Below are 53,543 nucleotides of genomic sequence, written 5' to 3' on the forward strand. Positions count from 1 at the left end.
CTAGAGACCGCCTCGATCCGGGCCCGATCGAGGCGGCGCGGGCGCGACGCTACTGTAGGCGCTGTGCGCATTCTCGTGATCGGTTCCGGTGCCCGTGAGCACGCCCTCCTCGTCGCCCTCGCGGCGGACCCCGCGGTGTCCGAGCTGCACGCCGCGCCCGGGAACCCGGGGATGGTGCAGGCGACGTGTCACGCGGTCGCGGTGACCGACCCCGTTGCGGTGACCGCCCTGGCCCGGAAGATCGGTGCCGACCTCGTCGTGATCGGGCCCGAGGTGCCGTTGGTGGCCGGCGTCGCCGACGTGCTGCGGGAGGCCGGCATCCCGGTCTTCGGCCCGTCGGCGGAGGCCGCCCGCATCGAGGGCTCCAAGGCGTTCGCCAAGGACGTGATGGCGGCCGCGGGTGTCCGGACGGCGCGGGCCGAGATCGTGGACTCGCCCGCCGACCTCGACGAGGCGCTCGACAGGTTCGGCCCGACGTGGGTCGTCAAGGACGACGGACTGGCCGCCGGCAAGGGGGTCGTGGTGACCCCCGATCGTGCGGCCGCCCACGCCCACGCGCTGGCCTGCCTCGACGACGGCCACCCGGTGCTGCTCGAGTCCTTCCTCGACGGCCCCGAGGTCTCGCTGTTCTGCCTCGTCGACGGGGAGACGGTCGTCCCGTTGCTGCCCGCGCAGGATCACAAGCGCGTCGGGGAGGGCGACCGCGGACCCAACACCGGCGGCATGGGCGCGTACACGCCCCTGCCGTGGCTGCCGGCGGGGATGGTCGACAGGATCGTCGCCGAGGTCTGCGAGCCGGTCGCCCGCGAGATGGTGGCCCGCGGCTGCGGCTTCTCGGGCCTGCTGTACGCCGGCCTGGCGATCACCGCCGAGGGCCCCGAGGTCGTGGAGTTCAACTGCCGTTTCGGCGATCCGGAGACGCAAGCCGTGCTGGCGCTGCTCGAGTCGCCCCTGGGCGAGACGCTCCACGCCGTGGCCACCGGCCGGCTCGCGGAGCTGCCGCCCCTGGTGTGGCGGGACGGTGCCGCCGTGACCGTGGTGCTGGCCGCCGAGCACTACCCGTCGACGCCGCGCCGTGGTGACCTCATCGAGGGCGCGGAGCAGCCGGGTGTGCTGCACGCGGGCACCGCTCGCGACGCGGACGGGCGCCTGGTCTCCGCCGGCGGCCGCGTCCTGTCGGTCGTCGGCACGGGCCCGGATCTGGCCGCCGCGCGCGCCGAGGCCTACCGGATCCTCGACGGGGTGGACCTGCCCGGCGGACACTTCCGCCGCGACATCGGTCTCGCCGCGGAAGAGGGACGCATCAGCGTCCCGGGCTAGGGCGTGTCTCCCATAGCTGAGCGGTGACCCGCGAGGGTCGCTCCGTGCGCGGATCAGCGTGCGTAGAGCTCCATGTGCGGGACCTGCGCCACCAGCCAGGGGCTGAACGCGAACGGCGTGGCGTCGACCGCCGTCCGGACGTCCTCGGGACGGGCCCAGTGGTGGGCGCAGACCTCGTCGGCGCGCGGGTTCACGTCGGCGCGGATGCGGGCGGTGAACACCGGACAGATCTCGTTCTCCACGATCCCCGAGTCGTCGACGGCCCGGTACCGGAAATCCGGCACCGCCGTCTCGATGGAGTCGACCCGGGTCCCGAGTTCCTGCTCGGCCCGCCGGACGATCGCCTCCATCGGATCCTCGCCCGGACCGGGGTGGCCGCAGAACGAGTTGGTCCAGATTCCGGGCCAGGTCCGCTTGCTCAGCGCCCGCCTCGTGAGGAGGACGCGGCCCTCGTCGTCGACGACATGACACGAGAACGCCAGGTGGAGCGGGGTGTCGGCGGTGTGGACGGTGGCCTTGTCCGCGGTGCCGGTCGGCGTCCCGTCCTCGTCGAGGAGGACGACCAGTTCGACCGGACCGGAGGCTGACCCGGTGACGGGCACGGAGAGGGAGGACATGAGGCCAGCCTAGGCAGTTCCGCCGGTGGCGGTACCGCGGCCGACGGGCGGACGGCCCGCTCGGGGGAGGGCCGCCGACCGCCGACCCCGGGCCGCCGACCCCGGGCCGCCGACCCCGGGCCGCCGAACCCGGGCCGCAGCCCGCCGCCGGCCCCGCGCCTCAGCCCGCGAGGCTGCGGGCGATCACCAGGCGCTGGATCTGGTTGGTGCCCTCGAAGATCTGGGTGATCTTGGCCTCGCGCATGTACCGCTCCACGGGGAACTCGCGGGTGTAGCCCACGCCGCCCAGGACCTGCACGGCGTCGGTGGTCACCTTCATCGCGGCGTCGGTGGCGGTGAGCTTGGCGATCGAGGCCTCGCGCGAGTACGGCCGGCCGGCGTCCTTGCGGCGCGCCGCGTCGAGGTACGCCGCGCGGGCCGAGGCCACGGCCGCGGCCATGTCGGCGAGCAGGAAGCCGAGTCCCTGGTGGCCGATGATGGTCTTGCCGAACGCCTCGCGCTCGTTGGCGTAGGCCACCGCGTCGTCGAGCGCGCGCTGTGCGATGCCCGTGGCCACGGCGGCGATCCCGAGGCGGCCCGAGTCCAGGGCGGAGAACGCGATGCGCAGGCCCTCGCCCTCGGCGCCGATGAGCCGGCCGGCGTCGATGCGGGCGCCCTCGTAGGAGGCCGTGGTGGTGGGCACGCCGTTGAGGCCCATCTTGTCCTCGGGCTTGCCGAAGTGCAGGTTCTCCGTGTCGCGCGGCACGAGCAGGCAGGAGATGCCGCGCGAGCCCTCGCCGGTGCGGACGAAGGTGTTGTAGACGTCGGCGATCCCGCCGTGGGTGATCCACGACTTGGTGCCGGTCACCACGTACGCGTCACCGTCCCGCTCGGCGCGGCACCGCAGGGCGGCGGCGTCTGATCCGGCCTGCGGCTCGGACAGCGAGTACGCGCCGATCTGCTCACCGGCGAGCAGTCCGGGCAACCACTCGGCCTTCTGTTCGTCGGTGCCGGCGGTGGCCAGCGGGAAGCAGGACAACCCGTGCACGCTCGTCGCCACCGCGACGGCCGCCCACCGCGCGCCGAGTTCCTCGAGGACCTGCAGGTACACCTCGTACGGCTGGTCGCCGCCGCCGAACTCCACCGGGTAGGGCAGACCGAGCAGGCCGATGTCACCGAGCTGGGCGAACAGCCCCTCCGGGTAGGTGTGGTTCCGCTCGTGTTCCGCGGCGATCGGCTCGAGGAGCTTGTCCGCGACCGAGCGCGTCATCTCGAGGAGTTCGTACGCCTCGTCGGTGGGGAGCAGTCGGTCCACGGCCATGGGGTCCTCCGGGTGCGTGCGGGAAAGCTACTGGGTCCCATTAGAGTGCACGCTCGGACCACGGGCCCTGTAGCCCCGAAAGCGGGGGTGCCCGTCGGTGGGTGGTGGTGGTGCTCACCCCGCCGACTGGACCACAATCGCCGACTATGACCGAGAACACCGCGTCGACCGCCTCCACGCCCCTGACGCCGGAGGAGCTGCTGGCGATCTACGACGTCCCCGGCGCGAGCGCCGCGGAGTTCCTGTGCGACCGGCACGATCCGGACGCGGTCGCGTTCACCGTCATCGAACCGGACCTGTCCGGGCGCGACATCACCTACTCCGAACTGCGCACGGAGAGCGAGAAGGTCGCCGCCGCACTGGCCGCTCTCGGTGTGACCCAGGGCGACCGCGTGGCCACGCTCATGTCCAAGTCCGCGGACCTCGTGTTCATGCTCATGGGGATCTGGCGGCTCGGCGCGGTCCACATGCCGCTGTTCACCGCGTTCGCGTGGCCGGCCATCGAGATGCGCATCACCGGCGGCGACGCGAAGGTGATCGTCTCCGACGCCGACCAGCGCGGCAAGCTCGAGACCACGTCGGTGCCCGTGGTCGTCGCGGGACTGGCGGACTGCCCGGAGGCCCGCGAGGGCGACCTCGACCTCGCCACCGTCGTCGCGGCGCGGGAGCCCGGTCACCCGGCCGCGGTCACCGGCCCGGACGCCGGCATGGTCATGCTCTTCACCTCCGGCACCACCGGCACGCCGAAGGGCGTCGTCGTGCCGGTACGCGCGCTGGCCGCCTTCCACCAGTACATCGAGACCGGCCTGGACGTCCGCGCGGACGACGTGTTCTGGAACGGCGCCGACCCGGGCTGGGCGTACGGCCTGTACTACGGCATCCTCGGCCCGCTGGCCGTCGGGCGCCGCAGTCTGCTGTTGCACGCGCGCTACACGCCGGAGCTGGCCTTCGCCGTGCTGCAGTACTACCGCGTCACCAACTTCGCCGCCGCCCCGACCGTGTACCGGACCATGCGCGCCAAGCGCGACATCGCGCCGGCCGACGTGAAGCTGCGCCGCGCCTCGGCCGCCGGCGAGCCGCTCACCCCCGAGGTGATCGAGTGGTCGCGCGAGCAGTTCGGTGTGGAGGTGCGCGACCAGTACGGGCAGACCGAGCACGGCATGTTCATCATCAACCCGTGGCACGACTCCCTGCGCGAGGAGGTCCGCCCCGGCTCGATGGGCGTGCCCCTGCCGGGCTGGTCGTGCACCGTGCTGGCCGCGGACTCGGACGAGCCGGCGCCCGTGGGGGAGCTGGGCCGGGTGGCCATCGACGTCCCCGCCAGCCCGCTCATGTGGTTCACCGGCTACCACGAGGCGCCGGAGAAGACCGCCGAGCGGTTCAGTGCGGACGGCCGCTGGTACTACACCGGTGACGCGGCCAAGCTCGACGCCGACGGCCACTTCTACTTCTCCAGCCGCGACGACGACGTCATCATCATGTCCGGCTACCGCATCGGCCCGTTCGACGTGGAGTCCGTGCTGGCCAAGCACCCGGACGTCCTCGAATCCGCGGTGATCGGCGTCCCCGACGAGCTGGCGGGCGAGGTGCTCGAGGCGTACGTCGTCCTGCGCGACGGTGTCGACGGCGGCCCGGAGACCGAGTCCGCGCTGCAGAAGTGGGTCAAGACCGAGTTCGCGGCCCACGCGTTCCCGCGCAGGGTCCACTTCGTGCGCGAGCTGCCCAAGACCCCGTCGGGCAAGATCCAGCGCTTCCTGCTGCGCAAGGAGCGCTCCGGGCAGGCCTGAGGGCGAGGAAGCGGGACGCGCGGCCCGGCCGCCGGACTACCCTGAGCGCATGACTCCCACGGCCACCGTCCGTTCCCCGGAGCCGGCGGCCCTCGTCGTCGTCGCCCTCATCACGGCGGTCACGGTCACCTCCACCACCACCGTCGCGACGGCCGCGGCCAACCCCGTGATCTCGTCGATCGCCCCCGACCCCTCGGTGCAGCGCGGCGCCGACGGCGCCTTCCACGTCCACGCCACCTCGGACGACTGGGGTGACGGTGCCGGGCGGCGCCTCGTGCCGCACTTCCGGTCCTTCGACCTGGTGGAGTGGGAGTACGTGGGCGACGCGTTCGCCGCGCCGCCCTCGTGGGCGCCGGCCGGATCATCGCTGTGGGCGCCCGACGTCCACCTCGCCGACGCCGGGGCGGTCATGTACTACACCACCGGCGGCTCCGCGCCCTGCATCGGCCGCGCCACCGCGCCCGGTCCGGACGGCCCGTGGATCCACGACGCCACCCCGATCGTCTGCTACGGCGCCGACGAGCCCTACCAGGACCTCGACCCCATGGACCCGGAGGTCGTGTTCACCGAGGACGGCCCGGTGATGCTCATGGGCAACTTCGAGGGCATCCACGCCGTACCGATGAACGCCGCAGGCACCGCACTGGACGGCGATCCGGTGCTCGTCGCCGGTCCGGGCGTCGAGGCGCCGGCCGTGGTCGCCCGCGCCGGGCGCACCCACCTGTTCACGAGCGCCGGCCTGTGTTGCGACGGCGAGCGGTCGCAGTACCGGGTGCTCGGCGGACGCGCGGACGACCTGCTCGGCCCGTACGAGGACAGGACCGGTCGGCCGTTGCTCGAGCGCGGCGCGGGCGACGTGATCCTCAGGGGCGACGAGAACTGGGTCGGGCCTGGGCATGTCGACGTCGCCATCGATGACGCCGGGCAGGACTGGATGCTCTACCACGCGGCGCCGCGCGGTCAGGCCGTCCTGCCGGGCGGTGTCCAGCGCCGCTACATGCTGATCGACCGCCTGGACTGGGTGGGTGGCTGGCCGGTGGTCGGGGACGGGACGCCGTCCGAATCGCGACGGGTCGACCCGGTGGTGGACCTGCCCGTGCGCCTCACCGCGGTCGGAGACGCCGCGCTGAGACGGGTCGACGACGACGAGGTGCTCGATCTCCCGATACGGATCGCCTCCACCGGGTCGGCGTACACGGGCGAGCTCAGGGCCACGATCACCGGCCCCGACAAGCGACGCACGGCGCTGCCGATCGTCTCCACGGGCGGGGACCTGCCCGCCGCGCCGGCGGCGGTCGCCGCCGGGGGAGCGCTCGACCGCACCCTGACCCTGCGCCCGCCCCGCCCGCTGGCCGCCGGCCGCCACGAGCTGGTGGTCTCGATCGGACCCGCCGGCGGTGTGGCGCAGGAGCTCGCGGTGTTCGGGCTCGAGGTGGCCCCGGACGGCTCGCTGTCGCTCGGGTCCGGCGCGCTCGGATCGGTACCGCTCGGATCGTGAGTGCCGGAAACTGAACCGACGACGGTCGGTAACGGAAGAGAGGGAGGCGACATGGTCACCGGGGACGACGATCGGAGGGGCGACGACACGGTCCGCCCGACGGAGGACGGTGCCGAGGATCGCCGACTCCTCATGGCGCCGCCCCTGCGTGGGCTGGAGCCGGACCCCCATCGCGGGGTCGAGGTCGATCAGAAGTCACCTGGCGAGCTCGACGAGGCCGTGCCGCGCGCGGAGTTCATCCGGAGCGTCGTGGGCACGATCGCGGGGCTGGCGGTCGCCGCGCTCGTCTACCTGGTCATGCCGGGGGATCTCGAGCACAACGCGCGCCTCACCGCGGCGGTGGCCGTGCTGCTGGGCATCTGGTGGATGACCGAGTGCATCCCCATCCCCGCCACCGCGCTGGTGCCGCTCATCGCGTTCCCGGTGCTCGGGGAGGACATCTCGGTCGACGACGTCGGCGCCCAGTACGGCAATAACATCATCTTCCTGTTCATGGGCGGGTTCCTCATCGCGATCGCCATGCAGCGGTGGAACCTGCACCGGCGGATCGCCCTGCTCACCGTGCGCGCGATGGGCACCCGGTCCACGAGCGTGATCGCCGGGTTCATGATCGCGACCGGGTTCCTGAGCATGTGGGTGTCGAACACCGCGACGGCCGTGATGATGCTGCCGATCGGTGTGTCCGTGCTGATGCTGGCCTCCGAACTCAGCGGCGGCGACGGCGACGGGAAGACCGCGATGCCCGAGATGGACCCGCAGGCGGATCCGACCTCCGATGCGGTGAAGGAGGCGGTGATCAAGTCGAACTTCGGCACGGCCCTCATGCTCGGCATCGCCTACGCGGCGTCCGTCGGCTCACTGGCGACGATCATCGGGACCCCGCCGAACACCCTGCTCGCCGGATATCTCAGCGCCGAGCACGACATCCAGCTGGGCTTCGGCCAGTGGATGCTGGTCGGGCTGCCGCTCGCGGTGGTCATGCTGGTGATCACCTGGCTGCTGCTCACCAAGGTCCTGTTCAGGCCGGAGATAGAGCGGATCCCCGGTGGGCGCAAGCTGTTCGACGACGAGCTGCGCAGACTCGGCCCGACGTCGTCCGGCGAGAAGCGCGTCTTGGTCGTGTTCGCGGCGGCCGCGGTGGCGTGGGTGGCGGTCCCGCTGGTGTTCGAGGAGCCGCCGATCTCGGACGCGGGCATCGCGCTCGCGGCCGGCCTGCTGCTGTTCCTGCTGCCCGCCGGGTCTCAGCGCGGCGTGCGACTGCTCACCTGGGACGCCGCGCTGGCACTGCCCTGGGGCGTGCTCCTGCTGTTCGGCGGCGGACTGGCGCTGTCCTCGCAGTTCTCCGGCTCGGGTCTCACCGACTGGATCGGCGAGCAGGCCGGTGCGCTGGGCGCCCTGCCGGTCATCCTGCTGGTGGTGGTGGCCACCACGGGGATCATCTTCCTCACCGAGCTGACCAGCAACACCGCCACCGCCGCGACGTTCCTGCCGGTCGCCGGCGGCGTCGCCCTGGGCCTCGGGCTCGACCCGATGCTGCTCGCGGTGCCGGTGGCGCTGGCCGCGACGTGCGCGTTCATGCTCCCCGTGGCGACGCCGCCCAACGCGATCGCCTACGGCTCCGGCTACGTGACGATCGGTCAGATGATCCGGGGCGGTCTGTGGCTCAACCTCATCGGGATCCTGCTCATCACGCTGGTCACCATGACGTTGTTGGTATGGGTGTTCGGGTTGACCGTCTGACGGACGGGGCGCGGGAGACCGCGAGCGCGGTCTCCCCCGAGTTCGCGCCTCATCACGATCCGGGGGAAGCCCGCCGTCACCGACGACGTGCCCGCGACCTTGACGGATCCCGCGGCCTCGAACAGTGCGCGGAACCCGGGTCGGACCCGTCGACCTGCGACGGGTCCGCCGCTGGTCCGCCGGCGCGCCCCCGGCATCCCACCGACCGGCCCGTGGTGGACACCGCCGATCGGGGCGCTAGCGTCGGGGCATGTCCGTCCCACGCGAACCCTCCCGCCGCTCGGCTGTCGAGCCGTTCCACGTGATGACCGTCCTCGCGGCCGCGGCCAGGCGCCAGGAGACCCACGGGGACGTGATCTCCCTATGCGCCGGGCAGCCCTCGACCCCGGCCCCGGCGCCGGTACTGGCCGCGGCCCACCGGGCCCTGGACACCGAGATCCTCGGTTATACCGAGGCCGTGGGCATCCGGCCCCTCCGCGAGGCGATCGCCGCGTATCACCGGCGACGGGACGGGCTCGACGTGCGCGCCGACGACGTCGTCGTCACCACCGGTTCCTCCGGCGGCTTCACCGCCCTCTTCCTCGCCGCTTTCGACCCCGGCGACATCGTGGTCATGGCGCGCCCCGGCTACCCCGCCTACCGCAACACCCTCCAGGCGCTGGGGTGCCACGTCCACGAGATCGCGTGCGGGGCGGACACGCGGTATCAGCCCACCGTCGCGCAACTCGAGGCGGCCACGGCGGAGCTCGGGCGCGCCCCCGCCGGGCTCACCGTCGCCAGCCCCGCCAACCCCACCGGCACGATCATCGACGCGGACGAGCTCGCCGCGCTTGCCCGGTGGTGCGAGTCGAACGGCACGCTACTCATCAGCGACGAGATCTACCACGGCGTCACCTACGGCCGGGAGTGCGCGAGCGCCTGGCGGGCCAGCCGCGAGGCGGTGGTCATGGGCTCGGTGTCCAAGTACTTCTCCATGACCGGCTGGCGGATCGGGTGGATGCTGCTGCCGGAGTACCTGCGGGACCCCGTCGACCGGCTCGTGGGCAACCTGACGATCTGCCCACCCGCCGACGCGCAGTTCGCGGCCGTCGCCGCCTTCACCGACGACTCGACCGCCGAGCTCGACCTCCACGTCGAGCGCTACGCCCGCAACCGGGACCTCGTGCTGCGTCGGCTCGTCGATCTGGGGGTGAAGGAGGTCGCCCCACCCGACGGCGCGTTCTATGCCTACTTCGACGTCTCCCGCTGGACCGACGACTCGGTGGCGTGGTGCGCGCGGATCCTCGACCGCACCGGGGTCGCGCTCACGCCGGGCGTCGACTTCGACACCGTCGACGGCCGGCACACGGTGCGGTTGAGCTTCGCGGGGGCGACCGACGAGATCGCCGAGGCCATGGACCGGCTCGAGGCGGAACTGGCCCCGTAGGCGCCCGCCCGTGTGCGCCGTGGGCCCCGTGGACGCGGCGTCCCCGCCGGTGACGCCGGGCGGCTACCGTCGGCGCATGGGCTCAGCCGAGATCATCACCGTCAGCGTCTTCATCACCCGGCCGTGGCTGCTGCTGCAGGCGCCGCTGACGGTCGAGCAGGTCTACCTCAATGCCCGCGAGATCCTCGCCGGGTCCACCGGCGGCTCGGTCATCTCCTGAACGGGCTGCGATACTGGGGGCGTGACCGCCCAGAACGCCTCGCCCGCCCGGGCCGCAAAGCCCCGGATCTCCAATGTCCTCGCCTCGCGCTACGCGAGCGTTGACCTGGCCACGCTGTGGTCCGCCGAGCACAAGATCGTGCTCGAGCGCCAGCTGTGGATCGCGGTACTCCGCGCGCAGCGGGACCTGGGGATCGACGTCCCCGACGGCGTGATCGAGGCCTACGAGGCGGTGGTCGACCGCGTCGATCTCGCGTCGATCGCCGAGCGCGAGCGGGTCACCCGGCACGACGTCAAAGCACGCATCGAGGAGTTCAACGACCTCGCCGGGCACGAGCACATCCACAAGGGCATGACGAGCCGTGACCTCACCGAGAACGTCGAGCAGTTGCAGGTGGTGCGCTCGCTCGAGCTGGTGCGCGACCGGGGCGTCGCCGCGGCCCGTCGCCTGGCCGAGCACGCCGTGGCCCACCGCGACACGGTCATGGCGGGACGCAGCCACAACGTCGCCGCGCAGGCGACCACCCTCGGTAAGCGCTTCGCCTCCGCCGCCGACGAGCTGCTGGTCGCCCTCGAGCGGGTCGAGTCGCTCCTCGAGCGGTATCCGCTGCGCGGCATCAAGGGCCCCATGGGCACCGCCCAGGACATGCTCGACCTCCTCGGCGGTGACGCCGCCAAGATGGCCGAGCTCGAGGGGCGGATCGCCGAGCACCTGGGCTTCGCCCGCACCTTCGACTCGGTCGGGCAGGTCTACCCGCGGTCGCTGGACCACGAGGTCGTCTCCGCGCTCGTCCAGCTCGGGGCGGGCCCGTCCTCGCTCGCGCAGACCATCCGACTCATGGCCGGTCACGAGCTCGTCACCGAGGGGTTCCAGCCCGGGCAGGTCGGCTCCTCGGCGATGCCGCACAAGATGAACACCCGCTCGTGTGAACGGGTCAACGGCCTCCAGGTCGTCCTGCGCGGTTACGGGTCCATGGCCGCCGAGCTCGCGGGCGCGCAGTGGAACGAGGGGGACGTGTTCTGCTCGGTCGTCCGACGCGTCGCACTGCCCGACGCGTTCTTCGCGCTGGACGGGATGTTCGAGACCTTCCTGACTGTGCTCGACGAGTTCGGCGCCTACCCCGCCGTGATCGACAAGGAGCTGCAGCGCTACCTGCCGTTCCTCGCCACCACCAAGGTGCTCATGGCCGCGGTGCGCGCGGGCGTCGGTCGCGAGCTCGCCCATGAGGCGATCAAGGAGAACGCCGTCGCCGTGGCCCTGGCCATGCGGGAGGAGGGTCGCGAGCCCGACCTCATCGAGCGGCTCGCCGCGGACGAGCGGCTGCCTTTGGGCCGTCCGGCGCTGGAGGAGGCGCTGGCGGACCGCGCGGCGTTCATCGGTGCGGCCGGCGACCAGGTCGATGCCGTGGTCGCCCGCGTCGAGGCGCTCGTCGCCCGTCACCCAGAGGCCGCCGGCTACGCGCCGGGCTCGATTCTGTAGAACCCGAGCGGGTCGCGTCCGCCTCGCGGTTAGGGGCTGACGCGCCGCCCCGGGGACCGCGCAGCCGCTCCCGGGGATGGCGCCTCGCCTGCCCCGGCGCGGGGGCCAGACGCCATCGTCGGGGGCGGGAGTGTTGGCCTCCGGGCAGCCGCTCCTGGAGATGGCGCCTCGACCCCGCCCTTGCTCGCCTCCCTGGAACACCCGGTCCTCCGGTGCGATCCAGTCAGGACTCGCCACCGCGAGTTCGGCGGTCGGGATCGACCCGGCGGCGTTCATGGAGCAGTTCCAGGTACCTATCGCCTTCTCGCTGATGTCACTGGGCGTGGACAGCCTCATCCTGCGTCAGCTCGGCATCTGAGGACCGCCCGGCGATCGGCCCCTGGTCGGCGCGGGCGGGCACTAGTCTCATCACCATGTACGAGACCGTGATCCCCGTCCCCGGCACCTCTGGACTACAGGCGAAGCTGCACCACGCCGACGAGCCGAGGGCTCTGATGGTGCTGGTCCACGGCTTCGGCGAACACTCCGGTCGCTACGCGCGAACCATCCGGTTCCTCACCGATCGCGGGATCACGGTCGCGACCTACGACCTGCGTGGTCACGGCACCGCCCCGGGGCCGCGATTCAAAGTCGCGATGGAAACCCACATCGAGGACAACCTGGCGGTGCGTGACGCGGTGGCTGAGTGGTCCCGGTCGGAGGAGGGGGCCGGAGCCGACGCCCTCCCGAGACTGCTCATGGGGCATTCCATGGGCGGGCAGGTGGCCGGTGAATCCGCGCTCAGGAGACCCTGGGACCTCAAAGGGCTCATCCTGTCCTCGCCGGCGCTCGCCGTGGGTGAGGGCACGCCAGCGGCGCTCAAGGCGGTCGCTCCCGTGGTCGCGCGCCTGCTGCCGTTCCTTCCGGTCGAGAAACTGGATGCGAACGACATCTCGCGGGTGCCCGAGTACGTGGAGGACTACTGCTCGGACCCGCTGGTGCACCAATCCGGGGTGCCGGCGCTGACCGCGGGGACGATGTTGGCTGGCGGCGCCAGGCTGATCGAGCGTTCCCGGTCCCTGCGGTTGCCCACGCTCATCCTCCACGGTTCCGCCGACACCATCACCTCCCCGACGGGGTCCCGCCGGTTCGCGCAGGTTGCAGGCACGGATCACGATCCGCGCCCGGAGATCACCTACCGGGAGATCGAGGGCGGGCTGCACGAACTGTTCAACGACCTCTGCGCGGACGAGGCGTACGCGGCTCTGGGGGAGTGGCTCGACGCCCGGCTGGGCTGAGTCTCCGCGCGGGGCCGGCCGGCTCGACGCACCGCCTCGTCGGTGATCGTCGTCCGGCTACGCTGGCCGTCATGCGACCCGATCTGTCCTCCTACCGCCACCTCGTCTCCGGGAAGGTCCGCGAGATGTACGAGATCGACGACGAGACGCTGCTCATGGTGGCCACCGACAGGATCTCGGCGTACGACCACGTGCTCGGGACTCCCATCCCCGACAAGGGCCGGGTGCTCACCGCGATGAGCGCGTTCTTCTTCGACGCGCTCGACGTGCCCAACCACCTGGCGGGACCACTCGACGACGAGCGCATCCCGGCCGAGGTGCTGGGGCGCGCGATGGTGGTGCGTCGGCTCGATATGGTCCAGGCGGAGTGTGTCGCCCGCGGTTACCTGACCGGGTCGGGCATCACCGAGTACCGCGAATCGGGCACGGTGTGCGGCATCGAGCTGCCCGACGGCTTGGTGGAGGCCAGCAAGCTGCCGGAACCGATCTTCACCCCGGCCACCAAGGCGGCGGTGGGGGACCACGACGAAAACATCTCGTTCGACCAGCTCACCCGCATCGTCGGCGACGAGCTCGCCGAGCGGCTGCGGTCGGAGACCCTCGACATCTACTCGCGGGCCGCGGAGATCGCAGCCGACCGTGGCGTGCTGCTGGCGGACACGAAGTTCGAGTTCGGGCTGGCCGACGGGGAGCTGATCCTCGCCGACGAGGTGCTCACGCCGGACTCGTCCCGGTACTGGCCGGCCGACGATTACTCGCCGGGCCGCGTGCAGCCGAGCTTCGACAAGCAGTTCGTGCGCAACTGGCTGACCGGACCGGAGGCGGGCTGGAACAAGGATGCCGACACCCCTCCGCCGGTGCTCCCCGACGCGGTGGTGGCCGCCACGCGCGAGCGGTACATCGAGGCGTATGAGCGGATCTCCGGTCTGTCGTTCGCGGACTGGATCGGCGGTGGCGACGCGTGAGCGCCTTCGACGCCACCTCGCGGAGTTCCGCGACCGAATCGACCTCGCCCGCGACTCCGACGACCCCGCCCGCGCCGCCCGTCGCCGAGCGTCGCCCGCACCGGCGCGAGCACCACGGTCGCGTCTTCGTCGACGACTACGAGTGGCTGCGCGACAAGGATGCCCCGGCGACGCGCGAGTACCTGGAGGCGGAGAACGCCTACACCGACGCCATGACCGCCGACCTCAAGCCGCTGGAGGACGAGGTCTATGAGGAGATCCGCTCGCGCGTGAAGGAAACCGACATGTCGGTCCCCGTGCGCTCCGGCGGCTGGTGGTACTTCTCGCGCACGGAGGAGGGCCGCTCGTACGCGAAGCACTGTCGCGTGCCGGTTCCGCAGCAGTACGTCGACGACCCCGCGGACCCGGCCGGGTGGGCGCCGCCGGAGGTCTCCCCGGACGAGGAACTGCCCGGCGAGCAACTGCTCATGGACGGAAACGCCGAGGCCGAGGGGCACGAGTACTTCGCGCTCGGCGCCTTCTCGGTCAGTCACGACGGGACGATGCTGGCGTGGGCCACCGATACCGAGGGCGACGAGCGCTACACGCTGCGCTTCCGCTCGCTGGACGCCGAGGTCACCGCGCCGGACGAGGAGATCTCCGGCATCGCGGCGGGCGTGACCTGGTCTCGCGACGGCCGGTACGTGTTCTACGTGACCGTCGACGACGCCTGGAGACCGGACACCGTCTGGCGTCACCGCCTCGGGACGACGAGGGACGACGACGACGAGGTGTTCCACGAGCCCGACGAGTCCTACTGGATCGGGGTGGGCGAGACCCGCAGCGAGAAGTACCTGCAGATAGCGGCGGGTTCCAAGATCACCACCGAGGTGTGGTGTCTGGACTCGAGCGATCCCGCGGGTGAGTTCTGGTGCGTCCGACCGAGGGAGGAGGGCGTCGAGTACGACGTCGAGCACGCGGTGATCGGCGGAGAGGACCGGTTCCTCGTCACGCACAACGACGGCGCGCCGAACTACGTGGTGGCCGAGGCGCCCGCGGGCCCGATCGAGGGTCCGCTGCGGGACCTGCGCACGCTCGTTGCGCACCGCGACGACGTCCGCGTCGAGGGCGTGGACGCCTTCGCCCGGGTGCTGGTGCTGGGCTACCGCGAGGGGGCGCTGCCGCGCTTCGCGCTCATGCCGATCGACCCGGATTCCACGGCGGGGACCGGTGGGTATTCGCGATTCGATCCCGTCGAGTTCGACGAGGAGCTGTTCACCTCCGGTCCCGGATCGAACCCGGAGTGGAACTCGCCGGTCCTGCGGTTCGGTTACGGCTCGTTCGTCACACCGGGGCGGGTCTACTCGCTCGACCTGACGACCGGCGAACGCACGCTGCTGCGTGAGCAGGAGGTGCTCGGCGGCTACGACCCGAGCGGTTACGTGCAGCGGCGGGAATGGGCGACCGCCGGGGACGGCACGCGCGTGCCGATCTCACTCGTGATGTCGACCGACACCGCCGCCCGCGTCGACGCCGACGAGCAGGTACCGACCCTGCTGTACGGCTATGGTTCGTACGAGTCGAGCATCGATCCCGCGTTCTCGGTGGCCAGGCTGTCGTTGCTCGACCGGGGGATGGCCTATGCCGTGGCGCACGTGCGCGGTGGCGGCGAGATGGGCCGGCTCTGGTACGAGAACGGCAAGAAGCTGGCCAAGCGCAACACCTTCACCGACTTCGTCGACTGCGCGCGGCACCTCGTCGACTCGGGACTCACCGCGCCGGACCGGCTGGTCGCCGAGGGCGGCAGCGCGGGCGGCCTGCTCATGGGGGCGGTCGCCAACCTCGCCCCCGACCTGTTCGCGGGGATCCAGGCCGTGGTGCCGTTCGTCGACCCGCTCACCTCGATCCTCATGCCGGAGTTGCCGCTGACGGTGATCGAGTGGGACGAGTGGGGCGACCCGCTGCACTCGGAGGAGGTCTACGACTACATGGCCTCCTACGCCCCGTACGAGAACATCGCGGCCGAGGAGTACCCGGCCATCCTCGCGGTGACCTCGCTCAACGACACCCGCGTGCTGTACGTGGAGCCGGCCAAGTGGGTGGCCAAGCTGCGGGCCGTGGCGCCGTCGGCCAACTCCGCCGACCGGCCGGTGCTGCTGCGCTGCGAGATGAGCGCCGGGCACGGCGGCGTGTCGGGTCGCTACGAGCGGTGGCGCCAGACGGCGTTCGAGTACGCGTGGACGATCCGCACCGCCGGCGCCGGATAGGACCACCCGCCACCAGGATCCGCTACTCCCGCTTCGGATCCGCTACTCCCACACGGGTAGCGGATTCCGAGCGGGAGTAGCGGATTCCGGGGTTGTGGGGCGCTCCACGGCGGGGTTGTGGGGCGCTCGCCAGCGGGGTGGTGTGGGCGCGCCCGGGCTCAGGCCGGGTCGTCGGCGGGCTCCATGGTGTTGGCCATCGCGGCGGCGGGGATGACCGCACCGGCGAGGAACAGGATGATGCCGAGCCCGCCCATCATGTAGGCCAGACGGTGGCCCTCCCCGAGCTGCAGGCTCGAGCCGAAGATCAGGACGAGCGAGATCACGAACAGTCCGCTCGTCACCAGGTTGAGCGCCCGGGACCGGGCCTGGAGCAGGGTGGCGGTCTCGAACTCGTCGAGGTAGCGGGCGGGTGCGGTGTCCTTGGAGTCGATCGTCACCCGGAGCATGGTCCAGACGGTGCAGATCACCACGGTCATGGGTAGCCAGGCCAGGATGATCGGGAACCAGAAGTAGCCGGCCACCGCGATCGCGGCCATGATGCTCAGGCTCGCCCAGTTGAGACGGACGAGGAGACGGCGACGAGCTGCCGTCCGCCAGGTCGGCAGGCTCGTCTCGGTGCGCTCCAGGTTCTTCTCGTACCGCCGCTCCGCGGTGGTACGAGTGTCGGAGGTCGGGCTGTCGGGGGTCGGGTTGTCGTGAGTGCGCGTGGTCATCACGAGTCCTCTCGGTCGCGGCGGTAGATCTCTGCGGACATCGGGCGGAACTCCTCGCGGGAGAACACGGCCTCGACCGGAAGGTCGAACACCTCGCAGATGCGAAAGGCGAGGTCGAGGCTCGGGTAGTGGTCGCCGCGCTCCAGCGCACCCACGGTCTGTGGGTTCACCGAGATCCGCTCGGCGAGTGCTGCGCGGCTCAGTCTCTGTTCCGCACGCAGCACGGCGATCCGGTTGAAGATCGGGAGCTTTTCTCCCCGTCGTACTGGGCTCATGGACCTAAGTGTTGGGAAAACCCAACGGTTTGTCAATAGAAGGTTCCGAGTAGGCTGGGTCACATGAGCAACGGCAGCGTCCACGACATCTCGTTCACCACCATCGACGGCGAGCAGGCCAGCATGGTCGACTACGCGGGCCACGCCGTCCTCGTGGTCAACGTCGCCAGCGAGTGCGGTCTGACCCCGCAGTACGAGGGCCTGCAGCAGCTCGCGGACGACTTCCGCGATCGCGGACTGTTCGTGATCGGCTTCCCGTGCAACCAGTTCATGGGGCAGGAACCGGGGGACGAGAACACCATCAAGGAGTTCACGTCCGACAAGTACGGGATCACCTTCCCGCTCGCCGCCAAGGTCGACGTCAACGGCCCCGACCGGCACCCGCTCTACGTCGAACTGACCAAGGTCGCCGACGCGGACGGCGAGGCAGGCGACGTGCAGTGGAACTTCGAGAAGTTCCTGATCTCTCCCGAGGGTGAAGTCGTCGGCCGGTTCCGGCCCAAGGTCGAGCCCGGGGCCCCCGAACTGGTGGAGGCGCTCGAGGAGGCACTCCCGATCTGACGGCCTGAGCAGGCCCGTCGGGGCCCGGCCATGAGACGTACACCTCGTCGTCGTCGTCATGTCACCCCGGTCTGCCAGCATGCGGCCATGACCCCGCGCCTCATCGTCTCCCTCTCGGGTCTGCGCGACACCAGCCTCGACCACGCCGTCGACCTCGTCGGTGAGCTCGAGCGCAGGTCCGTTCCCGTCTCCCTCCTCGTCGCCCCGCGACGGGGTCGCGAGTACGAGCTCGCCGCCGACCACGGCACCCAGGAATGGCTGCGGCACCGCCGCAGGCAGGGTGACGCGATCGTGCTGGGCGGCTACGACGACGCGGCGACCAAGCCCCGACGACCGGAATTCGCGTCCATCGGCCCCGCCGAGGCGACCGTGCGTCTCACCGCCGCCGACCGGCTGATGGCCGATATGGGGTTGCGGACCCGGGTCTTCGCGCCGCCGCGGTGGAACGCCTCTCCGGGCTGCCTCAGGGCCCTGCCCGACGTCGGGTTCCGGATGTGTGCCGCCCTCACCGGGATCCACGACGTCGTCCGCGGCACCACCGAGCGCGGCCGCGCCCTGTCGATCGGGGAGGGGTTCGTCGCCGACGCCTGGTGGTGCCGGGCGCTCGTCGCCGCCGCCGGCCGCACCGCCGCCGCCGACGGGCTCGTCAGGCTCAACGTCTCCGCCAAGCAGCTCTCCCGCACAGCACCGCGGGCCGCGCTGCTCGACGCCGTGGACCTCGTCACGGGCGAGTACGGAGCGCGGGTCGCGCGCTACGAGTGGTCACCCGCCGCGCTGGTGGGCGCCGCCTGAGCTTCGGCCGCGGCGACGGCTGCGGGTAGGATCGACAGGTGAGTCCCGGCAGGTCCGGGCCCGCCCCGCGAAACCGCCCCGAACGAGGAGTTCCCACGTGGCCCGAGTCGTCGTCGAAGTCATGCCCAAGGCCGAGATCCTCGATCCGCAGGGTCAGGCCATCCACCGCGCCCTCGGCCGTCTCGGCCACGACGGCGTCACCGACGTCCGGCAGGGCAAGCGGTTCGAGCTCGAGGTCTCCGACTCCGTCACCGACGCCGAGCTCGAGGAGATCGCCTCGTCACTGCTGGCCAACACGGTGATCGAGGACTGGAAGGTCGTCCGCGTCGACACCGCGGGGGTCGCCTCGTGAGCGCGCGGATCGGCGTCATCACCTTCCCCGGCACACTCGACGACATCGACGCGTCCCGCGCCGTCACCCGCGCCGGCGGCGAGGCCGTCTCGCTGTGGCACGACGACGCCGACCTCAAGGGCGTCGACGCGGTGATCGTGCCCGGCGGCTTCTCCTACGGCGACTACCTGCGCTGCGGAGCCATCGCCTCCATGGCCCCCGTCATGGGTGAGGTCATCACCGCGGCCCGCGGTGGGATGCCCGTGCTGGGCATCTGCAACGGCTTCCAGATCCTCTGCGAGGCCGGCCTCCTGCCCGGCGCCATGGGCCGCAACCGCGACATGCACTTCATCTGCCGCGACGAGTGGCTGCGCGTCGAGAACACCGACACCGCCTGGACGTCGCGTTTCGAGAAGGGCGCGGAGATCCTCATCCCGCTCAAGTCCGGCGAGGGGCGCTACATGGCGACGGCCGACACGATCGAGGAGCTGGAGGGCGAGGGGCGCGTCGTGTTCCGCTTCGCCAGCGACGCCCCCAACGGCTCCACCAACCACATCGCCGGCATCACCTCGGAGAACGGACGCGTCGTGGGGCTCATGCCGCACCCCGAGCACGCGATCGACCCGCTCACCGGCCCGTCCGACGACGGCCTCGGCCTGTTCCTGTCCGCGCTCGACGCGGTCGTCAAGGTCTAGGCAGGCGCTGCTGACCGCGGTCGACGCCGCTCCGCAGTCAATGCGAAGGGCCCGCTGGGATCTCCCCCGGCGGGCCCTTCGGTGTTGACGACCAGTCGGGCTGGCCGCTGCTGATGCTCGCTCAGGCCGGCAGCATGCCCTTGGCGATCTCGCCGATGACGGTGCCGAGATCGGCGCTACCGGAGCTGCCGATGTCTCCGCCGAGACCGCCGACGAAAAGCGCCACCATGTTCAGGAGCGTGAACGGCGCACCCACGAGGGTGTCGATGAAAGACGAGCCCGTGCCCGTCGACCCGCTCGTGATCTCGGCCGAGAGGGGAAGGGTTTCTCTGAGGATCGAACCGGTGAGGTCCATGGGGACTCCTTGATGTAGGCGCCCCGGGGGGAGTGGGGCGGGGTGCCGGCGACCCGGGTGGTCACGCGTGCGTGATGATTGTGCACAGCTGACCGAGGTTGTGCTCAGGATTAGATAAGGCAGTGGTGCACATCACTGTGGTACTAAACGTGCTGGTGAGCGCAGTGTTCGCACTTCGTCCGCCTGGTGTGCGGGCGGTCGGTAGGAAGAACTCTGGGAAAAGTCTTCTCTCCCACGCCGAGTGACGTCGACCCGCGCGCGGGTGCGTTGGCACCGGTGCGGCGGATCCGCGGCGAGCGGGATCTCGATTGTGGTCGTAGCCATCGTGCGAATCCGGGGGTGTCGCCGACATGGTTACGACCATCGCCTGCGTGGTTACGACCATTTGAAGGTGTCGCCGCGAAGGGTTGACAGCGCGATCTTCGCAGCGAGGGGCCGACTACGTGCGCGGCCGCCGCACTCGGTGGCTGCCACGGCAGACACGCGGGCGAGATCGGGGCCCGGTCACGAAGGGCCTGATTGCGGTACAACCGTGGAATGAGCGAATCCAGCATCCAGCCCGCGTCCCCGTCCGACAAGGCCGATCGCCCGTTCGACATCGTCCTCTACGGCGCGACCGGGTTCACCGGGGGACTGGTGGCCGAGTACCTGATGCGGAACCTGCCCGAGGGCGGCTCGTGGGCCGTGGCCGGGCGCAACCGGACCAAGCTGGACGCCCTCGTCGCCCGCCTGGCGTCCGAGATGCCGGACGTCCCCGCTCCGGGCGTCGTGGTCGCGGACACCGAGGATGCGCGGTCGCTGGTCGAGATGGCGCTGTCGGCCCGCGTCGTCATCACCACGGTCGGTCCCTACCTCGAACACGGCGAGCCGCTCGTGGCCGCCTGCGCCGAGGTCGGCACCGACTACGTGGACCTGACCGGCGAGCCCGAGTTCGTCGACCGTATGTACCTCGAACACAACGACGCGGCGGTCGCCTCCGGGGCCCGGATCGTCCACGCCTGCGGCTTCGACTCGATCCCGCACGACATGGGCGTGTTCTACACCATGAAGCACGTGCCCGAGGGCGTGCCCGCGGTCGTCTACGGGGCGGTCCACGCGGACGCCCGGTTCTCGGGCGGGACGTTCCACTCGGCGATCGGCCAGTTCGCCCGACTGCGCGAGGCCGCGAAGACGGCCGCGCGGCGGCGGCAGAAGGAGGGGCGGGTTGCCGGCCGGCGGATCAAGTCGGTCACGGGTAAGCCCCACCACGACAGCGTGCTGGGCCGGTGGCTCGTGCCGCTGCCGACCATCGACCCGCAGGTCATCCTGCGCTCGGCCGCCGCGCTGGACAGCTACGGCCCCGACTTCACCTACTCGCACTACGCCTCGGTCGGCTCGCCCGTCACCGCGGTCGCCGGGATGGTCGGAGTGGGCGCGCTGGCGGTGGGGTCCCAGGTCGGCCCGATCCGGTCGCAGATCCTCAAGCGGATCGACCGCGGCGCCGGGCCGAGCGAGTCCCGCCGGGCCCGCTCGTCGTTCGACGTCACCTTCGTCGCCCTGGCCGGTGGGCGGCGGGTCGTCACCCGCGTCTCGGGCGGGGACCCGGGCTACACGGAGACGTCCATGATGTTGGCCGAGTCGGCGTTGTGCCTGGCGTTCGACGACCTGCCCGCGCTCTCCGGTCAGCTCACCACCGCGCAGGCGATGGGCGACGCGCTCCTCGAGCGGGTGCAGCGCGGCGGCCTGACGTTCGAGGTCCTGTCCACCTAGTCGGATGCCGCGCCGGTCACGGGGCACGGGAGCGGATTCGCCCGCCGGTGGGCTCCGACTAGACTCGGCCCCGTGACCTCTCACGTGGACTCCATCTCGCACGCCTCTTCCACCCCCGAGCTCGCCCAGCCGTGGGCCGAACTCGGACTCAAGGAGGACGAGTACGCCCGCATCCGCGAGATCCTGGGGCGCCGCCCCACGGACGCCGAGTTGGCCATGTACTCGGTCATGTGGTCGGAGCACTGCTCCTACAAGTCCTCCAAGGTGCACCTGAAGTACTTCGGTGAGACCACCACCGACGAGATGAGGTCCACCATGCTCGCCGGCATCGGCGAGAACGCCGGCGTCGTCGACATCGGCGACGGCTGGGCCGTGACCTTCAAGGTGGAGTCGCACAACCACCCCTCGTACATCGAGCCCTACCAGGGCGCCGCGACCGGCGTCGGCGGGATCGTCCGCGACATCATGGCGATGGGCGCGCGGCCGGTGGCCGTGATGGACCAGCTGCGCTTCGGGCCCGCGGACGCCGACGACACGCACCGGGTGCTGCCCGGCGTCGTGGCCGGCGTCGGTGGCTACGGCAACTGCCTGGGCCTGCCCAACATCGGTGGCGAGACGGTGTTCGACGAGTCCTACGCCGGCAACCCGCTCGTCAACGCCCTGTGTGCGGGCGTCATGCGGGTGGAGGACCTGCACCTGGCGTTCGCGTCGGGCACGGGCAACCGCATCATCCTGTTCGGCGCCCGCACGGGTCTAGACGGGATCGGCGGCGTGTCGGTCCTGGCGTCGGAGACCTTCGACGTGGGCGAGGACGGCGCGCCCGTGAAGCCGCGCAAGCTGCCCAGCGTCCAGGTGGGTGACCCGTTCATGGAGAAGGTGCTCATCGAGTGCTGCCTCGAGCTGTACCGCGAGAAGCTCGTCGTGGGCATCCAGGACCTCGGCGGCGCCGGCCTGGCGTGTGCGACCTCTGAGCTGGCCGCGGCCGGTGACGGAGGCATGCACATCGTGCTGGACAACGTCCCGCTGCGCGCCGAGGGCATGAGCGCCGCGGAGATCCTGTCGTCCGAGTCGCAGGAGCGCATGTGCGCCGTGGTGGCCCCGGAGAACGTCGACGCGTTCATGGAGGTGTGCCGCCGCTGGGACGTGCTGGCCGCCGACATCGGCGAGGTCACGGACGGTGACCGCCTCACCATCGAGTTCCGCGGCGAGATCGTCGTGGACGCCCCGCCGGAGTCGCTGGCCGACGAGGGACCGGTCTACGAGCGCCCCGTCGAGCGCCCGGCCGACCAGGACGCCCTGCAGGCCGACACCACCGCCGGCCTCGCCCGCCCGGCCACCGGTGACGAGCTGCGGCAGACCCTGCTGGACATGATCTCCAGCCCCGCCCTGTGTTCGCGCAAGTTCATCACCGAGCAGTACGACCGCTACGTGCGCGGCAACACGATCCTCGCGGAGTACGCCGACGGCGGCGTCCTTCGCATCGACGAGGAGTCCGGCCGCGGCATCGCCCTGTCGACCGACGCCTCGGGCCGCTACACCCGGCTCGACCCGTACACGGGCGCCCGGCTCGCGCTGGCGGAGGCCTACCGCAACGTCGCCGTCACCGGCGCGACCCCGGTCGCGGTGACCAACTGCCTCAACTTCGGCTCGCCCGAGGACCCGGGTGTGATGTGGCAGTTCCGCGAGGCCGTCCACGGGCTCGCCGACGGGTGCGCCGAGCTGGGGATCCCCGTCACCGGCGGCAACGTGTCCTTCTACAACCAGACCGGGACCACGCCGATCCTGCCGACGCCCGTCGTGGGGGTGCTCGGCGTGATCGACGACGTCGCGCGCCGCACGCCCACCGCGTTCGGCGACACCCCCGGCGAGAGCATCTACCTGCTGGGCGTGACCCGCGACGAGTTCGACGGTTCCATCTGGGCCCAGGTCGCCCACGACCACCTCGGCGGGACGCCCCCGACCGTGGACCTGACGTGGGAGTCCACGCTCGCCCGCATCATGGCGACCTGCTCCAAGGACGGGCTGATCACCGGTGCCCACGACCTGTCCGAGGGAGGCCTCGCCCAGGCGCTGGTCGAGTCGGCGCTGGCGGGGGAGTGCGGCATGCGCATCGTGCTGCCGGAGGGCGCGGACCCGTTCGTGTGGCTGTTCTCCGAGTCCTCGGGCCGCGTCATCGTCTCGGTGCCGCGCGGCGAGGAGATCCGCTTCCAGCAGATGCTCACCGCGCAGAACATCCCGCATGCCCGAATCGGCGTGACCGACCCGGACCCGAGCACGTTCGAGGTGCAGGGCCAGTTCACGCTGACGATCGACGAGCTGCGCGAGGCACACGAGGGGACGCTGCCGGCGCTGTTCGGCGTCGACCCCGTCTGACGGTCGCCGTCGACGGCCGGGCCGGGGGTAGGCGGGCGCATGCGTGATCTGCGGAGACGCGAACGGGTGCTCGCCGTGGTGCTCGCCGGCACGGCCGGGTTCGTCGACGCGGTCGGGTTCCTCGTGGTGGGCGGCTACTTCGTGTCGTTCATGAGCGGCAACTCCACGCGCATGGTCGTCTCGCTCGCGGACGGCGACCTCGGCGCCGCCGGCATCGCGGCCGTCGTGCTGGTGTCGTTCTTCACCGGCGCGGTGGCCGGCGCGGTCGTCACGCGCCGCCGCAACCTCGACGACCGGCCGGCCGTCCTCACCCTCGTCGCGGCGCTGCTGGTGGCGGCTCTCGTGGCGCAGCGGCTCACCACCGTCGAGGTCCTCGCGGTGCCGCTGTCGGTGGCGGTCGCGGCCACGGCGATGGGCGCCATGAACTCGGTGTTCCACTCCGGCGGCGAGGTCTCGCTGGGCGTGACCTACATGACGGGTGCGGTGGTCAAGTCCGCCCACCGCCTGGTCGACGCGCTGGCCGGCGGCTCGTGGGCGCCGTACCGCCAGCAGGTGGCGCTGTGGTCGGCGCTCGTGCTGGGCGGCGTGGCGGGGGCCCTGCTGCACGTGGTCATGGGGGCCGACGCGTTGGCCCTGGCCGCGGCGGTCGTGATCGCCGCCGTGATCGTGACGGCCCGGCTGCGGGCCCGGGACCTCCGAACGCCCTGACGGCCCGTCAGGGCGTCCGGGCTCAGCGTCCTCCTCGTCGTCGTGCCCTCAGGTAGGCCTCCCGCGCGGCGAGGCCACGGACCACCTCGTCGAGCATCGGACGCACGAACCGCGCCTTGTGCGCGGCGTCGGAGGCCGCCGCGGCGGCCAGGTTGAGCGCGGAGAACACCGCCAGCATCAGCGACACCCGCACCAGGGTCACACTCACAGGGAGTCCGAACAGCAGGCCGCCCGTGTCGTTCAGGGGGCGCAGCGTCCACCGGGTCTCCGTGATGTCGGGCACCGCGATCCAGCCGAGCGTGAGGAAGAAGAACACGAGCGTGGCGAACAGCGCCGCCTGGATGAGGGTCGCCACGACCGGCACCAACACGAGGTTGATCCGCTCGCCGCGGCGCAGCGGGTGCTCGGGTCCGCGGTCCCGGAGCTCGTGGAGGATGTCGTCGCGCGTCGAGATGCCGACCAGCAGGACGGTGAGGGCCACGACGACGCCCAGCACGGCGACGGTGCGCGGCCAGGACAGTTCCACCATGACCTGCCAGATCTCCACGCTGAAGAACAGGAACAGGACCGCCAGCATGAGGATCGGCAGCACGCGCGCGACCATCGGCCCCGTCGTCGTCAGTTCCCGGCGCACGCGGCGCGCCGACCAGCGCACGAGCGACCCGAGCCCGGTGTAGGTCCCGACGAGCACCGCGGCCGCGGCGAGGAGGGTGGTGCGGTGGGAGGGGCCGTCGTGCGGGTCGAAGGCGACGTGGGGGACGACGACGAGGGCGATCAGCGACACCAGTCCGAGGGCGGAGCCGGTCGCCGGGCCGGCGCGTCGGGCCGTCTTCGACACCAGCCACCCCACGAGCGGGGCGATCGCCACGAGCGCGATCGCGAGCAGGAGCAGCTGGACGATCGGCTCGGGGGCGGCGAGCAGCTCGGGATCCGAGTCCGGGCCGACACGCTCGAGGAGGGCGGTCGTGTAGTCGTTCGACCGGTCGGCGGCCGCGAGGCCGGTTCCGGCGACGGCGAGCGCGGCGCTGACGCCGGCGGACCGGGACAGGACCTCGCGGCGTCGGGTCGAGGGGGCGATCATGAGCGGCAGGCCCAGCGCACGCAGGTGGTCCTCGTGTGCGGGCAGGCTGCTCGCGGGCGTCGGATCGGGCGTGGGCACGGCGATATTCTCGCAGCGATCCGCGGTCCGGCGGGTCGTACCGGACGCTATCGTCGAGCCATGTCCACCAGCGAGCGCACGGCGTCGGCTGCCGGCGGCGACGCCGCCCCCGCCGCCCCGCCCGCGACCCCGACCACCTCCCCGGCCGCGTCCCGGGACGAGCAGGTCCCCGCCGGGCCGCCCGTCTACGTCAGTCCACCGACGAAGGTCCGCGACGACACGGTGCGGCCGCCGCTGCCGGGAACCGTGGTGGACACCGTGTTCTTCGCCCTGGCCACGGTCGCGGCGGCGTGGTTGGGCTGGCGGCTCCTGGACGACGTGTGGCGCCACGCGTGGTGGCACTTGTTTCTGCTCGTCCCGTTCTGGGCGCTGGTCGCCTACCTGGTGTTGCCGCGGCTGCAGACCCTCCTCACGTCGGTGTACGTGCCCGGCTACTTCATCGCGCGCACCCGTACCTCCGACGGCCTGCTGGGGGATCCGGTGAACCTCGCGGTGGACGGCACGGCGCGGCAGATCCACGAGGCGATGACGGCCTGCGGCTGGGTGCTGGCCGACGACGTCACCGTCAGGTCCTCGTGGGGCATCGTCGTCTCGTCGGTGCTGCGGCGGTCGTACCCGTCCGCGCCGGTGAGTCCCCTCACGCTCTTCGGCCGGCGGCATTGCCTGGCCTACCAGCAGGAGGTCGAGGGCAACGCGTCCCGGCGGCACCACGTCCGGTTCTGGCGCTGCCCCGACGGCTGGCTCCTGCCGGGCGGTCACCGGGTGCAGTGGCTGGGCGCCGGCACGTACGACCGCGCGGTGGGCCTGTCGCTGTTCACGCTCCAGGTCACCCACAAGATCGACGCGGACATCGACGTCGAGCGGGATTACATCGTCGACTCGATCCGCTACCACGTGCCCGAGGCGGGGGTGCGGGTGCTGGAGAACTTCTCGGCCGGTTACCACTCCCGCAACGGCGGTGGCGACGCGATCCGCACCGACGGTGACCTGCCGGTCGTGGACCTGCGCGCCGTGCCCGTGCCCGACGTGTCGGCGGCGGAGCTGCCGCCCGGGGTCGTCCGGGCGGCGCGCGGATACGACGACCCCCGGGCCGAGGGCGGGATCGCGTCGGGCGACCCGGACCGCCCGGCCGATGACGCGGCCCCCGACCCCGGGCACCTGCCGCGCCCCGCCGCGCTGACGGCGGGATGCGCGCTGGTCGCGGTGACCGTGCTCGTCCTCACCGTCCTCGCGCTGCGCGACGTGCTGGGCGGGGCCGACCTCGAGGAGTTCGCCGGCCTGGACGAGTCCGAGGTCGTCCCGGCCGTCATGGCGCTCGCGGTGTTCATCGGCGCCGTGTACGGGGCGATGGCCGTCCTCGCGTTGCTCACGTGGCTGGGGTACGCGCGGCCGCGCGTGTGGCTGCTGACGATGACGGTGGTCAGCACGATCTCCACCGAGTACGGCCGCCTGACCACCGAGGCCGAACAGGACACTTTCCTCGGGGGCTATCCTGTCCTGGCCGTGAACGTTCTCATTTTGTTGTTGCTCACCAGTCGGCCCGCGCGCACGTGGAGCCGACGCACCGCGCAGGAGCGGCGCGCGCGCCGGCGAGCCCTGCCGGCGGGCGCGGGGGCCCGGGCGTGAGCCGCGTCCCCGACGCCGCGGCGGTGCGGGCGGCCGTCGAGGAGGTGGCCCCCTGGCTCGACGACGACGAGACGAACGCCAGACCTGGTCGGTCGGCCCTCGCGGCGGCGGTCCGCGGCACCGTGGAGAGCCTCGCGGCCGAGCTGCCGGGGCGGTCGGTGGAGGTCCGTGTGCCGCCGTACGCCGCCGCGCAGTGCGTCGAGGGGCCGAGGCACACGCGGGGGAGCCCGCCCAACGTCGTCGAGACGGACCCGCGGACGTGGCTGCAGCTGGCCACCGGCCGGGTGACGTGGGAGACCGCCGTCGCCGAGGGCCGGGTGCGGGCCTCGGGGACGCGGGCGGCGGCGGTCGCCGCGGGCCTGCCCGTCGTCCGCCGGGCGTGACCGCGGCCCTCGGGTGGTCCGCTCGCCGGCCGGCTGGAGGGGGTGCCGCCGCTGGCTTTGGGGTCACGGGGGTCGGGGAACGTAGACTTGCAGCACACACCGTCGGGGTCCGTCCGGGCGGGGAGTCCCGAAAGCCGTGAGGGAGCACCAGCTGGTGGAGAGCACGTCGTCACGTCCGGCACCGTCCGGGGCACTGCGCCGTACCGGCGTCCCCGCAGCCGTGGGGCTCGGGCTGCCGGACCCGTCCGCGCCCGGACCGGCGGGTCTGCCGATCGACACCGAACGGATCGGCCCCGTCGAGGAGTGCGGCGTCTTCGGGGTGTGGGCCCCCGGCGAGGACGTCGCCAAACTCACCTACTACGGCCTGTACGCGCTACAGCACCGCGGCCAGGAGGCGGCCGGTATCGCCGTCGCCGACGGCGAGCAGGTCCTCGTCTACAAGGACCTCGGCCTCGTGAGCCAGGTCTTCGACGAGAAGACGCTCGAGTCGATGCACGGCCACGTCGCGATCGGCCACTGCCGGTACTCGACCACGGGCGCGGCGAGCTGGGACAACGCCCAGCCGATGTTCCGCCCCACCACCGAGGGCGGTTCCGTGGTCCTCGGGCACAACGGCAACCTCGTCAACACCCGCGAGCTCAAGCGGCACGCCACCGAGCTGGGCATCCGCGGGTACACCGAGGACAGCGCGCACTCGGACTCCGACATCATCTCGACCCTGCTCGCGCACGAGGCGCGGGAGGGCGGGCTCGAGGAGGCCGCCGCCCGCCTGCTCCCGCACCTGCGGGGTGCCTACTGCCTCACCTTCTCCGACGAGAACACCCTGTACGCGGCGCGTGACCCGCACGGGGTCCGCCCGCTGGCGCTCGGTCGCCTGGAGCGCGGGTGGGTCGTCTCCTCGGAGACCTCCGCCCTGGACATCGTGGGCGCCTCGTTCGTCCGCGACATCGAGCCCGGAGAGCTCATCGCGATCGACGCCGACGGTGTACGGTCCCGCAAGCTCTCGCCCCCGACCCCCAAGACGTGCGTCTTCGAGTACGTCTACCTGGCCCGGCCGGACTCGGTGATCAACCAGCGTCTGGTCAACTCCGCCCGCGTCGAGATCGGTCGCCGGCTGGCCCGTGAACACCCCGCCGACGGCGACCTGGTCATCCCGGTGCCCGAGTCCGGCACGCCGGCGGCCGTCGGGTACGCCCAGGGCTCGGGCATCCCGTTCGCGCAGGGGCTCACGAAGAACGCCTACGTGGGCCGCACGTTCATCCAGCCCAGCCAGACCATTCGTCAGCTGGGCATCCGCCTCAAACTCAACCCCCTGCGCGAGGTGATCCGGGGGCAACGCCTGGTGGTGGTGGACGACTCGATCGTCCGGGGCAACACGCAGCGTGCCCTGGTGCGGATGCTGCGCGAGGCGGGCGCCCTCGAGGTGCACGTCCGGATCGCCTCGCCGCCGGTGCGCTGGCCGTGCTTCTACGGCATCGACTTCGCCAGCCCGGCGGAACTTATCGCCAACGGCGTCGACGCGTCGGACGGGATGCTCGAGGGAGTGCGTCGCGCGATCGGCGCGGACAGCCTCGGGTACGTCTCGGTCGACGGGATGATCGAGGCGAGCGGCCAGCGCAGCGAGGAGCTGTGCGCGGCGTGTTTCGACGGGCACTATCCCATCGAACTCCCCGACGACTCGGCCATGAGCGCGGCCGTGCGTGCGCTCGCCGCCGAGGTCGGCGAGCTGGAGATCGCCGAGGCCCCGGACAGCAGCGAGATCGCGGACGCCGTCCACAGGCTCTGACACCGGCGTCGACCGCCGACCCCCACCGGGCGCCCGAGAGCGGCGCCGACGAGGAGAGACACCACATGACCGAGAACCCACACCCCCCGACCGGCGCCTCGTACGCCGCCGCCGGCGTCGACATCGACGCGGGTGAGCGCGCGGTGGAGCTGTTCGCGCCGCACGCCAAGCGGGCGACCCGGCCGGAGGTGATGGGGGGCCTCGGTGGCTTCGCCGGGCTGTTCTCACTGAAGAACACCTACCGCCAGCCGCTGCTCGCCTCGTCCACGGACGGTGTCGGCACCAAGATCGCGGTCGCCCAGGCGATGGACGTGCACAACACGGTCGGGATCGACCTGGTCGCCATGGTGGTCGATGACCTCGTGGTGTGCGGCGCCGAGCCGCTCTTCCTTCAGGACTACATCGCGATCGGCAAGGTCGTCCCCGAGCACGTCGCCGACATCGTCGAGGGCATCGCCGAGGGATGCGTCCGCGCCGGCTGTGCGCTGCTGGGCGGCGAGACCGCCGAGCACCCGGGCCTCATGGCGCCGGGCGAGTACGACATCTCCGCTACCGGCGTGGGGATCGTGGAGGCCGACGAGATCCTCCAGGCCGAGAACGTCCGGCCGGGCGACGTCATCGTCGGAATGGCCTCCTCGGGGCTGCATTCCAACGGGTACTCCCTGGCCCGGCACGTACTGCTCGACCTCGCGCGGCTGCCCCTCGAGGGGCACGTCGAGGAGTTCGGCCGCACGCTGGGCGAGGAGCTGCTCGAGCCGACGCGGATCTACGCTCTCGACTGCCTGAGCCTCATCGCCGAGACCGACGTCCGCGTGTTCAGCCACGTCACCGGCGGTGGCCTGGCCGAGAACCTGGCCCGCGTGATGCCACGCGGTCTGGTCGCACGGCTCGACCGCGGTCGGTGGCCCGTGCCCGCCGTGTTCGGCACGATCGCGCACCACGGCCGCGTCGAGCAGGCGGAGATGGAGCGCACGTTCAACATGGGCGTGGGCATGGTCGCAGTTCTGCCCGAGGAGGACGTGGACCGGGCCCAGGCCGTCCTCACCGCCCGCCACGTGGAGAACTGGGTGATCGGCCACGTGGAGAAGGCCGGCGAGGACGCCGACGCGCCCCGCGTGGTGCTCGAGGGCTCACACGCGCGGTTCTGACCGCCCCACGCGGGCTGCACGACGACAGCGACCCGGCCGGGGCAGTTCCGGCCGGGTCGCTGTGGTTCTCGGTTTATCCCCGCCCGCGCCACGTACGTGGGCCGGGCATCCGTAGGGGGATGCCCGGCCCACGAGAGGTCTGGCGGGAGCGGGAGTGGTCAGTACCTGGTGTCGCCGTCGGACCACGACCCGTAGGGGTCGTCGTCCTCGTCGGTGCTGAGCCGCATGGACGACCCCCCACCCGACAACTCCTGCTGAAGACGTTCTAGGTCCGTCTGCGGAGTGTTGTACTTGAGTTCGCGAGCGACCTTGGTCTGCTTCGCCTTCGCGCGGCCTCGGCCCATTGACCTGACCCCCTCGGAAACGGTGCTGGGCCACCTCGGGGGTGCCCATTGCAAGTGTGAGTATCTGCCTGCCCACAGGATAGCGTGCCCGGCGCGGAATGTCCGCCCGGGTGTCGTGGAGCGGCCCGCGGGTCGGCCACACACGGGGGTGGGCGGCGCCTCCCCGGCAGGAGCCGCGCGGTCTGTCAGGACCGGCCGCCGGGGCCGTCAGGCCCGGCGGGGGGCGTCAGGCCTGGCCGCGGAGCCGACGGATCGCCTCGCGGCCGGCCTGCGAGCCGCCGTCCTGCGGGGCGGTCTCGGGATCGACGGCGGCGTCCACCCCGCCGATCTCGAGGGCCGAGTCCATGGGGACCGCTCGCTTCAACAGGGCGAGGGCGACCGGGCCGTCCTCGTGATGCTGGACGACCGTGCCCACGCGGCCGACCGGGCGGCCACCCGCGCGGACCTCGGCGCCCACCGCGGGCAGGTCGTCGCCGCTCGAGCCGTCCAGCTGCAGCCGCACGAGGACGCGGGGGGAGCGTCCGAGGTTATGGACCCGGGACACCGTCTCCTGGCCCCGGTAGCAACCCTTGTCCAGGTGCACCGCGCCCCGCTCGGCCACGCCGCCGATCCAGGTGGGGATCTCGTGGGGGATCGTCTTCTCGTCGGTGTCCACGCCCAGGCGCCCCCTCGGCGGGGTCGTCCCGGCCGCACGCAGCGCCTCGAACGCCCAGGAGCCCGCGGGCCGGGCGCCCGCGTCGACCGCGGCGGCGAACCACGCCGTCAGCGCCGGGCGGGGGACCACCAGGTCGACCGAGCCGGCCTGGGGCCACGGCATCCGACGGGCGATCCCGCCACCCGGCAGCGCCACGCTCGCGTAGTCCCCGGTCGGGAGGTCGACCTCGGCGCCGTCGGGCGAGGTGAGGGTCGTGGGCAGGCCCGCCCCGGCGAGGGTGAGGACCGCGAGGTCGGCGGCCGCGGGGGACGCATCGGCCCAGAAGACCATCTTGGTGAGGAACTGCAGCAGCGACTCGCCCCGACCGGGTTCGGTGTCCACGACCACCGTGGCGTCCACGTCGGCGAGCACGGCGTGGTGCTCGATCCGCCCGTTGGCGTCCAGCACCAGCGTCTCGCCGCCGCCGCCGTCGCCGATCTCGGCGACGTGCTGGGAGACGAACCCCTCGAGCCACGTCAGCCGCTCGCCACCGCCGATGGTCAGGACATCCCGATGGGAGCGGTCGACGACCACGAACCCGGAGTCGGCGGCCCGCTGCTCGACGAAGGGGTCGCCGTAGTGGTGGGGGACCCCCGCGTCAGCGGAGTCGTCGCTCGCGTCCACCGCTCCGGGGCGGGCCAGGATCGGGCTGCGGTAGCGGCTGTCGGTCCGGTCGGGCACAGCTGGATCGGTCACGATCGCGAGTGTACGTACCAGGTCGTAGTGTGGGCTCCATGGGCACTCCAGCGGGAACGGCGATCGATCGACCTGACGAGGCCAGGGTCGTCGTCCTGGTCTCCGGCGGACCGGAGGGGCCGCGGCCACGGGTCCACCCGGCGGACGAGCCGTTGCTCCTGGCGGACGACCTCGCCGCCGTCCGGGGGGACGGGTGCTTCGAGACCCTCCTGGTGGTGGGAGGCCGCCCGGCCAAGCCCGAGCGGCATCTCGCGCGTCTGGCGAGGTCGGCGGCCGCGTTGGGGCTCACGGGGCCCTCGGAGTCCGCGTGGCGGGCCGGAATGGACCTGGCCGCGCGCGAGTGGGACACCCGGACGGAGGCCATGCTGCGCCTGGTGCTGTCTCGTGGACCGGAGCGGGGCGGGCAGGAGACCGCGTACATCACCGTCGCGCCCGTCAGTGGGTCCGCGCTCCGGGCGCGGGCGGAGGGGATCGCCGTGACGGCCCTCGGTCGGGGGTACGCCTCCGATGCCGCCGGATCCGCTCCGTGGCTGCTGATCGGCTCCAAGACCCTGTCGTACGCCACGAACATGGCGGCGCTCCGGCACGCCGCGGCGACCGGGTTCGACGACGTGGTCTACCTCTCCTCGGACGGGGAGGTTCTCGAAGGGCCGCGCTCGACGGTGGTGATCGCTCGCGACGGTGAACTGCTGAGCCCACCGGCGGAGGTCGGGATCCTGGAGGGCACGACCCTGGCCGCGATGGCGGAGGTCGCCGCACGCGATGGTGTGCCCGTGCGGCGCGAGCGTCTCCTGCTCACCGACCTCGTGTCGGCCGACGCGATGTGGCTGCTGTCCTCCGTGACGCTGTACGCCCGGGTCCGCCGGATCGACGACACGACCCTGCCGGGCGGGGACCCCGGGATCGACGTCGCCGGGATGGTCGATCGCGCGGTCGGACGCGCATGAGAACCGCCCACCCGACCGGGGTCGGGTGGGCGGGAGCGGAGTCCGCGGGACGGGCCGGGTCGGCTACGCGGGGCGGGTCGGCTACTCGGGGCTGGGTCGGTTGCGCGGCCCGGGACCCGTTCGGGTCAGCCCGCGACGCGGCGCAGGCGCGCGGACATGTGTGGGACCAGGCCCTTCTCCGGGTGGACCCGTTCCTCGACCCATCCGAGGTCGCCGCCCTCGACGATCCCGTAGATCCTCTTGGCGCCGCCCCGCTTGGGGCCGGTGGGGGAGGCGAGGACCACGTCGGTGGCCATCTCCCATGCCGACTGGGTGATGGGGGTGCCGTAGTACATCTCGATGATCCCCGAGGCGTGGGCCACGAGGAACTCGAGCTGGTCGTCCGCCGAGATCCTCCAGAACCCGGTCTCGCGGTAGGCCGCGTCGTTCACGGCGCCTCCGGAGTCGTAGGTCCACGAGCGGGACGTCCAGCTCAGGTAGTTCTCGCCGTCGTGCGAGACCACCACCTGCTGGCCGAACCGGTGCTGACCGCGGTCCTCGGTGTCCGCCTCGCCCTCGCCCTCCCAGACACCCACGAGGGGTAGCAGGGCGAGTAGGCCGGGGTGGAGGTCGGGCCCGAAGCGCAGGTTGGCGGTGTCCTCGGGGACAGGGAGTTCGGAGAACGCGGGGATGTTCCGGCGGGCGGTCTCCTCGGAGCGCTGCGCGGCGGCGTTGACGGCAGCGTTCCCGGACCCGCGCACCACCGACTCGCCCCCTACCCCGTCAGGGGTGGGCGGCGTGGGGTCACCGGCGTTCGGCTGGCCGCTTTCCGTCACGACTCGTCGGTGACCGTGCGGTAGACGATGTAGCAGGTGGCCCACAGGATGGCCAGCGTGCAGAGGACCAGGAGGATCTCGAAGAAGAGCACCATGGCCTGATTCTAACCCCGAGGCGTTCAGCCCACTGCGATGCGGGCGTCGATCGAGTGGATGAGGCAGTCCTCGGGTGGCACGACGAAGTCCTCGGAGACCCTGGCCTTCACGCCCAGAACGGTCGCGAGCGTGAACTCCGCGTGTACGACGCCCTCCCGGCCCGGGGGGTCCACGGTGAGGACGATGTCCCGCACCTCACGGATCACCGAGTACTGCAGGTGCAGGTGGAGGTCCCAGCGGAGTTGGGCCGCGTTGAAGCCGGTCTTGATCCCGTTCTCGCGCCGCACGCAGTCGGGTGCGAACGGGACGCGGAACGCCGCGGCCGGCGCGGTGAGGGCGGTGAGGTACATCCGCACCGCCTCCTCGCGCTCCTCTGGGGAGTACGGGCCGGGGTGATCGGGTACCTCCGGGGTCGCCCCCCGACGCTGATCGATACCCACGAGGACTGCGGAGGCGACGGAGGCGCCGACGGCGACCACCGAGGCCCGCCCGGCCATGCCGAGCGCACGGGACAGCAGAGACATGAGATCGAGACTAGCCAGCTTCGCACCCGCGCGGGGCGCGAGGTCTCACCGCTCGACCGGGACCCCGATGAGGGAGCCGTACTCGACCCAGCTGCCGTCGTAGTTGACGACGTTGGGTTGGTCGAGGAGCTCGTGGAGGACGAACCAGGTGTGGCTGGACCGCTCACCGATCCGGCAGTAGGCCACGATGCGCCGAGCGGGGTCGTCGAGCACGTCCGAGTAGATCTCGCGCAGTTCCGCGTCGGAGCGGAAGGTGCCGTCGCGGGTGACCGCGCGGTTCCAGGGGATGCTGACCGCGCCCGGGATGTGACCGCGCTGGCGCCCGCCCTCCTGCGGCAGCCCTGCGGGGGCGGCGAGGCGACCGGTGTACTCGTCCACCGAGCGCACGTCCACGAAGCCGTCGCGTCCCAGCCCGGCGAGGACGTCGTCGCGGAACGCGCGGATCGACAGGTCCTGGGGGTCGGCCACGTAGTCGGTGACCGGGCGCCGGGGCGCCTCGGTCTCCAGGGGGCGCCCCTCGCGCTCCCACAGCATGCGTCCGCCGTCGAGGAGTCGGACGTCGCGGTGCCCGTACAGGCGCAGGTACCAGTACGCGTAGGCCGCGAACCAGTTGTGGTTGCCGCCGTAGACGACGATCGTGTGGTCGCGGCTGATGCCCCGCTCGGACATGAGTTCGCCGAAGCGTTCGCGGTCGACCAGGTCGCGCGTGTACTGCTGCTGCAACTCGGTCCGCCAGTCGAGGGCGACGGCGCCCGGGATGTGGCCGTCGGTGTGGTACGCCGTCACGTCCTCGTCGACCTCGAGGAAGACCACCGAGTCATCGGCCAGGCGCGAGGAGGCCCAGCTGGTGCTGACCAGTACGTCGTCGCGACTCATGCGGCCGAGTCTAGTGGCCGGGGCGCGCGAGACCGTCGAGCGGCGCTCCGCCGCGCGCGGCGACGCCGGCGGCGGTGATGGTGCCGCCGGTCACCGTGAGGGTGTCGACCGTGGCTCCTAGGGGGAGGACATCGGGTTCCAGGGTCAGGGCGGTCCGGCGCAGTGCGAGCTCGCCGTCACCGTCGGGGAACCCCGCGGGTCCGGTCGCCGGGGCGACGGGGACGAGCCGCGCGCCGTGGGTGTCGACGACGAGGTCGACGAACGCCGAGACGCGGACGTCGGATCCCTCGAGGGTCCCCGTGACGCGGGCCCGGTGTTCGGTTCCGCCCGCGAGACTCGGGTCGTCGGCGGCGCCGACCAGCACGTCCCGCATCCCCAGAGCGGGGCCGAGTGAGTCGCCGGTGATCTGGACCGAGACCGTCGACTCCCCGGCGATCGGCGGGGCTGCCGGATCGTCCGGCACGAGGACGTCGGTGGCCCTCGCCTCGACGGCGACGGGGCCGAGACCCGGCCGTTCGACCCCCTCGATCCGGATCGCCGCGGACGCGAGAGTGTCGGGCCCGACCCATCGCGACCCCGGACCGCCGCCGATCATGACCGACGGGGGCGCCGACCCGGGCGTCGCGGGGCCGCCGATCCGGGTCGACAGGTCCGCCTCGATCCGGGAGGCGTGCACCGTCTCCGTGACGAAGGCGCCGAGGGCGACCGTTGCCACTGCGACGACCGCGACGACGGCGGGGCGGGGGATCCTCATGGGCTCCAGGTGTACTCCACTCCCTGTTTCGGGGGTGGAGGTCGCTAGTATTCCTCTCGGCCCCCCGGATGGAGAGGAAGCGACATGGACGTAGTGCTCCTCGCCGCTGAAGCAGACCCGGAGGCGGTCATCCCGGCACTGCCTCTGCTCCCGCACTCGGTGCGTGTGCTCCCGCCGCTCGCCTCCTCGTTGGGCGAGCTCTCCGGGGCGGCCCTCGCGCTGGTCGACGCGCGGAGTGATCTGGCGGCGTCGCGGGCGTTGTGCAGGCTTCTCGCGGGCGGCGCGGACCTCGCCGTCATCGCGGTGGTCTCCGAGGGCGGGTTGATCGCGGTCAGTGGCGACTGGGGACTGGACGACATCCTCCTGCCGACCACGGGGCCCGCGGAGGTGGACGCCCGGTTCCGACTGGCGGCCGCGCGCCGCACCACGCAGGGCGAGGCCGACGGCGGCCTGCTCACGGTCGGTGAGCTGGTGATCGACGAGGAGACCTACGTCGCACGCGTCAAGGGCCGGCCCCTGGACCTCACCTACAAGGAATTCGAGCTCCTCAAGCATCTCTGCCAGCACCCCGGCCGGGTGTTCTCGCGCGCCCAGCTCCTCCAGGAGGTGTGGGGCTACGACTTCTTCGGCGGCACGCGCACGGTCGACGTGCACGTCCGGCGCCTGCGCGCCAAGCTGGGCCCGGATCACGAGTCCCTCATCGGCACGGTCCGTAACGTCGGGTACAAGGCGGTCAGACCGACGGACCGCCGCGAGGAGGGAGGGGACGCATGACGGTCGATGAACGATCCATGGACGCCGCCACCGCCGACCGGGTGGAGGCGATGGCCGCGGAGGCCGAGACGCTGGACGGGGTGGCCCCGCTGGGGGAGCAGCCGCTACGGGCGCTGCGGGCGCCGTCCGCCCGGGTCCGTCACTTTCTCGCGAGCGCTCCCGGCACGGACGGGCCGGCCGGGTATGCGCAGCTGACGGGCAGCGGACCCGGGTCGTCCGCCGAGCTGGTGGTCCACCCCGGACACCGCCGGCGGGGACTGGGCACCGCTCTCGTGCGCGCGGTGCTGGAGGCGGAACCGGATGTCGCCGTGTGGGCCCACGGGGATCTGCCGGCCGCGCGGGGTCTCGCAGACGGCATGGGCCTCGCGCGCACGCGCGAACTGCTGATGATGCGCAGGCGCGCCGCCGACGTCCCGGCGCTGCCGGACCAGCGCCCGGCCGAGGGGATCGAGACCGGCACGCTCGCCGACGCCGCCTCCGAGGGCGGGCAGCGCTGGCCGGGCCTGGACGCACGGGCGGAGTTCCTGCGCGTCAACAACGCCGCGTTCTCGTGGCACCCGGAGCAGGGCGGCTGGAGTCGTGATCAGCTCGACGAGCGGCTGGCCGTGGACTGGGTCGATCCTGCCGGCGTGTTCCTGGCCGTCGACGTCACGGGGCCGCGGTCGCGCTTGGCCGGGTTCCACTGGACCAAGACCGTCGCGGAGCCGGGGGAGCCGGTGGAGGGCGAGGTCTACGTCGTCGCGGTGGACCCGGCGGAGCAGGGGCGCGGTCTCGGCGGGCTACTCACCGCCCTCGGCGTCGCGCACCTCGAGGACACCGTCGGCGCGGAGTCGGTGGTGCTCTACGTCGAGGGTGACAACTCCCCGGCGATCAGTACCTACGAGCGTCTCGGATTCACGGTCGAGCACCGCGATGTGACGTACGCCTCGCGGTGATGACCGGGATGGCGGGGGTGCCCGTTCTCAGTGTCACCCCAGGTGGGGGCCTCGCCGGGAGGGCTCCGCGGGCAGGGTGAACTACGCGCGAACAGGGAGTTCATCTCGGGTTCACCTACTTCCTCGGGGCTGTTCACGTCCGAGCTTTAGGTTCTCTCCCCGTCGGGCCGGTGTGTGCGGTCCGGCCCCGCGACCAGATCGCCAAGAACGTGAACCGGTGGGGCATCCCGCCGGATGAACCTAGGAGATTTTGTGGACCTCAAGCGCACCGGTGCTCTGCTCGGCCTCGCTGCCCTCACGACGGTCGGCCTCGCCGCCTGCTCGGATAACAATGCCGGTTCCGGCGATCAGGCCGCTCAGCAGGTCGCCGACGCGGAGTGCGGCGGCAAGGCCGCACTCAAGGCCTCCGGCGCCTCGTCGCAGAACAACGCGATGACCGTCTTCGCCAACTCCTACGCCATGAGCTGCGAGGGCCACACCCTCGACTACAACTCGAACGGCTCCGGCGCCGGCGTCAAGGAGTTCATCGGCGGCCAGACCGACTTCGGCGGCTCGGACTCCCCCCTCAAGGACGAGGAGTACACGCAGGCCGAGCAGCGGTGCGAGGGCCCGGCGTGGAACCTGCCGGCTGTCTTCGGCCCGATCGCGATCGCCTACAACCTGGACGGCGTCGAGGTCGCGCTGTCGGCCGACACGCTCGCCAAGATCTTCAAGGGCGAGATCACCAACTGGAACGACCCGGCCATCGCCGAGGAGAACCAGGGCGTCGAGCTGCCCGACCAGGACATCACCGTGATCTTCCGCTCGGACGAGTCGGGCACCACCGACAACTTCCAGAAGTACCTCGAGGCGGCCGCGCCCGAGGTGTGGACCGAGGGCGCCGGCAAGACGTTCAACGGCGGCACGGGCGAGGGCGCCAAGGGCAACGAGGGCGTCTCCGCCGCCGTCGCGCAGACCCCGGGCACCATCACCTACACCGAGTGGTCCTACGCCAAGAGCCAGGACCTCGGCATGGTCAAGGTCATCACCCCGGCCGACTCCGAGGGCGTCGAGCTCAACGCCGAGACCGCCGGCACCACGATCGACTCGGCCACCCTGAAGAACGAGGGCTCCAACGACCTGGTCATCGACACCTCGTCGTTCTACGTCCCCGAGGCCGCGGGCGCCTACCCGATCATCATGCCGACCTACGAGATCGTCTGCTCGACCTACGGCGATCCCGAGACCGCCGAGGCCGTCAAGTCCTTCCTCAACATCGCGGTGTCCGAGGACGTCCAGGGTCAGCTCGAGCCCGAGGGCTACATCCCGGTGCCCGACGAGTTCCGCGAGAAGCTGGTGACGGCGATCTCCGAAATCTCCTGATATTTCCGGTCACCGCGTCCACCCCTGTACGGTCGGGCGCGGTGACCGACCCCTTTCCCACCTGAGCGACTGAAGGTCTCATGACAGTTCACGAATCCGTCGACCGTGACGCCGGCAAGAACTCCTCGTCCGGCGGGCCCGCCGACGGCACCGCCCCGGCGTCGGACGCGGACACGGGCGGCGGGAGCGGCCTGCGCGACGCCGGGTCGTCCCAGAGGATCGACGCGATCTTCCGCGGGCTCACCGTTTTCGCGGGCGCGGTCATCGTCGCGCTCATCGCCCTCATCGGGATCGTTCTGGTCATGCAGGCGACGCCGTCGCTCATGCAGAACAACGTCAACTTCTTCACGTCGTCCGTGTGGAACACCACGGACCCGGAGAACATGTCGTTCGGCATCCTCGACCTGCTCAAGGTCACGGTGCTGAGCTCCGTCTTCGCCCTGGTGCTGGCGGTGCCCGTCTCCATCGGGATCGCCACGTTCCTGGTGCAGTACGCGCCGCCCCGGCTCTCACGGACGCTGTCGGCCCTCATCGACCTGCTGGCCGCCGTGCCGTCGATCATCTACGGCATGTGGGGTCTGCTCGTCCTGGGGCCGTGGATGGTCCCGTTCGCCACGTGGCTCAACGAGAACCTCAACTGGTTCTTCCTGTTCGGCGACGGCAACGTCACGATCGCCGGCGGCGGCACCATCTTCACCGCCGGCGTCGTCCTGGCGATCATGATCCTGCCGATCATCACCTCGATGTCCCGCGAGACCATTCGCCAGACGCCTTCTCTGCACCAGGAGGCGGCGCTCGCGCTGGGCGCCACCAAGTGGGAGAAGATCCGGATGACCTGCTTCCCCTACGCCAAGTCGGGGATGATCGCCGGCTCCATGCTCGCCCTCGGTCGCGCGCTCGGAGAGACGGTGGCGGTCCTGATCATCCTCCGCGCGGCGAGTTCGCCCAGCACACTGTCGCTGTTCGACGGCGGGTTCACCTTCGCCTCCAAGATCGCGTCCGGTAGCGCCGAGTTCAACCACCCGCTGCCGACCGGTGCGTACATCGCGGCCGGCCTCGTGCTCTTCATCCTCACCTTCATCGTCAACCTCATCGCGCGCTCGGTGTCCGGTGGAAAGGTCAACGGCTGATGTCCCAGGCAACCCCCGACCTCGCCAAACCGGCCAAGCCGGCCGACACATTCCTTCCGATCTCCGGTGGCCGGAAGATCAAGGACAAGGCGGCGACCGTGGTGTTCACGGTCTGCTTCGTGCTGGCCGTCATCCCCCTGGTCGCCCTGCTGTTCAAGGTGATCGTCTCGGGTTTCCCCGCGATCATCAACGTGAACTGGTGGACCAACTCGTTCAATCTCGTCGCGCCGTCCTCGATGGCGGGCGGGGTCGGTCACGCGATCTACGGCAGCCTCGTACAGGCGCTGATCGCGGCCGTCATCTCGATACCTCTGGGCGTCGCCGCGGGCATCATGCTCGTCGAGTACCCCGACTCCAGGCTCGCCAGGCCCACGACGTTCATGGTGGACGTCCTCGCCGGCGTCCCGTCCGTGGTGGCTGCCATCTTCATCTTCGGCGTCTGGATCTCGGTGCTGAAGTTCAACCTCAGCGCCTTCGCCGTGGCTCTGGCGCTGGTGCTGCTCATGCTGCCGCTCATCGTGCGGTCGACCGAGGAGATGCTCAAGCTGGTCCCCGATGAACTCCGGGAGGCCTCCTACGCGCTGGGCGTGCCCAAGTGGAAGACCATCGTCAGCGTCGTGGTCCCGACCGCGCTGTCGGGCATGATCTCGGGCATCTTCCTCGCGCTGGCCCGCGTGATGGGCGAGACGGCGCCGGTGCTCATCCTCGTGGGCTACACGGCCCGCTACAACTACGACGTGTTCGAGGGCAACATGGCCTCGCTGCCGCTGCTGATCTACAACCAGCTCTCGAACCCCAACGAGGCCGGCCAGTACCGCATCTGGGGTGCTGCCCTGACGCTCATCATCATCATCGGGCTGGCGAACGTGCTCGCCACGTTCGCCGCCAAGGCGCTCGCGCCCAAGACCAAGTAAGGACCCGATATGGCCAAGCGACTCGACCTCGAGAGCGTCGACATCTTCTACGGCGACTTCCACGCCGTGAAGGACGTGAACCTCCATGTTCCGCCCCGCTCCGTGACGGCGTTCATCGGCCCCTCCGGCTGCGGCAAGTCCACGGTGCTGCGTTCGCTCAACCGGATGCACGAGGAGATCCCCGGTGCTTCGGTGAAGGGCTCCATCAAGCTCGACGGAGTCGACATCTACGACAAGAAGATCGACCCGGTCGCCGTCCGCCGCACTATCGGGATGGTCTTTCAGCGCCCGAACCCGTTCCCCACGATGTCGATCAAGGAGAACGTCGTCGCGGGTCTGCGTCTGCAGGGCGTGAAGAACAAGAAGACCCTCGACGAGGTCGCCGAGAAGTCGCTGCGCGGTGCCAACCTGTGGAACGAGGTCAAGGATCGTCTCGACAAGCCGGGCGGTGGCCTGTCCGGCGGTCAGCAGCAGCGTCTGTGCATCGCCCGCGCGATCGCCATCGAGCCCCAGGTACTGCTCATGGACGAGCCCTGTTCGGCTCTCGACCCTATCTCGACCCTGGCGGTGGAGGATCTCATCGCCGAGCTCAAGAACGACTTCACCATCGTGATCGTCACGCACAACATGCAGCAGGCCGCCCGTGTGTCCGACCAGACGGCGTTCTTCTCCCTCGAGGCCACCGGAATGCCCGGGCAGCTCGTGGAGGTCAACTCCACCGAGCGCATCTTCTCCAACCCCGAGAACAAGCAGACCGAGGATTACGTCTCGGGCCGCTTCGGCTGAGCCGACCACGACCCGGATCGCCTCGCGGCACCAGCCGGATCCCGCCACACACGAGACCGCCCCGCCCCGGGCTCGGAACCCCGGGACGGGGCGGTCTTCGTCGTGCGTGACGCGTGTGGCGCGCCACCCGCTGGTCAGGACCCCTGTGGTGACCCTTCGTCCTCATCCGGTTCGTGCTGCGCCATCCGCTGTTTGAAGGCACGGTCCGTCTCGTTGAAGCGGCGAACCAGCTCCTCGCTCGACGGCGACGGCTCCTCGGGATCGCTCTCGGGGGTGGTGGCGTACTCGCCGGTCGCCAGGAAGATCACGCGCTGCGCGACCTCGACCGCGTGGTCGGCGAACCGCTCGTAGTACCGGCCCAGCAGGGTCACGTCGACCGCGCAGGCCACGCCCCACTTCCACTCGCGAACGGTGAGCAGGGTGAACAGGTGGCGACGCAGGTCGTCGACCGCATCGTCCTGCTGTGCCAGGGTCGCGGCCTGCTCGGGGTCCCTGTTGAGCAGCACCTCGGTGGCCGAGCGGCCGAGGGCGACGGCCACGCGGCCCATCTCCGCTAGGTAGCCGTTGACCGGCTCTGGCAGAACCGGCTCGGGATGGCGCCGGCGGACGATCTTGGCGACGTGGCCCGCCAGGGTGCCCATCCGGACCAGGTCCTGCACCAGCTGTATCGACGTGACCACCTGGCGGAGGTCACGCGCTACCGGGGCCTGGAGGGCGAGCAGCGCGAAACCGCGCTCCTCGTTCTCGGTCGCCAGCCGCGACATCTCCGACGACGACTGTAGGACCTTCTCCGCGGCGACGAGGTCGACCTGGAGCAGAGCGTGGGTGGCCAACTCCATGTCATCGGTCGCGAGGGAGCACATCCGGGCCATGGAGGTGGCCAGATCCGCGAGTTCTTCGGAGTAGACAAGACGCATACCGCCAGCATACGCCCATGTCAGCGCGGTGATCTCCGCTCACGGTGAACGCCCGGTGAACTCGGGGTCACCCCGGGGGTCAGCCCCCGGAGTTCTCGGCGTCCGCGCCGGCGAGCGCCACCGCGTCGTCCTCGGGGTCGTCCAGCCACCCTTCGGGCAGCAGGACCTTCGACGGCGAGCCCTGCCGCCCACGCGGTCCGTAGCCGTCCGCGGGGAACGGCTCGTCAGTCGGCAGGTCGGCCAGCATCGCGGCGAGATCGTTCAGGGTGCGGACGGCGGACAGGGCCACCCGCTTCTCCGACCCGGCGGGGAACCCGCGCAGGTACCAGGCGACGTGCTTGCGGATGTCCCGCATGCCCTTGTCCTCGCCGTGGTGCTCGGCGAGGAGTTCGCCGTGGCGGTACATGATCCGGGCGACCTCTCCGAGAGTGGGCGGGGTCGGCGCCTCGCGGCCCGCGAGGCGGGCGGCCAGCTCGGAGAACAGCCACGGACGGCCGAGACAACCGCGGCCGATCACCACGCCCGCGCACCCGGTCTGCTCGCGCATCCGCACCGCGTCCTCGGCGGAGAAGATGTCGCCGTTACCGAGAACCGGCACGTCCGATACCGCGCCGACGTGCTCGACCAGTCGCGAGATCTGCGACCAGTCCGCCTCCCCCGAATACCGCTGGGCTGCGGTCCGCGCATGGAGCGCCACCGCCTTGGCGCCCTCCTCCACGGCGATCCGACCGGCGTCGAGGTGAGTGTGGTGCTCGTCGTCGATCCCGACGCGCATCTTGACCGTCACGGGGATCTCGGTGCCCTCGGTGGCCCTCACCGCCGCCGCCACGATCGACCGGAACAGGCGGCGCTTGTAGGGGATCGCGGATCCGCCGCCGCGCCGGGTGACCTTGGGGACCGGGCATCCGAAGTTGATGTCGATGTGGTCGGCGAGGTTCTCGTCGACGATCATCCTGGCCGCCGCGTACGTGTACTCCGCGTCGACCGTGTACAGCTGCAGACTGCGGGGCGACTCGTCGGACGCGAACGTCGCCATGTGCAAGGTCGCGGGCTGCCGCTCGACCAGCGCACGGGCGGTGACCATCTCGCACACGTACAGTCCCGACACCGATCCCTGCTGCTCCCGCTCGATCTCGCGGCACAGGGTGCGGAAGGCGACGTTGGTGACCCCGGCCATCGGCGCGAGGACGACGGGCGACGCGAGCTCGAGCGGGCCGATGCGCAGCGCGGGGGAGGCGGTGGCGGTGGGGGCGGACATGGATCAAGTGTCCCAGTGGTCGGCGTACGCGTCCAAAATCGGTGACGAGCAGCCGACCAGGCGACCGCGGTGGTGCCCCCAGTCGGGCTCGAACCGACGACCTGCGGATTAAAAGTCCGTAGCTCTACCAACTGAGCTATAGGGGCGACGGCCACGATACCGCCCCGCCTCCCGGTTGGTTTATCCGCCCGGCGGGCGGTGCCCTACACTGGAGCGCGCTGCGGACCGGCGATCCCGGACGTGGCGTAGGCCCCCTTCGTTTAGCGGCCTAGGACACCGGCCTTTCACGCCGGCAGCGCGGGTTCGAATCCCGTAGGGGGTACACAGTCGAGGTCCCGGTCACCGAGCAGGTGGCCGGGACCTCGTGCGTTCAGTGCCTCGCGACGATGGCGCCACCGCGCCCCCCTCGGGATCGGGGGCGCCCCGCTTCGAACGCGGCGCTGACCAGCGCACGACCGGGGGACCGGGGCCCGATTTGCGCATCGACGGCGGCGTCCACTAATGTTCTTTCTCGTGCGGAGAGCACGGCCCTGTGGCGCAGTTGGTTAGCGCGCCGCCCTGTCACGGCGGAGGTCGCGGGTTCAAGTCCCGTCAGGGTCGCCAGAGGCAACCGGCGCATTCGGTTTCACCGGGTGCGCCGGTGGTCTTATGGCCAGGTAGCTCAGTTGGTACGAGCGTCCGCCTGAAAAGCGGAAGGTCGTCGGTTCGATCCCGACTCTGGCCACCACGGACATGACGCGCCGGAGGGTTATCCCTCCGGCGCGTTCGTCGTTTCGGGGATCGTCGACCCCTCGTTATAGCGTGGACGCCATGCCATCGACTGCCAGCGAGGTCCCTGTCGTGCCGGAGAGAACCCAGTCGGGACCTCGGTGGGGGATCATCGCCGCTGTCAGTGGACTGATCGGCATCCTGCTCGCGATCGTCGTGCCGCTGCTCCCCGTCACGCAGACCACGACGAGTATCAGCTGGCCCGAGGGCGGCACCCTCGACCCGGTCACCGCGCCCCTGGTGGCGTACTACCCGCTCGACATCGAGGTGGAACTCCCGTGTTCGGCGGTGACCGAGCTGCGCGAGCAGGGCCGCGAGGACGGGGTCCTCGTCTCCACCGCGCCGCGCGAGGCGGGGGAGGACGCCGGCGCGCGCGGCCTCATGGTGTCCGTGGCCGGCCCTAACGTCGAGGTGCGCAGCCGCAACGTCCTCATCGCCTCCGCTCCGACCGAGGCGGTCGCCGCGCCCGGCGGCTGCTCGAGCATCCGCGTCATCGCCGACTCCGGCTCGATCGGTGCCGAGTTCACCGGACTCTCCGTCGACGGGCAGGGCGTCGGTGGCCGCATCGACCGCGACCTGCGACCCCAGGTGGTGGGCGTCTTCACCGATCTGGAGGGCGCGGCCCCGGAGGGCATGTCCGTCGACATCACGGTCGACTCCCGCTACACCACGCAGGCGACGGCGCTCAAGCAGATCGCGATCGTCGTGGGCATCCTCGCCATCATCGTCGCGCTGGTCGCACTACACCGGCTCGACCTGCGTGACGGACGGGTGGCCCGCCGCATCCTCCCGCCGGGCTGGTGGAAGCCGCGACCGCTGGACGTGCTCGTCGTGGGCACCCTGCTCGTGTGGCACGTCATCGGCGCCAACACGGCCGACGACGGCTACATCCTCACCGAGGCGCGCGCGGCGGTCTCCAGCGGCTACATGCCCGAGGTGTTCCGCTACTACGGTGCCCCCTACGCCCCGTTCGGGATGCCGTACTACCTCTACACCCTGATGAGCGCGGTGTCGTTGGGCAGCATCTGGCTCCGTCTGCCCGCCCTGCTGCTGGGCATCGGATCGTGGATCCTGCTCTCGCGGGAGGTCATCCCGCGCCTGGGCATCGCCGCTCGTCGAGCGCCCGCCGTCCGGTGGAGCACCGCCGCCGTCTTCCTCGCGTTCTGGCTCACCTACAACAACGGCCTGCGCCCCGAGCCGATCATCGCCTTCGGCGTGCTGGCCACCTGGGTCTCGCTCGAACGGGCCCTCGCGACCGGCCGACTGCTGCCGGCGGCGACGGGATTCATCATCGGCGGGCTCACCCTGTCCGCGGCGCCGACGGGCACGTTCTGCATCGCCGTCATCATCGCCGCCTCGCGCCCGCTGCTGCTGCTCATCATCCGGCGGGCGCGGCGCGACGGGTGGGTCCCGACCGTGGCGCCCCTGCTGGCCGCGGTGCTCGGGGTACTGCACCTGATCTTCCTGGACCAGCCGCTGGTCACCACGCTCCAGTCGTCGGCGCTGCTCGGCGACGTCGGGCCGACCGGCCGCTGGTTCGAGGAGGTGTGGCGCTACGAGTGGCTCATGAACCCCACCCCGGACGGCTCGCTCGCGCGGCGGTTCGCGGTGCTCACCATGTTCCTCTCGCTCATCACCTGCGCGGCGATACTGTTCCGCAAGGGACGCGTCCCCGGCGTGGCGATCGGGCCGGCCCGGCGCATCGTGGGCCTGGCGGCGATCTCCATCGCGTTCATGGCGCTCAACCCCACCAAGTGGACGCACCACTTCGGCGCGTTCGCGACCATCGGTGCGGCGCTCGCCGCCCTCGTGACCATGGCGGTCCTGCCCACCGCGACGCGCTCGCTACGCAACCGCATGCTGTTCCTTGCCGCCGTGTTCTTCGTCCTGGCGCTGAGCTTCACCTCCACCAACGGTTGGTGGTACATCTCCATCTACGGCATCCCGTGGGGCGGCGCCCAGCCGGCCGTCGCCGGGGTCACCCTGTCCTCGGTGTTCGTCGGCCTCATGCTGCTGGCTCTCCTGGCCGCGCTGGTGCTGCACTACCGCGAGCCGTTCGTCACGCGGACCCGGCCGCAGCGGCCCGACCGCGACCGCGGGCCCCTCCGTCGCTTCGCCCGCGAGATCTCGCGGGCCCCGCTCGGGCTCGCGGCCGCCCTCGTCGTCGTCATCATCGTCGCCTCCATGGCCGCGGCCGTCCGCAACCAGTACCCCGCCTACTCGGTGGGTCTCCAGAACCTGCGCGCACTGTCCGGGAAGCCGTGCGGCATCGCCGACGCGGTCCTCGCCGAGCCGGACGCCAACGCGGGCCTCCTCGCGCCCATGAGCGAGCCGCGTGACCAGCTCGAGGCCGGGGCCGAGGCGATCCGGTTCGAGCCCGACGGCATCCCCACCGACCTCACGGCGACGCAGGACGTCGACACCGACACCCCGGGCACCGGCGAGAGCTCCGACACCACGTCGACCACCGCCGGCACCGAGGGCGGTGTCCGCGCCGGAGAGGGCATCAACGGCAGCCACGCCGTCCTGCCGTTCGGTCTCGACCCCGCCCGCGTGCCCGTCCTGGGCAGCCACCAGACCGGTGCGCAGTTCAACGCCGAGACGACCACCGACTGGTATCCGCTGCCCGCGCGGTCGGACGAGAACCCGCTCGTCACCATCGCCGTGGCCGGCTCCTTCGCCCCGGACGCCCTGCGCGTCGAGTACGCGACCGGCGGTGGCACCGAGATCGCCGGCTCCGTCCTTCCCCTGGACATCGGCCCGGCCCCGGCATGGCGCAACCTGCGCGTGCCCGTGGATACGCTGCCCGACGACACCACCGCGATCCGGCTGGTCGTGCGCGACCTCGACCCGGACCCGTCGCGCTGGATCGCATTCACCCCGCCGCGCATGCCGGAGCTCGTGACGATGCAGGAGCTGGTCGGGGACACCCGACCGGTCCTGCCCGACTGGGCCGTGGCGTTCCACGTGCCGTGCCTGCGGCCGTTCGATGAGTACGCCGGCATCCACGAGCTGCCCGAATACCGCGTCCTTCCCGACCGCGGTCTCGCGGTGAGCTCCACCAACACATGGCAGTCGTGGGACGGTGGAGGGCCGCTCGGCTTCATCGAGCTGCTGCTCGAGGGCGAGACCGTGCCCACCTACCTCGAGCACGACTGGGACCGGGACTGGGGATCGCTCGTGCGGTACACACCGCTCGTGCCCGAGGCGCGCGAGGCGACCGTCGACCACGGAGAGGCCGTACGGTCGGGGCTGTGGAACGGCGGGCCGCTCGCGCGCTGACCGGCTAGCATCGGACCCGGAGTTTTTACAAGGACTTCCAACTAATCGTAGGCAGACACAGAGTGGAGACGCGCATGTCCGTGACCGAGAAGCAGTTCGAGAACATCCTGGTCGAGCAGACCGACCGGGTCGCGACCATCACCCTCAACCGCCCCAAGGCGCTCAACGCGCTGTCCAGCGCCATGGAGAAGGAGGTCGTCGAGGCCGTCGAGGGCCTGGACTCGGACCCCGACGTCGGCTGCATCATCATCACCGGATCCGAGAAGGCCTTCGCGGCCGGCGCGGACATCAAGGAGATGAAGGACAAGTCCTACCCCGGCATCTACCTCGAGCGCTTCTTCGGTGACTGGAAGCGCCTCACCGCCGCGCGCACCCCGATCATCGCCGCCGTCTCCGGCTTCGCGCTGGGCGGCGGCTGCGAGCTGGCGATGATGTGCGACATGATCATCGCCGGTGACAACGCCAAGTTCGGCCAGCCGGAGATCACCCTCGGCGTGATCCCGGGCATGGGCGGCTCCCAGCGCCTGACCCGCGCCGTGGGCAAGGCCAAGGCCATGGACCTGTGCCTCACCGGCCGACAGATGGACGCCGACGAGGCCGAGCGATCCGGCCTGGTCGCGCGCGTCGTGCCCGCCGCCGACCTGCTGGAGGAGACCCGCAAGGTCGCGGACAAGATCGCCTCCATGAGCAAGACCACCGCGATCGCCGCGAAGCAGGCGGTCAACCGCTCCTTCGAGACCACGCTCGAGGAGGGGCTGCTCGCCGAGCAGAACGCCTTCTACGCGCTGTTCGCCACCGAGGACCAGTCCGAGGGCATGTCCGCGTTCGCGGAGAAGCGGAAGCCCGAGTGGAAGCGCTGAGCAACCGTCTCGCGCACGGTCACCTCGCCGGGGGCGGTGACGGGCGTACGGACGCCCGCCGCGCCCCCGGCGAGCCGTTGCCGGTACTGGTCCTGACCGGCTACCTGGGCGCGGGCAAGACCACCCTTCTCAACCACCTGCTCTCCGGCGCGCCCGGGCTGCGGATCGCGGCGATCGTCAACGACTTCGGCGAGATCGACGTCGACGCCACCGCCGTGGCCGGCCGCGTCGACTCGATGGTCTCCCTCGCCAACGGCTGCGTGTGCTGTGAGGTCGACGCCAGCGAACTGGCCGGGACGCTGGGTCGGCTGGCCGATCCCGGGATGGGTCTGGACCTGGCCGTGATCGAGGCCAGCGGACTCGCCGAGCCGTCGGTGCTGTCGCGGATGGTCCACGACGTGCCGCGCGACGTCGTGCGGCACGCCGGGATGATCCAGGTGGTCGACGCCGAGGGCCTCGACGACGCCATGGAGCGCCACCCGCGTCTGGCGGCGCACCTGGCGGAGGCCGACCTCGTCGTCGTCAACAAATGCGACCTCGTCACCCGTGAACGGTTCGGCGAGCTCCGCGCGACGATCCGCGCCCACGCCCCGCGCGTGGCCGTGCTACCCGCGGTGCGTGCCGCCGTGCCGGCCGGGCTGCTCCTGGGACTGGAACCCGCCGCGCCCCGCACCGCGTCGACCGCCGCGCCGGACGGGGGACACGCGCCGGGCGGCGACGCGCACAACAACTCCCACCTCCACGACGGCTACACGGCCGTCACCGTCGCGCCCGCCGGCCACCTCCACCCGCGCCGGTTCCTCGCCGCGGTCTCCGCGCCGCCGACCGGCGCCTACCGAGCCAAGGGCACGCTGACCCTGGCGGACGCGGACGGCCCGCGACGCTACGAGGTGGCCCTGGTGGGCCGCCGGTTGGAGCTGCGCGCCGGGGGATCCGGACCCGACGGCCTGGTGGTGATCGGCGTGGGGATGGACGACGACGAGGTGACGCGCTTCCTCGATGAGGCCGTTCTGACGCCCGGTGAGCACGTCGACCCCGCCGCCGGCCTGGGCCTGCACCCGTACCTGATCGGTGACCCGGACTCCAGTGACGTGGAGGAGTGGATCTACGACGAACAGCGCGCGGCACCCCTCACCGGGACCGCGGCGATGCTCGCCGATCCCGAGGATCCCGAGGCATTCGATCCAGCCTTCACTCCCTGAGTGTCTTCCGCGTGGGAACGCCCGGCGCACTACCCCCGTCGACCTGACGGTCGTCTCATGTTCCTGTTCGGCATCACCCCGTCCACGTGCGTATAGTGGCGCTGACGACGGCGAAGTGTCGCACCGACAGGGGCCCCACCGACCGCGGTGGGGGTGCTGCACCGACCGCGGTGGGGGTGCTGCACCGAACGAGGGAGGAGACCTCGTGGACGAGGAGAATGCGGGCCGCGGCCCGAGCGCAGCGGGCGATGCCCAGCGGCGCAAGCGTGACCTCGCCTCGGTGCGCAGCGCTATCGCGGCCCTGCGTGAGGCGACCGGGATCCCCGTGACGATCGGGGGAGTGGTCGGCGAGGGACACACGCTCGTGCTGTCCGAATCGCTCGGGATGCGCACCTCGGCGATGAAGGACCTCAAGGTCCACTACGGCGCCGGTGTGGGCGGGAAGGTCATGGCCACCGGCAAGCCGGTCGGCGTGGCCGACTACCCGCGCGCGGGCGTCATCACCCACGAGTACGACCTCCCGGTGCTCTCCGAGGGTCTGCGGTCCATGGCCGCGATCCCGGTGGTGGTGGGCAAGGACGTGCGCGCCGTCATCTACGCCGGCGTGCACTCGTCGGTGCGGTTCGGCGAGAAGGTCCTCAACCAGATGGCCGCCACCGCGCGCGCCCTCGAGCAGGAGATCGCCGTGAACGACGCGCTGGCGGCGCGCGGTTCGGCCCCGGTCGGTCCCGGCTCCGGTGAGGGCCGCTGGGACGACGTGCTGTCCAACGAGCGGATGCGCGAGACCCACGCCCGCCTCCGGATGCTCGCTTCGCGCACCGAGGATCCCGACGTCCGCGCGGAGCTCGAACGGATCTGCGCGGAGATGGTCTCGCCGCCGCCCGAGATGCCCACCGCGCGCCTCTCCCGCCGCGAGCTCGACGTGCTGGCGTGTGTCGCCCAGGGCAAGACGAACATCGAGACCGCCGCCGACATGGGCATCGGTGCCGAGACCGTGAAGAGCTACCTGCGATCGGTGATGCGCAAGCTCGACGCGCACACCCGCTTCGAGGCGGTCAACGCCGCACGGCGCATGGGCGCCCTGCCCTGAGCCGCGCGGCGTAGAGCGGGCGCGGGACGCGTCAGCGCTCGCCGCCCGGCACCCACAGCACGTCGCCCTCGGGATTCGCGACGCGGCCCAGCACGAACAGCAGGTCCGAGAGCCGGTTGAGGTACTTGGCCGGCAGGACCGAGGTGGTCTCGGGGAACGCCTCGACGGCAGCCCACGCCGCCCGCTCCGCACGGCGGGCGACGGTGCGCGCGACGTGGAGGTACGCGCCCCCGGGGGTCCCGCCGGGGAGGATGAACGACGTGAGGTCCGGCAGATCCGCGTTGAACTCGTCGATCCAGCCCTCGAGCCGGTCGATGTAGGACTGCTCGATCCGCAGCGGCGGGTATTTGGGGTTCTCCACCATGGGGGTCGACAGGTCCGCGCCCGCGTCGAAGAGATCGTTCTGCACCGTCCTGAGCACGGTGGCGACGCGCTCGTCGAGTCCGCCGACGGTCAGGGCCACGCCGATGGCGGCGTTGGCCTCGTCGCAGTCCGCGTACGCCGCGAGCCGAGGGTCGTTCTTGCTCACCCGGGAGAAGTCGGACAATCCGGTCGATCCGTCGTCGCCGGTGCGGGTATAGATCTTGGTCAGATGAACAGCCATGGGAGTCAACCTACGTGGCCGCGGGGCCCCGCGGTCGGAGGACGGCCCGGCGGTCTCGCCTAGGGTGGACGCGTGAGCGGTAATCCCACGTCCCGCGAGGAGAGTTTCCTCGTCAGAGGCGGCACCCGACTGTCCGGAGAGATCTCCGTCGCGGGGGCCAAGAACAGTGTCCTCAAGTTGATGGCGGTCGCCCTGATGGCCGAGGGCCGGACGACGCTGACCAACTGTCCCTCGATCTCCGATGTGCCGGCGATGGCCGATGTGCTGAGGCACCTCGGGTGCACCGTCGAGATCTCCGGCGACACCGTGGTGATCGACACGCCCGCCGAACCGGGGCACATCGCGGACGACAAGGCAGCCCAGCGACTCCGAGCCTCGGTGTGCATCCTGGGCCCCCTCGTCGGCCGCCACCACCGGGCCGTGATCGCGATGCCGGGCGGAGACGCGATCGGGAGCCGCCCCCTCAACTGGCACCAGAACGGGCTCAATCGTCTCGGCGCCCGCACCAGGATGGACCACGGTCGCCTGGTCGCCGAGGCCACCGAGCTCCGGGGCGCGAGCTACGAACTGAGCTTCCCCTCCGTCGGCGCGACCGAGACCTTCGTGACCGCGGCGGTGTTGGCGAAGGGCACCTCCGTGCTGAAGAACGCCGCCCGCGAGCCCGAGATCGTGGACATCTGCGACCTGCTCAACGAGATGGGCGCACAGATCAGCGGCGCGGGGACGAGCACCATCACCATCCGCGGCGTCGACGAGCTCACTCCCGTCAGTCACCGGGTGATCGGCGACCGGATCGTCGCCGCCACCTGGGCGATGGGCGCGGTCATGACCCGGGGGGACGTCACCGTCACCGGGATCGACCCGATGTTCATCCACGTGGTGCTGGAGAACCTCCGCGCCGTGGGTGCCGACGTCGAGACGGGACCCGACCACATCCGCGTCCGTCAGGAGGGCAGACCCCGGGCGCGGGACATCCGGACCCTGCCGTTCCCCGGGTTCCCGACCGACCTCCAGCCGATGGCGATCGCCCTCGCCTCGGTCTCCGAGGGGGTCTCGGTGGTCACCGAGAACCTCTTCGAAGCCCGATTCCGCTTTGTCGAGGAGATGGTGCGGATGGGTGTCGACGCCGAGACCGACGGTCACCACGCGAAGATCGTCGGTCGCGAGCGCCTGGACTCGGCGACGGTCTGGGCGAGCGATATCCGCGCCGGCGCCGGGCTCGTGCTCGCGGGGATGTGCGCGGATGACGTGACCGAGGTCTGCGAGGTGTTCCACATCGACCGCGGGTATTCCGACTTCGTGGGCAACGTCCGCTCGCTCGGCGGCGACATCGAACGGGTTCCCACCCATCGGTGACGGTGGTCGCGGGCCATGGGGCTGCTGGCT

Annotated in this window: 49 protein-coding genes and 4 tRNA genes; 37 read left to right on the forward strand and 16 right to left on the reverse strand. The window is 71.3% G+C overall.

Going from position 1 to position 53,543, the window contains the following annotated elements; translation table 11 throughout:
• The first annotated feature begins 63 nt into the window (after nucleotides 1-63).
• A complete protein-coding gene (gene purD, locus DPA01S_RS10335; RefSeq protein WP_061916057.1) occupies nucleotides 64-1,320 on the forward strand; it encodes a phosphoribosylamine--glycine ligase in 1,257 nt (418 codons plus the stop codon).
• A gap of 53 nt (nucleotides 1,321-1,373) precedes the next feature.
• Here purD and idi read toward each other — a convergent pair whose 3' ends face one another.
• Both idi and DPA01S_RS10345 read right to left on the reverse strand, forming a co-directional pair.
• Nucleotides 1,374-1,937 carry an isopentenyl-diphosphate Delta-isomerase gene (idi, locus tag DPA01S_RS10340; protein ID WP_061229017.1) on the reverse strand — a complete coding sequence of 188 codons (564 nt, stop codon included), beginning with the start codon at nucleotides 1,935-1,937 and terminating at the stop codon, nucleotides 1,374-1,376.
• Between the two features lie 160 nt (nucleotides 1,938-2,097).
• Nucleotides 2,098-3,237: an acyl-CoA dehydrogenase family protein gene (locus tag DPA01S_RS10345; protein ID WP_061229016.1), complete on the reverse strand. Its 1,140-nt coding sequence runs from the start codon at nucleotides 3,235-3,237 to the stop codon at nucleotides 2,098-2,100.
• Nucleotides 3,238-3,383: 146 nt separating this feature from the next.
• On the opposite strand from DPA01S_RS10345, the gene DPA01S_RS10350 reads away from it, so the two are divergent.
• The 10 genes from DPA01S_RS10350 (at nucleotide 3,384) to DPA01S_RS10395 (ending at nucleotide 15,875) form a co-directional block, all read left to right on the forward strand.
• Nucleotides 3,384-5,024 carry an AMP-binding protein gene (locus DPA01S_RS10350; protein ID WP_061229015.1) on the forward strand — a complete coding sequence of 547 codons (1,641 nt, stop codon included), beginning with the start codon at nucleotides 3,384-3,386 and terminating at the stop codon, nucleotides 5,022-5,024.
• Nucleotides 5,025-5,073: 49 nt separating this feature from the next.
• On the forward strand, nucleotides 5,074-6,522 hold the full coding sequence (locus DPA01S_RS10355; protein WP_061229014.1) for a family 43 glycosylhydrolase: 1,449 nt from the start codon (nucleotides 5,074-5,076) through the stop codon (nucleotides 6,520-6,522).
• 132 nt (nucleotides 6,523-6,654) lie between these two features.
• Nucleotides 6,655-8,262: an SLC13 family permease gene (locus DPA01S_RS10360; RefSeq protein ID WP_061916081.1), complete on the forward strand. Its 1,608-nt coding sequence runs from the start codon at nucleotides 6,655-6,657 to the stop codon at nucleotides 8,260-8,262.
• 250 nt (nucleotides 8,263-8,512) lie between these two features.
• Nucleotides 8,513-9,688, forward strand: coding sequence for an aminotransferase class I/II-fold pyridoxal phosphate-dependent enzyme (locus DPA01S_RS10365; RefSeq protein WP_061229013.1), 1,176 nt, complete (start codon nucleotides 8,513-8,515; stop codon nucleotides 9,686-9,688).
• A gap of 76 nt (nucleotides 9,689-9,764) precedes the next feature.
• Entirely contained in the window at nucleotides 9,765-9,908 is a 144-nt protein-coding gene (locus tag DPA01S_RS10370) for a hypothetical protein (protein ID WP_156482571.1), read from the forward strand.
• Nucleotides 9,909-9,929: 21 nt separating this feature from the next.
• A complete protein-coding gene (gene purB / locus DPA01S_RS10375; RefSeq protein WP_061229011.1) occupies nucleotides 9,930-11,387 on the forward strand; it encodes an adenylosuccinate lyase in 1,458 nt (485 codons plus the stop codon).
• Between the two features lie 160 nt (nucleotides 11,388-11,547).
• The gene (locus tag DPA01S_RS10380) at nucleotides 11,548-11,745 is read left to right on the forward strand and encodes a hypothetical protein (RefSeq protein ID WP_141764037.1); all 198 of its coding nucleotides are present in this window, start codon (nucleotides 11,548-11,550) and stop codon (nucleotides 11,743-11,745) included.
• A gap of 55 nt (nucleotides 11,746-11,800) precedes the next feature.
• Nucleotides 11,801-12,664 (forward strand): alpha/beta hydrolase, encoded by an 864-nt coding sequence (locus tag DPA01S_RS10385; protein WP_061229009.1) that lies wholly within the window; start codon nucleotides 11,801-11,803, stop codon nucleotides 12,662-12,664.
• Between the two features lie 71 nt (nucleotides 12,665-12,735).
• Nucleotides 12,736-13,629: a phosphoribosylaminoimidazolesuccinocarboxamide synthase gene (locus tag DPA01S_RS10390; RefSeq protein ID WP_061229008.1), complete on the forward strand. Its 894-nt coding sequence runs from the start codon at nucleotides 12,736-12,738 to the stop codon at nucleotides 13,627-13,629.
• Complete coding sequence (locus DPA01S_RS10395; RefSeq protein ID WP_061916060.1) at nucleotides 13,626-15,875, forward strand: S9 family peptidase; 2,250 nt, start codon at nucleotides 13,626-13,628, stop codon at nucleotides 15,873-15,875. The genes DPA01S_RS10390 and DPA01S_RS10395 overlap by 4 nt, the downstream gene beginning before the upstream one ends.
• Before the next feature lie 158 nt (nucleotides 15,876-16,033).
• Here DPA01S_RS10395 and DPA01S_RS10400 read toward each other — a convergent pair whose 3' ends face one another.
• The gene (locus DPA01S_RS10400; RefSeq protein ID WP_061229007.1) at nucleotides 16,034-16,588 is read right to left on the reverse strand and encodes a hypothetical protein; all 555 of its coding nucleotides are present in this window, start codon (nucleotides 16,586-16,588) and stop codon (nucleotides 16,034-16,036) included.
• Nucleotides 16,588-16,863, reverse strand: a complete 276-nt coding sequence (locus tag DPA01S_RS10405; RefSeq protein WP_061229006.1) for a helix-turn-helix transcriptional regulator — start codon at nucleotides 16,861-16,863, stop codon at nucleotides 16,588-16,590. The genes DPA01S_RS10400 and DPA01S_RS10405 overlap by 1 nt, the downstream gene beginning before the upstream one ends.
• 63 nt (nucleotides 16,864-16,926) lie before the next feature.
• On the opposite strand from DPA01S_RS10405, the gene DPA01S_RS10410 reads away from it, so the two are divergent.
• The 4 genes from DPA01S_RS10410 (at nucleotide 16,927) to purQ (ending at nucleotide 19,242) form a co-directional block, all read left to right on the forward strand.
• Nucleotides 16,927-17,424, forward strand: coding sequence for a glutathione peroxidase (locus DPA01S_RS10410; RefSeq protein WP_061229005.1), 498 nt, complete (start codon nucleotides 16,927-16,929; stop codon nucleotides 17,422-17,424).
• A gap of 87 nt (nucleotides 17,425-17,511) precedes the next feature.
• Complete coding sequence (locus DPA01S_RS10415) at nucleotides 17,512-18,216, forward strand: DUF2334 domain-containing protein (RefSeq protein ID WP_061229004.1); 705 nt, start codon at nucleotides 17,512-17,514, stop codon at nucleotides 18,214-18,216.
• A gap of 97 nt (nucleotides 18,217-18,313) precedes the next feature.
• Nucleotides 18,314-18,568: a phosphoribosylformylglycinamidine synthase subunit PurS gene (gene purS, locus DPA01S_RS10420; protein ID WP_007631242.1), complete on the forward strand. Its 255-nt coding sequence runs from the start codon at nucleotides 18,314-18,316 to the stop codon at nucleotides 18,566-18,568.
• Nucleotides 18,565-19,242 carry a phosphoribosylformylglycinamidine synthase subunit PurQ gene (gene purQ, locus DPA01S_RS10425; protein WP_061916064.1) on the forward strand — a complete coding sequence of 226 codons (678 nt, stop codon included), beginning with the start codon at nucleotides 18,565-18,567 and terminating at the stop codon, nucleotides 19,240-19,242. Before purS ends, purQ begins: the two co-directional genes overlap by 4 nt.
• Nucleotides 19,243-19,363: 121 nt before the next feature.
• On the opposite strand, the gene DPA01S_RS10430 is transcribed toward purQ, so the two are convergent.
• Complete coding sequence (locus DPA01S_RS10430) at nucleotides 19,364-19,597, reverse strand: hypothetical protein (protein WP_061916067.1); 234 nt, start codon at nucleotides 19,595-19,597, stop codon at nucleotides 19,364-19,366.
• 537 nt (nucleotides 19,598-20,134) lie between these two features.
• Here DPA01S_RS10430 and DPA01S_RS10435 point away from each other — a divergent pair.
• The 3 genes from DPA01S_RS10435 (at nucleotide 20,135) to DPA01S_RS10445 (ending at nucleotide 24,427) form a co-directional block, all read left to right on the forward strand.
• Complete coding sequence (locus DPA01S_RS10435) at nucleotides 20,135-21,346, forward strand: saccharopine dehydrogenase family protein (RefSeq protein ID WP_061916069.1); 1,212 nt, start codon at nucleotides 20,135-20,137, stop codon at nucleotides 21,344-21,346.
• A gap of 72 nt (nucleotides 21,347-21,418) precedes the next feature.
• Nucleotides 21,419-23,719, forward strand: coding sequence for a phosphoribosylformylglycinamidine synthase subunit PurL (gene purL / locus DPA01S_RS10440; protein WP_061916072.1), 2,301 nt, complete (start codon nucleotides 21,419-21,421; stop codon nucleotides 23,717-23,719).
• Nucleotides 23,720-23,758: 39 nt separating this feature from the next.
• A complete protein-coding gene (locus tag DPA01S_RS10445; protein WP_061229000.1) occupies nucleotides 23,759-24,427 on the forward strand; it encodes a YoaK family protein in 669 nt (222 codons plus the stop codon).
• A gap of 22 nt (nucleotides 24,428-24,449) precedes the next feature.
• Here DPA01S_RS10445 and DPA01S_RS10450 read toward each other — a convergent pair whose 3' ends face one another.
• Nucleotides 24,450-25,586 (reverse strand): hypothetical protein, encoded by a 1,137-nt coding sequence (locus DPA01S_RS10450; protein WP_061229024.1) that lies wholly within the window; start codon nucleotides 25,584-25,586, stop codon nucleotides 24,450-24,452.
• A 60-nt stretch (nucleotides 25,587-25,646) separates the two neighbouring features.
• Here DPA01S_RS10450 and DPA01S_RS10455 point away from each other — a divergent pair, with 60 nt between their 5' ends.
• From DPA01S_RS10455 to purM, 4 genes are all read left to right on the forward strand, one after another.
• Nucleotides 25,647-27,212: an LssY C-terminal domain-containing protein gene (locus DPA01S_RS10455; RefSeq protein ID WP_219930784.1), complete on the forward strand. Its 1,566-nt coding sequence runs from the start codon at nucleotides 25,647-25,649 to the stop codon at nucleotides 27,210-27,212.
• Nucleotides 27,209-27,595, forward strand: a complete 387-nt coding sequence (locus DPA01S_RS10460; protein WP_061229023.1) for a sterol carrier family protein — start codon at nucleotides 27,209-27,211, stop codon at nucleotides 27,593-27,595. Before DPA01S_RS10455 ends, DPA01S_RS10460 begins: the two co-directional genes overlap by 4 nt.
• Nucleotides 27,596-27,827: 232 nt before the next feature.
• Nucleotides 27,828-29,381: an amidophosphoribosyltransferase gene (gene purF / locus DPA01S_RS10465; RefSeq protein WP_061229022.1), complete on the forward strand. Its 1,554-nt coding sequence runs from the start codon at nucleotides 27,828-27,830 to the stop codon at nucleotides 29,379-29,381.
• A gap of 65 nt (nucleotides 29,382-29,446) precedes the next feature.
• Entirely contained in the window at nucleotides 29,447-30,529 is a 1,083-nt protein-coding gene (purM, locus tag DPA01S_RS10470; RefSeq protein WP_061228999.1) for a phosphoribosylformylglycinamidine cyclo-ligase, read from the forward strand.
• Between the two features lie 158 nt (nucleotides 30,530-30,687).
• Here the strand turns inward: purM and DPA01S_RS10475 are convergent, their stop codons facing one another.
• A complete protein-coding gene (locus DPA01S_RS10475; RefSeq protein ID WP_007630683.1) occupies nucleotides 30,688-30,873 on the reverse strand; it encodes a DUF3073 domain-containing protein in 186 nt (61 codons plus the stop codon).
• 226 nt (nucleotides 30,874-31,099) lie between these two features.
• Entirely contained in the window at nucleotides 31,100-32,263 is a 1,164-nt protein-coding gene (gene ygfZ / locus DPA01S_RS10480; RefSeq protein ID WP_082767723.1) for a CAF17-like 4Fe-4S cluster assembly/insertion protein YgfZ, read from the reverse strand.
• Nucleotides 32,264-32,301: 38 nt separating this feature from the next.
• Between ygfZ and DPA01S_RS10485 the strand changes: the two genes are divergently transcribed.
• Nucleotides 32,302-33,210 (forward strand): aminodeoxychorismate lyase, encoded by a 909-nt coding sequence (locus tag DPA01S_RS10485; RefSeq protein ID WP_061229021.1) that lies wholly within the window; start codon nucleotides 32,302-32,304, stop codon nucleotides 33,208-33,210.
• Between the two features lie 125 nt (nucleotides 33,211-33,335).
• On the opposite strand, the gene DPA01S_RS10490 is transcribed toward DPA01S_RS10485, so the two are convergent.
• The 4 genes from DPA01S_RS10490 to DPA01S_RS10505 all read right to left on the reverse strand — a co-directional run bounded on the left by DPA01S_RS10490 (nucleotide 33,336) and on the right by DPA01S_RS10505 (nucleotide 36,275).
• Nucleotides 33,336-34,025 (reverse strand): heme-binding beta-barrel domain-containing protein, encoded by a 690-nt coding sequence (locus DPA01S_RS10490; protein WP_174521546.1) that lies wholly within the window; start codon nucleotides 34,023-34,025, stop codon nucleotides 33,336-33,338.
• 119 nt (nucleotides 34,026-34,144) lie between these two features.
• Nucleotides 34,145-34,645 carry a DUF8021 domain-containing protein gene (locus DPA01S_RS10495; protein WP_061916075.1) on the reverse strand — a complete coding sequence of 167 codons (501 nt, stop codon included), beginning with the start codon at nucleotides 34,643-34,645 and terminating at the stop codon, nucleotides 34,145-34,147.
• Between the two features lie 45 nt (nucleotides 34,646-34,690).
• A complete protein-coding gene (locus DPA01S_RS10500) occupies nucleotides 34,691-35,521 on the reverse strand; it encodes a sulfurtransferase (protein WP_061228995.1) in 831 nt (276 codons plus the stop codon).
• Between the two features lie 10 nt (nucleotides 35,522-35,531).
• Nucleotides 35,532-36,275: a DUF2993 domain-containing protein gene (locus DPA01S_RS10505; RefSeq protein WP_061228994.1), complete on the reverse strand. Its 744-nt coding sequence runs from the start codon at nucleotides 36,273-36,275 to the stop codon at nucleotides 35,532-35,534.
• 84 nt (nucleotides 36,276-36,359) lie between these two features.
• Here DPA01S_RS10505 and DPA01S_RS10510 point away from each other — a divergent pair, with 84 nt between their 5' ends.
• The 6 genes from DPA01S_RS10510 (at nucleotide 36,360) to pstB (ending at nucleotide 42,176) form a co-directional block, all read left to right on the forward strand.
• Nucleotides 36,360-37,049, forward strand: coding sequence for a winged helix-turn-helix domain-containing protein (locus tag DPA01S_RS10510; protein ID WP_007632135.1), 690 nt, complete (start codon nucleotides 36,360-36,362; stop codon nucleotides 37,047-37,049).
• Nucleotides 37,046-37,984 carry a mycothiol synthase gene (mshD, locus tag DPA01S_RS10515; protein WP_061228993.1) on the forward strand — a complete coding sequence of 313 codons (939 nt, stop codon included), beginning with the start codon at nucleotides 37,046-37,048 and terminating at the stop codon, nucleotides 37,982-37,984. The genes DPA01S_RS10510 and mshD overlap by 4 nt, the downstream gene beginning before the upstream one ends.
• A gap of 252 nt (nucleotides 37,985-38,236) precedes the next feature.
• Nucleotides 38,237-39,346, forward strand: coding sequence for a phosphate ABC transporter substrate-binding protein PstS (pstS, locus tag DPA01S_RS10520; RefSeq protein WP_106385695.1), 1,110 nt, complete (start codon nucleotides 38,237-38,239; stop codon nucleotides 39,344-39,346).
• Nucleotides 39,347-39,426: 80 nt separating this feature from the next.
• Nucleotides 39,427-40,476: a phosphate ABC transporter permease subunit PstC gene (gene pstC, locus DPA01S_RS10525; RefSeq protein ID WP_106385696.1), complete on the forward strand. Its 1,050-nt coding sequence runs from the start codon at nucleotides 39,427-39,429 to the stop codon at nucleotides 40,474-40,476.
• The gene (gene pstA / locus DPA01S_RS10530) at nucleotides 40,476-41,390 is read left to right on the forward strand and encodes a phosphate ABC transporter permease PstA (RefSeq protein WP_061228991.1); all 915 of its coding nucleotides are present in this window, start codon (nucleotides 40,476-40,478) and stop codon (nucleotides 41,388-41,390) included. The genes pstC and pstA overlap by 1 nt, the downstream gene beginning before the upstream one ends.
• 9 nt (nucleotides 41,391-41,399) lie before the next feature.
• Complete coding sequence (gene pstB / locus DPA01S_RS10535) at nucleotides 41,400-42,176, forward strand: phosphate ABC transporter ATP-binding protein PstB (RefSeq protein ID WP_061228990.1); 777 nt, start codon at nucleotides 41,400-41,402, stop codon at nucleotides 42,174-42,176.
• 134 nt (nucleotides 42,177-42,310) lie between these two features.
• Here the strand turns inward: pstB and phoU are convergent, their stop codons facing one another.
• From phoU to DPA01S_RS10550, 3 genes are all read right to left on the reverse strand, one after another.
• Nucleotides 42,311-43,093: a phosphate signaling complex protein PhoU gene (gene phoU / locus DPA01S_RS10540; protein WP_061228989.1), complete on the reverse strand. Its 783-nt coding sequence runs from the start codon at nucleotides 43,091-43,093 to the stop codon at nucleotides 42,311-42,313.
• A gap of 79 nt (nucleotides 43,094-43,172) precedes the next feature.
• The gene (gene dusB, locus DPA01S_RS10545) at nucleotides 43,173-44,351 is read right to left on the reverse strand and encodes a tRNA dihydrouridine synthase DusB (RefSeq protein WP_061228988.1); all 1,179 of its coding nucleotides are present in this window, start codon (nucleotides 44,349-44,351) and stop codon (nucleotides 43,173-43,175) included.
• Nucleotides 44,352-44,421: 70 nt separating this feature from the next.
• Nucleotides 44,422-44,497, reverse strand: a tRNA-Lys gene (locus tag DPA01S_RS10550).
• Nucleotides 44,498-44,600: 103 nt separating this feature from the next.
• On the opposite strand from DPA01S_RS10550, the gene DPA01S_RS10555 reads away from it, so the two are divergent.
• From DPA01S_RS10555 to DPA01S_RS10585, 7 genes are all read left to right on the forward strand, one after another.
• A tRNA-Glu gene (locus tag DPA01S_RS10555) sits at nucleotides 44,601-44,673 on the forward strand.
• Nucleotides 44,674-44,877: 204 nt separating this feature from the next.
• Nucleotides 44,878-44,954: transfer RNA gene (locus tag DPA01S_RS10560), tRNA-Asp, on the forward strand.
• Nucleotides 44,955-45,001: 47 nt separating this feature from the next.
• Nucleotides 45,002-45,078, forward strand: a tRNA-Phe gene (locus DPA01S_RS10565).
• Nucleotides 45,079-45,161: 83 nt separating this feature from the next.
• Entirely contained in the window at nucleotides 45,162-48,401 is a 3,240-nt protein-coding gene (locus DPA01S_RS10570) for an arabinosyltransferase domain-containing protein (RefSeq protein WP_061916087.1), read from the forward strand.
• 74 nt (nucleotides 48,402-48,475) lie between these two features.
• A complete protein-coding gene (locus DPA01S_RS10575) occupies nucleotides 48,476-49,261 on the forward strand; it encodes an enoyl-CoA hydratase (protein ID WP_061228987.1) in 786 nt (261 codons plus the stop codon).
• Nucleotides 49,249-50,463, forward strand: coding sequence for a CobW family GTP-binding protein (locus DPA01S_RS10580; protein WP_061228986.1), 1,215 nt, complete (start codon nucleotides 49,249-49,251; stop codon nucleotides 50,461-50,463). Before DPA01S_RS10575 ends, DPA01S_RS10580 begins: the two co-directional genes overlap by 13 nt.
• Nucleotides 50,464-50,668: 205 nt before the next feature.
• Complete coding sequence (locus tag DPA01S_RS10585; protein ID WP_061228985.1) at nucleotides 50,669-51,553, forward strand: LuxR C-terminal-related transcriptional regulator; 885 nt, start codon at nucleotides 50,669-50,671, stop codon at nucleotides 51,551-51,553.
• 31 nt (nucleotides 51,554-51,584) lie between these two features.
• Here DPA01S_RS10585 and DPA01S_RS10590 read toward each other — a convergent pair whose 3' ends face one another.
• Complete coding sequence (locus DPA01S_RS10590; protein WP_061916078.1) at nucleotides 51,585-52,157, reverse strand: cob(I)yrinic acid a,c-diamide adenosyltransferase; 573 nt, start codon at nucleotides 52,155-52,157, stop codon at nucleotides 51,585-51,587.
• Between the two features lie 72 nt (nucleotides 52,158-52,229).
• Here DPA01S_RS10590 and murA point away from each other — a divergent pair, with 72 nt between their 5' ends.
• Nucleotides 52,230-53,513, forward strand: a complete 1,284-nt coding sequence (murA, locus tag DPA01S_RS10595) for a UDP-N-acetylglucosamine 1-carboxyvinyltransferase (RefSeq protein ID WP_007627009.1) — start codon at nucleotides 52,230-52,232, stop codon at nucleotides 53,511-53,513.
• Nucleotides 53,514-53,543 lie beyond the last annotated feature (30 nt).

The sequence above is a fragment of the Dietzia papillomatosis NBRC 105045 genome (genome assembly GCF_001570845.1).
In the GTDB taxonomy this organism is placed as follows: domain Bacteria; phylum Actinomycetota; class Actinomycetes; order Mycobacteriales; family Mycobacteriaceae; genus Dietzia; species Dietzia cinnamea.

Bases quoted from the DNA above. Each gene is read 5' to 3' on its own strand.
- DPA01S_RS10430 (WP_061916067.1), bottom strand. From the start codon at position 19,597: ATGGACCTCACCGGTTCGATCCTCAGAGAAACCCTTCCCCTCTCGGCC.
- pstA (WP_061228991.1), top strand. From the start codon at position 40,476: ATGTCCCAGGCAACCCCCGACCTCGCCAAACCGGCCAAGCCGGCCGAC.
- pstC (WP_106385696.1), top strand. From the start codon at position 39,427: ATGACAGTTCACGAATCCGTCGACCGTGACGCCGGCAAGAACTCCTCG.
- DPA01S_RS10360 (WP_061916081.1), top strand. From the start codon at position 6,655: ATGGCGCCGCCCCTGCGTGGGCTGGAGCCGGACCCCCATCGCGGGGTC.
- pstB (WP_061228990.1), top strand. From the start codon at position 41,400: ATGGCCAAGCGACTCGACCTCGAGAGCGTCGACATCTTCTACGGCGAC.
- DPA01S_RS10455 (WP_219930784.1), top strand. From the start codon at position 25,647: ATGTCCACCAGCGAGCGCACGGCGTCGGCTGCCGGCGGCGACGCCGCC.
- DPA01S_RS10345 (WP_061229016.1), bottom strand. From the start codon at position 3,237: ATGGCCGTGGACCGACTGCTCCCCACCGACGAGGCGTACGAACTCCTC.
- DPA01S_RS10590 (WP_061916078.1), bottom strand. From the start codon at position 52,157: ATGGCTGTTCATCTGACCAAGATCTATACCCGCACCGGCGACGACGGA.
- DPA01S_RS10495 (WP_061916075.1), bottom strand. From the start codon at position 34,645: ATGTCTCTGCTGTCCCGTGCGCTCGGCATGGCCGGGCGGGCCTCGGTG.
- DPA01S_RS10510 (WP_007632135.1), top strand. From the start codon at position 36,360: ATGGACGTAGTGCTCCTCGCCGCTGAAGCAGACCCGGAGGCGGTCATC.
- DPA01S_RS10355 (WP_061229014.1), top strand. From the start codon at position 5,074: ATGACTCCCACGGCCACCGTCCGTTCCCCGGAGCCGGCGGCCCTCGTC.
- DPA01S_RS10505 (WP_061228994.1), bottom strand. From the start codon at position 36,275: ATGAGGATCCCCCGCCCCGCCGTCGTCGCGGTCGTCGCAGTGGCAACG.
- DPA01S_RS10385 (WP_061229009.1), top strand. From the start codon at position 11,801: ATGTACGAGACCGTGATCCCCGTCCCCGGCACCTCTGGACTACAGGCG.
- DPA01S_RS10435 (WP_061916069.1), top strand. From the start codon at position 20,135: ATGAGCGAATCCAGCATCCAGCCCGCGTCCCCGTCCGACAAGGCCGAT.
- DPA01S_RS10485 (WP_061229021.1), top strand. From the start codon at position 32,302: ATGGGCACTCCAGCGGGAACGGCGATCGATCGACCTGACGAGGCCAGG.
- dusB (WP_061228988.1), bottom strand. From the start codon at position 44,351: ATGTCCGCCCCCACCGCCACCGCCTCCCCCGCGCTGCGCATCGGCCCG.
- phoU (WP_061228989.1), bottom strand. From the start codon at position 43,093: ATGCGTCTTGTCTACTCCGAAGAACTCGCGGATCTGGCCACCTCCATG.
- purM (WP_061228999.1), top strand. From the start codon at position 29,447: ATGACCGAGAACCCACACCCCCCGACCGGCGCCTCGTACGCCGCCGCC.
- mshD (WP_061228993.1), top strand. From the start codon at position 37,046: ATGACGGTCGATGAACGATCCATGGACGCCGCCACCGCCGACCGGGTG.
- DPA01S_RS10570 (WP_061916087.1), top strand. From the start codon at position 45,162: ATGCCATCGACTGCCAGCGAGGTCCCTGTCGTGCCGGAGAGAACCCAG.
- DPA01S_RS10405 (WP_061229006.1), bottom strand. From the start codon at position 16,863: ATGAGCCCAGTACGACGGGGAGAAAAGCTCCCGATCTTCAACCGGATC.
- DPA01S_RS10400 (WP_061229007.1), bottom strand. From the start codon at position 16,588: ATGACCACGCGCACTCACGACAACCCGACCCCCGACAGCCCGACCTCC.
- DPA01S_RS10365 (WP_061229013.1), top strand. From the start codon at position 8,513: ATGTCCGTCCCACGCGAACCCTCCCGCCGCTCGGCTGTCGAGCCGTTC.
- DPA01S_RS10445 (WP_061229000.1), top strand. From the start codon at position 23,759: ATGCGTGATCTGCGGAGACGCGAACGGGTGCTCGCCGTGGTGCTCGCC.
- DPA01S_RS10410 (WP_061229005.1), top strand. From the start codon at position 16,927: ATGAGCAACGGCAGCGTCCACGACATCTCGTTCACCACCATCGACGGC.
- DPA01S_RS10350 (WP_061229015.1), top strand. From the start codon at position 3,384: ATGACCGAGAACACCGCGTCGACCGCCTCCACGCCCCTGACGCCGGAG.
- DPA01S_RS10415 (WP_061229004.1), top strand. From the start codon at position 17,512: ATGACCCCGCGCCTCATCGTCTCCCTCTCGGGTCTGCGCGACACCAGC.
- DPA01S_RS10500 (WP_061228995.1), bottom strand. From the start codon at position 35,521: ATGAGTCGCGACGACGTACTGGTCAGCACCAGCTGGGCCTCCTCGCGC.
- DPA01S_RS10575 (WP_061228987.1), top strand. From the start codon at position 48,476: ATGTCCGTGACCGAGAAGCAGTTCGAGAACATCCTGGTCGAGCAGACC.
- DPA01S_RS10475 (WP_007630683.1), bottom strand. From the start codon at position 30,873: ATGGGCCGAGGCCGCGCGAAGGCGAAGCAGACCAAGGTCGCTCGCGAA.
- DPA01S_RS10390 (WP_061229008.1), top strand. From the start codon at position 12,736: ATGCGACCCGATCTGTCCTCCTACCGCCACCTCGTCTCCGGGAAGGTC.
- idi (WP_061229017.1), bottom strand. From the start codon at position 1,937: ATGTCCTCCCTCTCCGTGCCCGTCACCGGGTCAGCCTCCGGTCCGGTC.
- DPA01S_RS10370 (WP_156482571.1), top strand. From the start codon at position 9,765: ATGGGCTCAGCCGAGATCATCACCGTCAGCGTCTTCATCACCCGGCCG.
- DPA01S_RS10380 (WP_141764037.1), top strand. From the start codon at position 11,548: ATGGCGCCTCGACCCCGCCCTTGCTCGCCTCCCTGGAACACCCGGTCC.